Below are 57,671 nucleotides of genomic sequence, written 5' to 3'. Positions count from 1 at the left end.
CATGCCCACCTCGCAGGCCCTGCTCTTCCGCACCTTCAGCCACGCCGAACAGGTCCGGCTCTCCCGGCTGATGGTCATCCCGCAGCAGATCGCCCCCGCCATCGCCCCGCTGCTCGGCGGCCTGCTCATCACCAGCCTGTCCTGGCGCTGGGTGTTCTACGTCAACGTGCCCTTCGGCACCGCCGCCGTCCTGTTCGGCGCCCTCTTCCTCGCCGAGCACCGCGACCACAGCGCCGGCCGCCTCGACCTGCCCGGCCTGCTGCTGTGCGGCGCCGCCACCGCCACCCTGATGTACGGCGTCTGCGCCGGCCCCGACCTCGGCTGGGACCGCCCCCAGGTGATCGGCGCGCTCGCAGGCGGCGCCGCCCTGCTCGCCGCCGCCGTCCGGCAGCAACTGCGCACGCCCGAACCGGTCCTGCGGCTGCGCCTGTTCCGCGACCGGCTGTTCCGCGACACCAACCTGATCAGCCTGGTCGGCTACGTGCCGATGATGGGCGCGATGTTCCTCGGGCCGATCTTCATCCAGGAGGCCCGCGGCGGCTCCGCGCTGGACAGCGGCAGCACCACCTTCACCGAGGCGTTCGGCGTCCTGGTGACCATGCAGGTGGTCGGCGCGGTCTACCACCGGGTCGGCCCGCGCCTGATCATCGGCACCGGCCTGCTCGGCGTCGCCGCCGTGATGCTGCTGTTCGCCACCGCCGACGCGGACACCAGCCTGTGGACCTTCCGCGGCTACATGTTCCTGCTCGGCCTCGCCATGGGCGCGGTCTTCATCCCCACCACCATCGCCTCGTTCAGCACCGTCGACCGCGCCGACATCGCCCACGCCGCCACCCTCAACACCGTCGTCCGGCAGACCGGCAACGCCCTCGCCCCGGCCGTCGTCACCTCCGTCCTGGTCCTCGGCGCCAGCGGCGCCGGGCGCGCCCACCCGCCGCTGGCCTCCTACCAGCTCAGCTACTACGTCCTGGCCGCGGTCGCCGTCGCCGCCGGCCTGTTCGCCTTCACCATGCCCGACGGCCCGGCCCGCACCGCGGCGCCCCGCACCGCCGCGCCCCGCACCGCGGCCTCCGGCTCCCGCCCGCGGGCCCGCCTCCGGCAGAAGGCCGACCGCCCCGGCCGCTGAACGCACCGGCCGGGGGAGGGGCGCCACCCCTTCCCCGGCCGCCGTCCCCCCGCTTCCCCTCCCCCTCCTCCCTCTCCCGCCCCGCTCCTTCGCCGCATAGAGTGGCCGCCCGCCCACCGGAGAGGACGCCAGCGTGACCGAGCGTTCGAGGATCCTGTTCGTGACCGACCTCGCCTACCCGGCGCGCGGCCGCCGCTACGGCGACGAGGACGTCCAGTTGACCGCACGGCTGCGCGAGCACTTCGACCTGGCCCTGTGCCACCCGAAGGACGCGGCCGCGCTGATGCCGGGCTTCGACGCGGTCGTGGTCCGCAACAGCGGGCCCGTCCTGCACTACCGCCGGGAGTACGAGGAGTTCCGCCGCCGGGCCGCCGAGTGCGGCACCCGGGTCTACAACCCGCTCACCGGCCGCGGCGACATGGCGGGCAAGGGCTACCTGCTCGACCTGACGGCGGCCGGGTTCCCGGTCATCCCCACCGTCGACCGCGCCGAGGACCTCGGCCTGCTGCCGGAGGTCGACCGCTACCTGGCCAAGCCGAGGAACGGCGCCGACTCGATCGGCCTCACCCCCGTCGACCGCGCGGCCCTGCCCGGGCTGGACTGGGACGGCCGACTGCTCCAGCCACTGGTCGACTTCGACCACGAAGTCTCCTTCTACTTCGTCGACGACGCTTTCCAGTACGCCCTCCACGCCCCGGACCCGGCCCGCCGCTGGGAGCTGGTCCCCTATCGCCCCACCCCCGAGGACCTGGCTTTCGCCCGCCGCTTCATCGAGTGGAACACCCTCGACCACGGCATCCAGCGGGTGGACGCCTGCCGCACCACGGCAGGCGACCTCCTGCTGGTGGAACTGGAGGACCTCAACCCCTACCTGTCCCTGGAGGCCGTCCCGCCGCCGCAGCGCGAGGCGTTCGTCACCGCGATGACGGCCTCGCTGCACCGCTTCCTGGGGCTCCGCTAGAACCGACCGCGCGGTCGGTCACCCCACCCCGACGGGCCGGACCTCCGCCGCTCCGCCCGCCGGCCCGCTCGCCGCTCCGCCCGCCGGCCCGCTCGCCGGCCCGCCCGCAGCGCCGGGACCGCCCGCCGGTCCCTCCACCGCTCCGCCCACCGGTACGGCCGCGAGCTCGGCGTGCACCCGCGCACCGCGGTCCGGGGCCAGGTCCAGCGCGGCCAGCACCGAGGGCAGCACCACGTTGGGCAGGAGGTGCCGCAGCAGCGCGGCGATCTGATCGGCCAGGTCCTGGTAGTCGGTCATCGCCTGGGACATCTGCTGCACGCCGCCGAACGCCCCGACCAGTACCGTCGCGGTCTCCCCGGGCAGCACGTGGGGCAGCAACTCGCCCTGCGCCCGCGCCTGTTCGAGCACGTCCGTGACGATCGCGCGCCAGCTGCGGAACGCCGAGGCCCGGTCTATCCCGGTGGCCTGCTGGTCCAGCGAGAGGCGCACGCCGGCCCGGACCATCGGATCGGTCTGCAGCAGATGGGTGTGGGTGAAACACATGTCCACCAACTCCTGCGTCCGGCAAGGGCGTCGGGGGATGACGATCCGCATGTCCTGCTCGGCGAGCACGCCGCGTGCCAGTTCCTCCTTGGACTGGAAGTGGAAGTAGAGCGCCCCCTTGGTCACCCCTGCGGCGGCGAGGATCTCGGAGATCGTCGACGCCTGGTAACCGCGCTCCTCGAAGACCTGTGCCGCGGCCCGCAGGATGGTCCTGCGGGTGCGGGTGGCCCTGTCTTGTGTCGCCACTGTGCCTCCTCGACCTGCTGTTGTGGACAGGCCGATGTCGATTAAAAAAACCGCTCAGTTCGTATCCTAAAGCGCAGGGCGAGCCGACCGACAGGGCCTCCGTGCTCCGACCCGCGAAGCCACGACCCGTCAACTTCCCTAACCAGGGCGGAGGGTGAAGCGGAGCCAAGCATTCATCATTGACAAACCGCCCGTCCCGTTTTCTACTGATGCCCGGTCAGGACGGAAGGCGCGAACGAACCGTGCGAAACCTGACCGGCCACCACTCACGTACGTACAGGAGACGACGTGGACATCGCTGTTCTGGGCGCGCTGGACGTCAGGGAACACGGAACGCCGGTGACGCCCACCGCGCCCAAGACCCGCCAGGTCCTGGCCCTGCTGGCCCTGCACGCCAACCAGGTGGTGCCGGTGGCGTCCCTGTTCGAGGAGCTGTGGGGGAGGACCCCGCCCCGCAGCGCCCGCACCACGCTGCAGACCTACGTCCTGCAACTGCGCGAACTCATCGAGGCCGCCCTGCCCGCCGGAGGCCCCCGCACCGCCAAGGACGTGCTGACCACCCTGCCCGGCGGCTACCTGCTCGACCTCGCGGGCGGCCGCAGCGACGTGCGCGAGTTCGAGCACCGGACCGCCCGCGGCCACCGGGCCATGGACGTCGGCGACCACTCCGGCGCCGCCCGCGAACTGCGCGGCGCGCTCGCCCTGTGGACCGGCGCCGCCCTCGCCGACGTGCAGACCGGCCCGCAACTGGAGACGCACCGCCGCCGCCTGGAGGAGATCCGGCTGTACGCGCTCGACCGGCGGATCGAAGCCGACCTCAGGCTCGGCCGGCACCGCGAACTGCTCGCGGAACTCACCGTGCTCGTCCTGCGGCACCGCACCCACGAGAACCTGCACGGCCAGTTCATGCTCGCCCTCCACCGCTCCGGCCGGCGCGGCGAAGCCCTGGAGGTCTACCGGCGCCTGCGCAACGCACTGCACCGGGAACTCGGCGCCGAACCGTCCGTCGCCCTGCGGCGGCTGCAGCGCTCGATCCTGGCCGCCGCCCCCGCACTCACGCTCCACCACGTCCCCGCCGGAGCCGCCGAGCAGCTCAGCCGACAGGGCTGACCCGCCCCGCCCCGCTGGTCGAGGCTTTCCGCGCCCCGCAGCCGCAGGCCGCGGCGGTACCGCGGGACGGTGGCGTCCTTCTCCGGTCGTGCACGGAATCGCGGGCGGGGCTCTCACTCCGCGTTGTTGTCTGTGCTCAAACAACGCCGAGGAGATCATGCCCGTTCGAAATCGAACGATCTGTCAGCGCATGTACGAACCCCGCGAGTCGGTGCTAGCCTCCAGCTCGATTCGATCACCGCACGGACGTCCTGAGCCCGGTACGGCACGCTGCCCGCTCGCTCCCGACCGCATCCTCACGACCCGTCCGTGCGACCGGAACCGAGGGGGAAGCATTGGAGAAGGAAACCCGCGCGCAGGGGCTGTCACGCCGCGCGCTCGTCAGGGGGGCGACGCTCGGCGTCGCGGCGGTCGGCTTCAGCGCGACCGCCGCGACCTGGGTGGCCGACGCCGCCGCCGGCCCGTTCGACCGGCTGCCCCGCCTGGACGGTGAGATCCTCCTCGACGCCGCCAGCAGAGCCGCTGACAGCATCGACCAGGGGCACATCGTGACCCGCACGCCGGGCGCGGTCCTGCGGCCCGGGTCCGTCGGCGACATCGCCAAGATGGTCAGGTTCTGCGCGGACCGCGGCATCAAGGTGTCGGCGCGCGGGGAGGGCCACACCACCTACGGGCAGTCGCTCAACGACAACGGCCTGGTCATCGAGATGCGCGCGCTCAAACGCATCCACCGGATCGGCCCGCAGGGAGCCGACGTCGACGGCGGCGTGCTGTGGACGGAGCTGATGACCGCCGCGTTCGCCCGGGGACTCACCCCGCCGCTGTTCACCGGCTACACCGAACTCACCATCGCCGGCACGCTCTCGGTCGGCGGCGCCTCCCCGGGCGCCGGATCCCGCGGCCTGCAGATCGACCACGTCCAGGAACTGGAGGTCGTCACCGGGCGGGGCGAGGTCCTGGTCTGCTCCGCCGACCGGCACGCGGACCTCTTCAAGGCCGCGCTCGGCGGCCTCGGGCAGTGCGGCATCATCGTGCGCGCCAAGCTCGACCTGGTGCCGGCGCAGCCCGAGATGAGGACGTACCAGTTCACCTACCCGACCGGCGACGGGGCCGTCGGCGACCTGCGCACCCTCACCGAACGCGGAGAGGTCCTCGGCGCCTACCTCACCTGGGCCCCGGCCGCGACTTCCTTCGTGGGACAACTCATCATCAGCGTGCCCGTCACGCCCGGCTCCCCGCCCGACGGCGAGCACCTGCTGCGCGGCCTCAGCCAGCCCCCGTCCGCCGCCACGGCCTTCGACCTGAGCTACCCGGACTGGGTCAACCAGGTCAACCGGCTGGTCGCCCAGATGGACGCCGCCCTGGACTACGACCACCTGGTCAAGCCCTGGTTCGACGTCTGGTTCGGCGCCTCGGAGATCGAGCGGTTCACGCAGGACGCGCTCGCCGAACTCGACCCCCACGACTACGCGCCCGGCTCCCTGCTCCTGGTCATCCCCGCGAAGCGCAACGGCGTCGACCACCCCGCCTTCCGGGAACCCCGGGCGGACTCCACCCCGTGGATGTACCTGTTCGACATCCTCGACAACTCCGCCGCCCCCGGCCCCGACCCGGCGTTCGCCACCGACCGGCTCCAGCGCAACGCGGAGCTCTACCGCAAGGCCCGCACCGTCGGCGGCTCGCGCTACCCCATCGGCGCGCTCGCCTTCACCAAGGCCGACTGGATCGCCCACTACGGCGCAGCGTGGCCCGAATTCCGGCGCGCGAAGGAACGCTACGACCCCCGCCACGTCCTCAACCCCGGCCCCGGAATCTTCTGAGACCGAGCCCACGACCCGCAGGACCGCCCCGCCCCCCACCCCGGCGGGGCGGTCCTCCGGCTCCCGGCCCCGGAGGGAGGCAGCGCCCCCGAGCGCGTTCGCCCCGGTGGAGGACCGGGCCCCGAGGTCCACCCGACCCGCGCCCGCGGACCGTGACCGGTCGGCTGCGCGAACGCCCCGATTGCGTCCGCGTGAGGGCGGGGGCACGGTGGAAGTACCGCGCTCGTACGGCCTGCGGTGGAGCATGACGCGACGCCAGCGCCTGTGGCCGCCGTCGGCTTCCCGTGAAGAGGTGAAGCGTCGTGACCGGCGTGCCCACGCAGCTGACGGTTGCAGATCTCGTGCTCGACTCCCTCCGCTCCGGCGGTGGCCCGGTGCCGGACGACGCCGATCTGCCGTTCTTCCGCCTCGGCGCGCTCGGCCCGGTGCTCGGGGACTTCCTGCCGACCCATCCAGCGGTCGCCGGCGGCAGCGCGCCGATGTCCGGGGTGTGGGCGCCGGTCCTCGGGCTGCTCGCGGGAACCCCCGGCACCCCGGGCATGGCGGCGAACCTCCGCACGCTGAAGGACGTGCTCGGCCGCTTCGAGCAGGCCGTGCGCGACAAGGACCAACTCGCGCTCCTGGCGATGAAGGACGACCTGCGGGGGCTGCCCGACGTGGTGACCGCCCTGCAGGGGCAGTTCGCCTCGATCAGCGGCCTGAGGTCCACGCTGAAGGACGCGATCCTCAAGACCCGGCCGCGCCCCAAGGCCCGGCCGGCCGGCACCTGGGTGCCGCGCGACACCGTGCACGCCCACCGCACCGGGACGTTCTGGCACGCGCTGCGGGAGAAGGCCGCCGCCTCGGGCGACCCGCGGATCCGGGCCTTCGGCCTGGGCGCCACCGCGGGGTACGCCGGGGCGCTGTGCGGGAACCCGTTCGTCAACGGGGTGGTCGGGTCGCCGTACCGGACCCACTGGTGGCGCCACCGCTGGGTGTCGCACCACGTGGACGCCTGGGTGTGGGGCTACTACCGCACCAGGGAACGGGTGCGCGCCGCGGGCCAGGAGATCGTCTTCCCGGCCGGCACCGGCGGCCGGGTGCCGCTCCCGCCGTGCGGCACCTGGGACGACATCGCCGGGTCCGAACTGCAGGACCGGTTCGCCATCGGGGGGATCACCCCCGACCTCGTGCTGAACGCCGTCCGCGACGGCGTCCCCCTCACCGGCTTCCTGCCGCCCGAACTCCTGACGCTCTGGCTGGACAGCTACCACGACGCGGTCGGCGACCCGCCCTCGCCGGGCGTCGACGGGCCCGGCCTCGACGGCGCGTACGCGATGACCTGGCTGACCACCTGGATCACGAGCTCGGCGGCGCTGCTCGGCTCGACGCCGCCCCACCGGATCCAGGAGCCGGACGCCTGCGGCGACCGCCCCGACTGGGTCGAGGTGGACGGCAGCGTGGTCGTCGGCGGCACGTCCGTCCCGCAGCCGCCGGTCACCCAGCCCGACCCGTCCGTCCCGGAGATCGCGAGCGCGATCGCGGCGGCGATCCTCGCCGTGGCGGAGTACCTGCTGGCCGGACTGGCCGCGGCGGCGGCGCTGATCTGGGCGGCGGTCGAACTGCTGGACGACGCCACCGACCCCGGCTGGGAGAACCTGCGCTGCCAGGCAGGCTGGACGGACTCCTTCCTCGCCCGCCTGGAGAACGCGTTCCACGACCTGCTCAGCACGAGCGGGCTCGGACCGCCGTACGCGGTGCAACTCGCCCACAACGAGATCCAGTTCCAGACCTGGGGCACCATCGTCCCGCCGGACTCCGCGCTCGGCACCTGCCGCAGCCCGTCCGCGCAGGAGGGGGACGGCTACCCCGCCGCGCTGTGGACCCCCGTCGCGCCGGACGAGAGCAACTGGCCGAAGTACCCGACCGAGCCGCTCGAACGCCCCGTGCAGATGTCCTACCCGGAGGGCCCGTGGTGGCCGCTGCACTTCGTGGACGGCTTCACCTTCACCGACGCCGGACCCGGCGCCGTACCGCGGTTCCCGTCCACCCAGAACAACCCGCTCGCCGCGCCCGCCGGCGGCAAGCCCACCGTCCTCGACGCCGCCGAGTGGCAGCTGCGGATGCAGCGCGCCGAAGCGAACGGCAGCCCGCAAGGCGCCTTCGGCAACGCCGTCGACGTCGCGGTCGCCCTGATCGGCAGCCCCACGACCCAGCTCCTCGACTGGGACCTCGACGGGGACCGCGGCATCGGCTGGCCGACCTGGGTGTTCCAGGACGCGGCCGGCCACCCCGGCCCCGTCGTCCGGGAATGACCACCGGGAACGACCGCCGGGAACGACGCCAGGGAACGCGAAGGGAGGCCCACCATGACACCGCCCGCCGATGACACGCCCCGCCGCCCCCAGGGCGAGGGACCACCGCCGACCTACACCCCGTGGCTCGTCGTGCGGGCCGCCCCCGGCGACCAGGGGACACGGCCCCTGCCCGCCGGCGCCGTCTACTACGCCAGCCCGGACATCGCGGTGGCACCCGCCGACACCTGGGGGAGGGTGCGGGCCGGCGACCCCGTGACGGTGTCGGTCACCGCGCAGAACCTCGGCCACGCGGCCGCCCCCGGCGTACGCGCCCAGTTCTGGTGGGCGGACCCGTCCGCCGGTCTGACGCCCCAGCAGGCGACCTTCATCGGCACCTCGGAGCGCACGCCGATCGCCGCGGGCCTCGCCGAGACGCTGACCTGCACGACGCCCTGGACCCCGGTGTTCGTCAACGGCGGCCACGAATGCCTGGTGGTCGAGATCGCCTCGCTGTCGGACCCGCTGACCAGCACCTTCCGGCCCGACCTGGACCGGCACGTGGGCCAGCGCAACGTCACCGTGCTGTCGCCGCAGGGCGAAACGCAGCGGATCGTCCTCACCCTGGCCAACCCCTTCGGCGAGGACGCCCGGACGACCCTGTGCGTGCGCACCTTCCAGATCACCGGGTTCGAACGGCTGCCCGGCTTCGGCCTGCCGCTCTCCCCGGCCGACACCCTGCTCCACGTCGACGACCCGGTCCTGGCCGAGCCGCTCGCCGCCCTGGGCGCCGAGGTCACCGCACGGGAACCGGGCCAGGACCTGTGGATCGGTGACGCCGCCGTCGACGCCGACGCCCGCTGCGGCGGATACCCGGACGCGGTCCTCGACGGCCTGCGTCGACGCCGGGCACCCGGCCACGACTTCGGCCGACCGGTCGCCGAGGTCGACCTCCCCGCCGCCGGAACCGCCACCGTCGAACTGACCGCTCCGCTCGGAGGCACCGGCACCGCCGCCGTGCTCCACCGCCTCACCCAGGTCTGCGACGACATCGACATCGGCGGCTACACGCTCCTCTCGCTACCGCTCTGACGCCCCGCCCCCGGCCCAGACACGACGGACGGCAGCCCCCGTACGTGTCCGGTGTACCGGCCACCGCAATCTGCCCTGTCCGGTGGCCTCGGCTTCGGCCGGCCCGGTCGTGCCTCGTCCCGTCCCGCCGGGGCGGTCAGGGCCGAGCGGCCGAAGCGCGGGTCAGTTCGGGTGGCGGGCCCGCTGGCGGGCGCGGCGGCTCATGGCGCGACGCTCCTCTTCACCGGTGGCGCCCCAGACTCCCGTCTCCTGCTTGTTCTCCAGCGCCCACCGCAGGCACTGCCGGGTGACGGGGCAGCCGCGGCAGACGGCCTTGGCGCGTTCGGTCTGACGCAGGGCGGCACCGGAGTTGCCGACGGGGAAGAACAGTTCCGGGTCTTCTCGCGTGCACGCGGCGCGCTGGCGCCAGTCCGAGCCCCGGTCGGGGGGCGCGGGTCGTGTCGGGGAGGCGGCCGCCGGGGGCCGGGGCGCTGCCGACGGGCTCGGGGCAGCCGGCTCGGTGCGGCCGGGGAGGCCGGAGGAGGTAGTGGGCTTGGCGGTGCTGCGGTCGGCGGCCATGAGTCATCCTCCGTCTGATCGAGCCGGTCCTCCTGGGCGGATTCCCGTGACGGGTCCCTTCTTCTCCCCGCCGGAGCGAAAATGCGCACCGTCTGCCTTTTTCGCTTCCGGTGGATCACGCGGGCCTCCGGAACGGCCGTCTCCCGGGACCGGCCGGAACCCTGACGGAGGATCAGGGAAGTTCGATGTTTAAGTTTTCCGCACTGGCGCATGCGAATGCCGTCCACGACAACGCTCACAGAAGTAGGAGAAGCGGATGAGCATCCTCGCCTGGATCCTGATCGGTCTGATCGCCGGCGCCATCGCCAAGGCCCTGATGCCGGGCAAGGACCCGGGCGGCATCATCGTCACGATGCTCATCGGCATCGCGGGCGGCCTGCTCGGAGGCTGGCTCGGCAAGGTCATCTTCGGTGTCGACTCCATCGACGGCTTCTTCGACCTCTCCACCTGGATCGCGGCCATCGTCGGCTCGCTCATCCTGCTGGTGGTCTACCGCCTCGTCGCCGGGAGCCGGCACAGCCGCGCCTGAACGATCCGCGTGCCCGTGAGGCCGACCCCCGGCGCCGGGGGTCGGCCTCACCGCGCGTCTCCGGCCAAGTGCGCCGGCTGCGGACGAGTGCGGCCGGGCTGACCGCAGAGGCGGAACAAGAGTGGCAGAGCCCCGCCTCGACCAGGATTCCCGTGAAAGCGGAGATCTCGAAATCCCCTCCCGGAAATCCTCCGGCCACTCGTTCGGCCAGCCGGACAGGATTCATGCTCGTTCCCGGCTGCGTCATCGGACCATTGTTGGTCCGTCGCCGGTCGGCCGCGGCATCCCGGGCAGCAGGCACCACCTGCCAGCGGCCGAGCCTGCCGGCACGTCTGACCGGAGTCGAAGCCAGCCCCGGCGACCGCTCGGCCAGGCCGGCCCATGCCCCACCAGCGAAGCTGGGCAAGATCGTGATGCGCGCTCGTAGTGCTCGGTGGCATGGCCTCGCGATACCGGGGCAGGCGGCCCGTCGTACGGAGAACGAGACACGCGAGAACGAGGAGGCGGCGCATGACTGAGGCGATGTGGGGCTACGAGGGTGCCGAGGGCTACGCTGCGGGCTCGGACCTGACGGGGTACCGGGTCGAGGCGACGGACGGGCACATCGGGAAGGTCGACAAGCACACCGTGGACGTCGGCGCGGGCTACGTCGTGGTCGACACCGGCCCGTGGATCTTCGGCCGCGAGGTGCTGCTCCCGGCCGGCACCATCACCCGGGTCGACGACGCGGAGAAGACGGTGTGGGTCGACCGCACCCAGGACGAGGTGAAGAACTCCCCGGAGTACGACAAGGACAAGCACGCCGACGACCCGGCCTACCGCAACCAGGTCGGCGGCTACTACGGCGGTACCGCCGTCTGACCCGCCGCCACCAGGGCCACCCGGGCCCCGCGTCCTCGGACGCGGGGCCCGAGCGTTCCCCACACCCGTCACCCGTCACCCGACGCTCGGCCCGTGGGGCCGTGAGGGCCGGGGCGGGCACGCCGCCGTCCTGCAGGCCAAGCCTGCACGCGCCCGCCGCGCAATTCAGAAGGCATGCGCACGTTGCGAGGGGGTAGACAGGGGCGGACCGTGCCGCTGTGGGAAGGAAACGACCGTGACGAGAGACCAGCTCCTGGTAGCAGCACCCGCCCCGGTGAGCGGCCACGCGCCCATCGCACCGCCGCGCGGCCCTCGGGAGATCGCGCCGGAACTGGCGGAACTCGGCGATCTGACAGAGGTCGCGCCGACCGACGCCCGGGACCTGACCCGGGTGCTGCTGGTGCGCCTGGCCGGCCTGGAGGAGGGCACCCGGGAGTACTCCTACGTGCGGGCCTCCCTGGTGGAGCTCAACCTCTCCCTCGTCCGCTTCGCCCTGCGCCGCTTCGGCTCGCACCGGGAGAGCACCGAGGACCTGATGCAGGTCGGCGCGGTCGGACTGATCAAGGCCATCGACCGCTTCGAGACCGAGCGCGGCCTGGAGTTCACCACCTTCGCCATCCCCACCATCCTCGGGGAGCTGCGCCGGCACTTCCGTGACACCACCTGGGCCGTCCACGTCCCCCGACGCCTCCAGGAACTGCGCCTGACCCTCGGCAAGGCCCAGGACGCCCTGTCGCAGACCCTCGACCGGGCTCCGACGGTGGCCGAGCTGTCCGCGTACCTGGGGATGGCGCAGGAAGAGGTCATCGAGGGCCTTCAGGCCGCGAACGCGCACAGCACCGACTCCCTCGACGTACCGGCCGGACCGGACGACGACGGCCCGGGCTCACTCGCCGCCAAGATCGGCGGCACCGACGAGCGCCTGGGCATGGTCGAGGACCTGGTCTCGCTCCAGCCCCTGATCGCCGCCCTGCCGGAGCGCGACCGCCTGATCCTGTCGATGCGCTTCACCGAGGATCTGACGCAGTCCCAGATCGGCGAACGCCTCGGCCTGTCCCAGATGCACGTCTCCCGCCTCCTCTCCCGCGCACTCGCGAAGCTGCGCCAGGGACTCGAAGCGGCTTGAGGCAGATCGGCCCGCGGAGCAGGACGATCGGCGTCCAACGCCCGCCCGTTGGACGCCACCCGCACGGTGAGAGGGTATGAGAATGCAGTCGCACGACCACGTCACGTCCGCCCGGGCGGACGCCGTCGCGCTGGAGGGCGGTGTCGGCATCGACGTGCGGTCCGGCGGTGACGGCGTCGTCGTCTGCCGGATCGCCGGAGACCTGGACATCGAATCGCTGGCACCCGCCAAGAAGGCCCTCACCCGGGTGCTCCGCGGCAACCGCCTCGTCGTCGTCGACCTGGCCCAGGTGGCGTTCTGCGACTCCTCGGGGCTGAACATGCTGCTCGTGGCGCGCGCGGACGCCCTCGCCACCGGTGCCGTGCTGCGGCTGGCGGCGGTGTCGCAACCCGTGGAGCGGCTGCTGGAGATCACCGGAGCCGCCGCCGCTTTCGACGTCCGCCCCACCGTCCAAGCCGCGATCGCCGAGCTGCCGTGACCGTGACTTCAGCGTCCTACCGGGCCCGGGCGCAGCACCCGGCCCCGCCGAATCAGCCGAATCAGTCGCAGTGCAGCGGGCAGGCGAAGCGGCAAGGACCGCCAACTCGAAGGGCCGACCGAATGATCACTGCCCGGCAGGCCCTCGACGACAGCCTGCTCGTCACCGTGCTGACGCTGCCGCCGGGCGGCCAGCGACGGCGCCTGGCCATGGCCAGGCAGCACAAGCCGGTCACCCGCGCGCGGGAGTTCACGCGCGGTGCCCTGGCCGACTGGTCGTGGCCCGGCGCCGACGACATCGTCCTGCTGGTCGCCGAACTCGTCGCCAACGCCGTGCTGCACGCCGGCGGTCCCCAGGACCTCGTCCTCCACGCCACCGACACCCGCCTGCGCGTCGAGGTCACCGACACCTCCCGGACCGCACCCGTACCGCGCGAACCGCACCAGCCCAGCACGCCCGGCGGCCACGGTCTCCACCTCGTGCGTACGATCTCCGACCGGTGGGGCAGCACACCCCACCCCTCCGGCAAGACCGTCTGGGCCGAGATCGACGCCCCGCACTCCTGACCGGCCATCCCGGTTGACCCCCGGGGGCCGTCTCCTCGGTGATGGCGAATCCCGCGTCGCGCCCGTGGGGGGCCACGAGGAGCGCCGGCATCCGCCCTGCCCTTGCGTCGAGCCGCGCGCCCTGGCCACCGACGCGGGTTTCTCCTTCCCATCACCGGGCGGGTTCCGGAGGGGTGCTCGTGGTGCCGGCCCCTGGATCGTCCGGCGGCGCACGTCGAGAACGGTGGGGGTCGGGGCGGGGCGTGCGGCAGGCGCACGGGAGCACGTCTGGTGTGCGGGGGCGCTCGGAGGTGAGGCGGGGAGCGCCGGTGGGCGGCCGGAACGAGCCGGGACGCAATCGCAGAAAACGGCGGTAAACGGACAGGGGTACGCACTGGCGAGCGAATCGGCATATGACAAAGGACTTTTCTCATTCGCTCATTTGAATGATTACGTCAAGATCACGGAGGGGCTGCCGATCGCGACCGCAATGAACCCGACAACGTGATAGGAATAGTTATGTTTTACGGGGGTAGCCGTGCGCCTGGCGGTTTACCGCCGTGCGGCCGTCGCACCGACACCCGCGAGGGGGCGGGACGGCCGGATCGGGGGCGGGGGAATTCGGGGCGCCGCGACGGTGCCTCCGGAATGTCGTTCAGCGGTCGCACCGGGCCGACATCGCACCGGGCCGACAATCGACTAGGGGTGGGAAACGTGAGCAATCCTTTCGACGACGAATTCGGGCGCTTCCTCGTGCTGGTGAACTCCGAGGCGCAGTACTCCCTCTGGCCCGCTCACCTGGACGTCCCGGGGGGCTGGGAGCAGGTGGGCGAAGAGGGGTCCCGGCAGGAGTGCGTGGACGTGATCGAACGGGTCTGGACCGACATGCGCCCGGCCGGCCTGGTCGCCGCGATGGAGTCCGGCACCGGCTGACCCCCTCCGGTCGGCCGCACGGGGGGATTGCCCCCGTGCGCACCGGATCGGCCGGCCCGGGCCGGGTGCCGCGTTCCGCGGCACCCGGCGGCATTCTCCCGGGAATTCACCGGAATTCCCTCCACGGGCGTTCCCGGACTGACCGAACGGTCCGTCCGGGGCCGTTGTGCGCCCGTTCACCGCTGGAAATCCTCCACCGAACCGAGGTGTCGTCGGCATGCCCGAAAACCGTCCCGTCCCGTCGGACGATCCCGTTGCCGAAGTGCTGGAACTGACCGCAGCTCAGGAGGGCGTGCGGTACGGCCAGTTGCTCGACCCGGGCAGCCCGAAGTACAACATCGCCGAGTGCCTGGAGATCCGCGGCGGCCTCGACGAGGACCTGTTCGCGGCGGCGGTCGACCGGATGCTGCACCTGTGCGACAGCGCCAACACGGTGCTGGTGGAGCAGGACGGCCGGGTCCGCCAGCAGGTGGTGCGGCCGCGGGAGCCCCGGCGCCGGCTGCGAGTGGTGGACCTGACCGGGACGGCGGACCCGGTGGCCGCGGCGGAGCGGTACATGGCCGAGGAGATGGCCCTCGTCGACGACGTCGCGGCGCCCGCGCACCACCACGCGCTGCTGCGGCTGGCACCGGACCTGCACCACTGGTACATCCGCTACCACCACATCGCGGTGGACGGCCTGAGCGGCGCGGTGCTCGCGCGGTCCGCCGCCGAGCTGTACACCCGGGCGGTCGGCGGCGCGGACCTGGCGGCGGTGACGGTGCCGCCGGGCGGCCGCGCGCTGCGCGAGCTGGTGGCGGACGAGGCCGCCTACCGCGCCTCGGAGCGCTTCGCGGCGGACCGGGCCTACTGGACGGGGCGGTTCGCGGACCACGCGGAGGCGGGAACGGGCGGGGGCGGGCTGCTGCGCCGACGCACCGACCGGGACGGCGGGGCCGCCGGAGGGCCGGGTGCGGGCGGGCTGCACACGGGCGAGACGCTGGCGCTGCCGGTGTTTGACGGGCTGCGACGGCTCGCCGAGGAGAACCGCACGACCTGGAGCGCCGTCCTGGTGGCGGCGGTGGCGGCGTACGCGGCCCGGGTCTCCGGCCGCGAGGAGGTCTGCGTGGGGCTGGCCTCGCACGGGCGTCCCGGGGCGCTGCGGGGCGCGGTCGGGATGACCGCGACGATCCTGCCGCTGCCGCTGGCCGTCCGGCCGGGCGTGACGGTCGGGGAGCTGGTGCGGGCGGTCGCCACCGAGATGCGCGGGGCGCTGCGGCACCGGCGCTTCCCGCGCGAGCAGCTGGCCCGGGAGCTGAACCTCGCGGACGGCGGGGCGCGGCTGACCGACCTGGTCGTCAACGTCATGGGGTACGACTACGCGCTGGACTTCGCGGGCAGTTCGGCCACCTCCCGGCTGCTGTCGATCGGCCCGGTCGACGACGTCTCCCTGTTCGTCTCGGAGCGCTCCGAGGGCACCGGTCCGCTGATCGGCTTCGACACCAACCCGGAGCTGTACCACCCCGAGGACGTCCGGCTGCACCAGCGGGCCGTGCTCGGTTTCCTGTCCGCGTTCGCCGCCGCGCCCCTGGGCGCACCCGTGGACGGCCTGCCCCTGGTCGACGAGCGGGAGGCCCGGGAGCTGCTGGCCGCCGGTCGGGGCGCCGAACTGCCCGGCGGGGCGCCGCGGGGCGCCCTGCCGGAGGCGTTCGCCGCGCGGGTGCGCCGCCACCCGGCGGCCCCGGCGGTGCAGGACGGCGCCGCGGTGCTCTCCTACCGGGAACTGGAGCGGTCGGCCACCGCGCTGGGCCGGGCGCTGACCGGCTGGGGGGTGGGGGCCGAGGACGGGGTCGGCGTCCTGGTGGGCCGTTCGGCGGCGGTGGTGACGGCCTCGCTGGGCGCGGTGGTCGCGGGAGCGGCGTACGTGCCGATGGACCCGGACTGGCCGGGCGAACGGCTGACCGGTGCGGCCGGGGTGGGCCGGGTGCGGGCCCTGGTGGTCGACGAGGCGGCGGCCGCGCGGGAGTGGGTGGCCGAGGCCGCCGGGCGGCTGCCGGTGGTGGTGGTGGACCGGCTGGGCCGGGTGCTGCGCGGCGCGCCGGAGCGTCCCGGTGCGCTGCCGGGGCCGGTGCGCGGCGACCGGCTGGCGTACGTGGTGTTCACCTCGGGCTCGACCGGCCTGCCCAAGGGGGTCGGGGTCAGTCACGCGGACGTGGCGGCGCTGGCGGCGGACGCGGCCTGGGCGGACGGGACGGTGGACGCGGTGCTGATGCACTCCGCGTACGTCTTCGACGCCTCGACGTTCGAGATCTGGGCGCCGCTGCTGAACGGCGGCCGGGTGGTGGTCGCCGGGCCGGGCGTGCTGGACGCCCGGGCGCTGCGGACGGCGGTGGAGCGGGACGGGGCGGTCGCGGCGTTCCTCACCACCGCGCTGTGCAACGAGATCGCCCGCACCGACCCGGGCGCGTTCGCGGGCCTGCGGGTGGTGTGCGCCGGCGGCGAGGCGGCCGCACCCGACCTGATGCGGCGGATCGCCGGGGCCGCGCCGGGCACCCGGGTGCTGCACGTGTACGGACCGACCGAGACCACCACGTTCGCCACCCGGTACGAGGTGCGGCCCGACGCCCCCGGGGTGCCGCCGATCGGCCGGCCGCTGGACGGGATGCGCCTGTGCGTGCTGGACGCGGCGCTGCGGCCCGTCCCGCCCGGCGTGGTGGGCGAGCTGTACCTGGCCGGGGCGGGCGTGGCCCGCGGCTACCTGGGCAGACCGGACCTGACCGCGGCGCGGTTCGTCGCCGACCCGTTCGAGGGCGGTGGCGCGCGGATGTACCGCACCGGCGACCTGGTGCGCTGGACGGCCGACGGCGACGTCGAGTACGTGGGGCGGGCCGACGGGCAGGTCAAGCTGCGCGGCTTCCGGATCGAGCCCGCGGAGGTAGAGAACGCGCTGCTGGCCCTCCCGGACGTGGACGACGCGCGGGTGCTGGTGCGCGAGGACGTCCCCGGCAACCCCCGGCTGGTCGGCTACGTGGTGCCCGCGCCCGGTGCCCGGCCGGACGGCCCCGGCCTGGCCCGCGCGCTGGGGCGGGTGCTGCCCGCGTACACGGTGCCCGGCGCGTTCGTCCTGCTGGAAGCGCTGCCGCTGAACGCCAACGGCAAGGTGGACCGGCGGGCGCTGCCGGCGCCGGTGGTGTCGGCAGCGCGGACCGCGCCGCGCACCGCGCACGAGGAGGTGCTGGCGGGCCTGTTCGCGGAGGTCCTGGGCCTGGAGCGGGTCGGCGTGGACGACGACTTCTTCGCCCTGGGCGGCCACTCGCTGCTGGCCACCCGGCTGGCCGCCCGGATCCGGGCGGCCACGGGGGCCGAAGTGGGGCTGCGCGAGGTCTTCGGGCACCCGACGGTGGCCGCGCTGGCGGCCGTCCTGCGCCCCGCCGGTGCCGGTGCCCGGCCCGCGCTCGTCGCGCAGCGCCGACCCGACCCGCTGCCGCTGTCGTTCGCGCAACAGCGGCTGTGGTTCCTCAACCGGACGGGGACGGCCGGTGCGGGGGCCGGGAGCGCGGGGGGCGACGTCTACAACGTGCCGCTGGTGCTGGCACTGGACGGGCCGCTCGACGCGGCCGCGCTGCGGCTGGCGCTGGGCGACGTGCTGGAGCGGCACGAGAGCCTGCGCACGGTCCTCGCGGAGCGGGACGGCGTGCCCCGGCAGCTGGTGCTGGAGGCGGCCGCGGCCGCCGCGCTGGTTCCGCTGGAGGTCGACGCTCCCCCCACGGGTGACGCGGCCGGCGGGCCGCAGGACGGACCCGCGCGGGAGTGGGTGGCCGGGGCGGTGGCGCGGGCGGCGGCGGAGCCGTTCGACCTCGCCGTCGACCTGCCGGTGCGGGCGCGGCTGCTGCGGACGGGACCGGAGCGGCACGTCCTGGTACTGGTGCTGCACCACGCGGGGGCCGACGGCTGGTCGCTGGCACCGCTGTGCCGGGACCTCGGGGCGGCGTACCGGGCCCGGACGGGTGGCGGCGGCCCCGAGTGGCCCCGGCTGCGGGTGCAGTACGCGGACTACGCCCTGTGGCAGCGGCGGCTGCTGGGCGCGGACGACGACCCGGAGAGCCTGGCCGCGCGCCAGCTCGCCTTCTGGCGCGCGGCGCTGGCCGGCCTGCCGGGGCCGGTCGCGCTGCCGTGGGACCGGCCCCGGCCGGCCGTGCCCGACCACCGGGGCGCGGCGGTGCCGTTCGAGCTGGACGCCGGGACGTACGGGCGGCTGGTGCGGCTGGCCCGGGAGAGCGGCTGCACGCCGTTCATGGTGCTGCACGCGGCGCTGGCGGTGACGCTGCACGCGCACGGTGCGGGCACCGACGTCCCGCTGGGCACGGCGCTGGCGGGGCGCACGGACGAGGCGTCGGACGAGCTGGTGGGGTTCTTCGTCAACACCCTGGTGCTGCGCACGGACCTGTCCGGTGACCCGGGCTTCCGCGAACTGCTGCGCAGGGTCGCGGCGTTCGACCTGGCCGCGTTCGAGAACGCCGACCTGCCGTTCGAGCGGCTGGTGGAGGCGCTCAACCCGGACCGGTCCGGCGGCCACCACCCGCTGTTCCAGACCATGCTGGTGCTGCAGAACCAGCGCCCGGCCGTGCTCGACCTGCCGGGAGTCACCGTGCGGGACCTGTCGGGGCCGCCGTCGACCAGCAAGTTCGACCTGACCTTCTCGCTCACCGAGCTGGACGGGGACGGCGGGGTCCGCCTCGGCGGCCACCTGGAGTACGCCACCGGACTGTTCGACCGGGGGACGGCGCGCGCGCTCGCGGACCGGTTCGCCCGGGTCCTGGCGCTGGTCGCGGACGATCCGGAGCTGACCGTCGCGGCGATCGACCCGCTGACGCCCGAGGAGCGCGCGCGGGCGCTGGCGCGGGGACGCGGCCGGGCGCGACCGCTGCCGGGCTCCGACGTGCCCGGGCTGGTCGCCGACTGGGCGGCCCGCACCCCGGACGCGCCCGCCGTGCGGGACGCGCGCACCCGGCTGACGTACGCCGAACTGGACGCCCGGGCCGACGCGCTGGCGGGCGTGCTGCGCGGGCACGGGGTGGGCGGGGGCGCGCTGGTGGCGCTGGCCTGCGCGCCGTCGGTGGAGGCGGTGGTCGCCATGCTGGCGGTGCTGCGGGCGGGCGCGGCGTACCTGCCGGTCGACCCCGGGTACCCGGCGGCGCGGATCCGGCAGATGCTGGCGGACGCCCGGCCGGCGCTGCTGCTCACGGGGGCGGGCGTGCCGGCCGACCTGGCGGCGGGCCCGGTGCCCCGGCTGGCGCTGGACGCCCCGCTCCCGGACGCCCCGCTCCCGGGTGCGGCCGGCCCGGTCGATCCGGCGGCGGCCGCGTACGTGATCTACACCTCCGGGTCGACCGGCCGTCCCAAGGGCGTGGTCGTCCCGCACCTGGCGCTGGCCAACCACATGGCCTGGATGGCGCGCCACCTGGAGCTGGCCCCGGGCGACCGGGTGCTGGCCCGCACCTCCACCAGCTTCGACGCCTCCGTGTGGGAGCTGTGGCTGCCGCTGACCTGCGGCGCCGAGGTGTGCGTGACCCCGGCGCAGGCCAACCGGGAGCCGCGCGAACTGCTCGACTGGATGCGCCGCTTCGACGTCACGGTGGCCCAGTTCGTCCCCTCGCACCTGGCGCTGGTCCTCGCGGAGGAGGGCGCGGAGCCCGCCGCCGGGCTGCGGGCGGTGCTGTGCGGGGGTGAGGCGCTGCCGCGGACCCTGGCGCAGGCGGTGGCCGGCCGGTGGGGGGTGGCGGTGCACAACCTGTACGGGCCGACGGAGGCGACGATCGACGCGACGGCGCACCGGGTGGCCGGGGCGGAGCCGGTGGCGGCGGGCGCGTCGGTGCCGATCGGGCGGCCGGTGGACGGGATGCGGGCCTACGTGCTGGACGGGCGGCTGCGGCCGGTGCCGCCGGGGGTGCTCGGGGAGCTGTACCTGTCGGGGCCGAACCTGGCGCGCGGCTACCTGGGGCGGCCCGGGCTGACCGCCGAGCGCTTCGTCGCCGACCCGTTCGAGGGCGGCGGCGCGCGGATGTACCGCACCGGCGACCTGGTGCGGTGGTCGGCGGACGGGCTGCTGCACCACGTCGCGCGGGCGGACGAGCAGGTGAAGCTGCGCGGGTTCCGGGTGGAGCCCGGTGAGGTGGCGGCGGCGCTGCTGGCGCTGCCGGGAGTGTCGGCGGCCGCGGCGGTGGTGCGCGAGGACGCGCCGGGGCGGCCGCGGCTGGTGGGGTACGCCGCGGGGACGGGGGTGTCGGGCGGGGCGCTGCGGGAGGCCCTGGCGGGGGCGCTGCCGGGGCACCTGGTGCCGGAGGCGGTGGTGGTGCTGGACGCGCTGCCGCTGCTGCCGAACGGGAAGGTGGACCGGGCGGCGCTGCCCGCGCCGCGAGGCGGGCGCGGCGACGGCCGGGGCCCGCTGGGCGCGCGGGAGGAGCTGGTCGCGGGGATCTTCGCGGAGGTGCTGGAGCGCCCCGCGGTCGGGCCGCGGGAGGGGTTCTTCGACCTGGGCGGCCACTCGCTGCTGGCGATGCGGGTGGTGGGCCGGGTGCGGGCCGTGCTGGGCGCGGACCTCGCGGTGCGCACGCTGTTCGAGCACCCGACGGCGGCGGCGCTGGCGCGGGTGCTGGACCCGGCGGCCGCCCACCGGCCGCCGGTGGTGGCGGTTCGGCGGCCCGATCCGCTGCCGCTGTCCTTCGCCCAGGGGCGGCTGTGGTTCCTGAACCGGATGGAGGGCCCCGGTTCGGTCTACAACCTGCCGCTGGTGCTGGAGCTGCGCGGCGCGCTGGACCCGCGGGCACTGCACGGCGCGCTGCGGGACGTGGTGGAGCGGCACGAGGCGCTGCGCACGGTCTTCCCGGAGCGCGACGGCGTGCCGCACCAGCTGGTGCTGGACGCGGCGCGGGCGGCCCCGTGCCCGCCGGTGGAGGGCGTCGCGCCGAAGGACCTGGAGGCGGCGGTGCTGGCCGCGGTCGGCGAACCGTTCGACGTCCTGGTGGACGTGCCGCTGCGGGCCCGGCTGCTGCGGGCGGCGCCGGAGCACCACGTGCTGGTGCTGGTGCTGCACCACATCGCCGGGGACGGCTGGTCGCTGGGCCCGCTGGTGCGGGACCTGGGCGAGGCGTACCGGGCCCGGCTGGCGGGCGGGGCGGCTCCGGCGGGGCGGCCGTTGCAGTACGCCGACTACGCGCTGTGGCAGCGGGAGCTGCTGCGTGAGGACGGAGAAGCGCTGCGGGAGCAACTGGCCTTCTGGCGGGGCGCGCTGGCGGGCCTGCCGGGGATGGTCGACCTGCCGTGGGACCGGCCGCGCCCGTCGGTGGCGGATCCGCGCGGCGCGGTGGTGGAGTTCGAGGTGCCGGCCGCGCTGCACGCGGCGCTGCTGGCGCTGGCCCGGTCGGCGGGCAGCACGCTGTTCATGGTGCTGCGGGCCGCGGTGGCGACGCTGCTGCACCGGCACGGCGCCGGGGAGGACGTCCCGCTCGGGGCGCCGGTGGCGGGGCGGACGGATCCGGGGCTGGAGGACCTGGTCGGCTTCTTCGTCAACACGCTGGTGCTGCGCACCGACCTGTCGGGCGACCCCACCTTCCGTGAACTTCTCGTCCGAGTACGGGAGTTCGACCTGGCGGCGTACGCCCACCAGGACGTGCCGTTCGAGCGGCTGGTGGAGGAGCTGAACCCGGTGCGGGCCCGCGACCACCACCCGCTGTTCCAGACCGTGGTGGTGCTGCAGAACCAGCGTCAGGCCCGGCCCGAGCTGCCGGGCCTGACGGTGGAGCAGCGACTGGTGCACAACGGGCTGAGCAAGTTCGACCTGACCTTCGCGTTCACCGAGGAGGACGGGGGGCTGTCGGCGGGGCTGGAGTACGCGACGGCGCTGTTCGACCGGTCGACGGCCGGGGCGCTGGCGGCCCGGCTGGTGCGGCTGCTGGAGCTGGTGGCGGCGCGGCCGGACCTGCGGCTGTCGGGGTACGACCTGCTGACGGCCGAGGAGCACCGGCGGATCGCCCGCTGGGGCACCGCCCGGGAGCTGCTCCCGGCCCCGGCCGAGGGCGACGGGACGCTCTCCGCGCTGTTCGCCCGCCGGGCGGGCGGCGCGCCGGACGCGGTCGCGGTGCAGGACGGCGGCCAGGCACTGTCGTACGCGGAACTGGACCGGCTCTCGGCCGAGTTGGCGGCGGTGCTGGCCGGGCACGGGATCGGGCCGGAGGACCGGGTCGGCGTGTTGCTGGGCCGTTCGGCGGCGGTGGTGACGGCCTCGCTGGGCGCGGTGCGGGCGGCGGCGGCGTACGTGCCGCTGGACGTGCGCTGGCCCGCCGACCGGCTGGACCGGGTGGCGGAGGTGGCGCGCCCGCGCCTGCTGGTGGTGGACGAGGAGAGCGCGGCCGAGCCGTGGGTGGCGGGACGCGGCCTGCCGGTGGTGGTGCTGGACCGGCTGGGCCGGGTGCTGCGCGGCGCGCCGCAGCGCCCGGGCCGTCCGGCCGCCGTGCCGGGGCCGCGGGCGCTGGCGTACGTGATGTTCACCTCCGGCTCGACCGGCCTGCCCAAGGGCGTCGGGGTCAGTCACGCGGACGTGGCGGCGCTGGCGGCGGACGCGGCCTGGGCGGACGGGGCGGTGGACGCGGTGCTGATGCACTCCGCGTACGTCTTCGACGCCTCGACGTTCGAGATCTGGGCGCCGCTGCTGAACGGCGGCCGGGTGGTGGTCGCCCCGGGCGGGCTGCTGGAGGCCCGGGGGCTGGACGTGGCGGTGCAGGAGCGGGGCGTGACGGCGGTGTTCCTGACCACCGCGCTGTTCAACGTGGTCGCGGAGACCGACCCCGGCGTGTTCGCGGGCCTGCGGGTGGTGTGCGCGGGCGGCGAGCTGGCCTCGCCGGACGCGATGCGGCGGGTGGCGGCGACGGCACCGGGGACCAGGGTGCTGCACGTGTACGGGCCCACCGAGACCACCACGTTCGCCACCCGGTACGAGGTGCGGCCCGACACCGCCGGGGTGCCGCCGATCGGCCGGCCGCTGGACGGGATGCGGCTGCACGTGCTGGACGCGGCGCTGAACCCGGTGGCACCGGGCGTGGTGGGCGAGCTGTACCTGGCCGGGGCGGGCGTGGCCCGCGGCTACCTGGGGCGGCCGGGGGCGACGGCGGACCGCTTCGTGGCGGACCCGTTCGCGGCGGACGGCTCCCGGATGTACCGCACCGGCGACCTGGTGCGCTGGACGGCCGACGGCGAGGTGGCGTACGTCGCGCGGGCGGACGGGCAGGTCAAGCTGCGCGGCTACCGGGTCGAGCCGGGTGAGATCGAGGGCGTGCTGGCGGGCCTGCCGGAGGTCGCGGACGCGTTCGTGCTGGTCCGCGAGGACGTGCCGGGCGACCGGCGGCTGGTGGCCTACGCGGTGCCGGCGGCGGGCGCGCGCCCCGACCCGGCGGCGCTGGCGGACGCGGTGGGCCGGGTCCTGCCCGGGTACATGGTGCCCTCGGCGGTGGTGGTCCTGGACGCGTTCCCGCTGAACCCGAACGGAAAGGTGGACCGGGCGGTGCTGCCCGCGCCGGCGCAGGACGCGCCGCGGCCCGGCCGGGCGCCGCGCACGCCGCGCGAGGAACTGCTCTGCGGCCTGTTCGCGGACCTGCTGGGCCGGGCCTCGGTGGGCGCGGACGACGACTTCTTCGCCCTGGGCGGGCACTCGCTGCTGGCCACCCGGCTGGCCGCCCGGATCCGCGCCGCGCTGGACGTGGACGCGGAGGTCCGCACCGTCTTCGAGCACCCGACGCCGGCCCGGCTGGCCGCCGCGCTGGACGGCGCCCGGGCCTCGCGCCCCCGGCTGGAGCGGACGGCGCCCCGACCGGAGGCGGTGCCGCTGTCGTACGCGCAGCAGCGCCTGTGGTTCCTGCACCGCTTCGAGGGGCCGAACCCGACCTACAACGTGCCGCTGGTGCTGCGCCTGACCGGCCCGCTGGACGCGGCCGCGCTGGAACGGGCGCTGCGGGACGTGGTGGAGCGGCACGAGGCGCTGCGCACGGTCCTCCCCGAGACCGGGGGCGTACCGCGCCAGCTGGTGCTGGACGCCGCGGGCGCGGACCTGGACCTGACCCCGCGGGACGTCGACCCGCGGCGGCTGGACGAGGTGCTGACGGCCGAGACGGCGCACGCCTTCGACGTGGCCGTCGAACGGCCGGTGCGGGCCCGGCTGCTGCGCACGGGCGCGCAGGCGCACGTGCTGGTGCTGCTGGTGCACCACGTCGCGGGCGACGGCTGGTCGCTGGCACCGCTGGCCCGGGAACTGGGCGAGGCGTACCGGGCCCGGTCGGCGGGCCGGGCGCCGCAGTGGGCCGAACTGCCGGTGCAGTACGCCGACTACACGCTGTGGCAGCGGGAGCTGCTGGGCGACGAGAGCGACCCGCGGAGCCTGGCGGCACGTCAGCTCGCCTTCTGGCAGGAGGCGCTGGAGGACCTGCCGGACGTGCTGGAGCTGCCGCTGGACCGGCCCCGCCCGGCCGCGGCCTCGCACCGGGGCGACGCGTTCGCCTTCCCGGTGGACGAGGACACCCACCGGGCGCTGGACGGCCTGGCCCGCGCCCGGGGCTGCAGCCTGTTCATGGTGCTGCAGGCCGCGCTGGCGGTGCTGCTGCGGGCCCACGGCGCCGGGGAGGACGTCCCGCTGGGCACGCCGGTGGCGGGCCGCACCGACGACGCGCTGGACGGCCTGGTCGGCTTCTTCGTCAACACGCTGGTGCTGCGCACCGACCTGTCCGGCGACCCGACCTTCGAGCAGGTCCTGGACCGGGTCCGGGAGTTCGACCTGGCGGCGTACGCCCACCAGGACGTGCCGTTCGAGCGGCTGGTGGACGCCCTCGAACCGGAGCGCACCGAGAGCCGCCACCCGCTGTTCCAGGTGATGCTGGCGCTGCAGAACAACGCGGACGCCGAACTCGACCTGCCGGGCCTGGCGGTCGAGCGGCAGCCGGTGCGCACCGGCATCAGCAAGTTCGACCTGACCTTCTCGTTCACCGAGCGCCGGGACGACCGGGGCCGCCCACTGGGCCTGGACGGGACGCTGGAGTTCGCCACCGACCTGTTCGAGGCGGCGACGGCCCGGGCACTGGCGGCCCGGCTGGTGCGGCTGCTGGGCGTGCTGGCCGCCGACCCGGCGCGGCCGGTGCGGGCCGTCGAGGTGCTGGACGGCCCGGTCCGGGCCGCGCTGCCCGCCGCCGCGGGGGGGGCGGTCCGCGCCGGGGCCGGGCGGTCGCTGCCGGAGGCGTTCCGCGCCCGGTGCGCGCGCACGCCGGACGCGGTCGCCGTGCTGGACGGCGCGCGGAGCCTGAGCTTCGCCGAGCTGGACGCCCGCTCCGACGCCGCCGCCCGGCTGCTGCGCGCGCGGGGGGCGGGCCGGGGCGACGTGGTCGCGCTGGCCCTGCCGGGCACGGTCGAGCAGGTGGTGGCGATGCTGGCGGTCGCCAAGGCGGGCGCGGCCTGGCTGCCGCTGGACCCGCGCTACCCGGCGGCCCGGCTGCGCTTCGCGGTCGAGGACGCCCGGCCGGTGCTGCTGGTGACGGCGCGGCCGTTCCTGCCCGAGCTGCCGCAGCTGCCGGTGCCGGTGCTGGTACTGGACGAGGCCGCCCTCGCGGCGGCGCCGGCGGACCTGCCGCTGCCGCAGCCGGGGCCGCTGGACGCCGCCTACGTCATCCACACCTCCGGCTCCACCGGCCGCCCCAAGGGCGTGCTCGTCCCGCACGGCGCCCTGGTCAACCACATGGCGTGGATGGCGCACCACCTGGAGCTGACCGACCGGGACCGGGTGCTGGCCCGCACCTCCCCGAGCTTCGACGCCTCGGTCTGGGAGACCTGGCTGCCGCTGCTGCACGGCGGCGCGACCTGCCCGGTGCCGCCGGAGCTGGACCACGACCCGGCGGGCCTGCTCGCCCGGATGCGCGAACTCGGCGTGACGCTCGCCCAGTTCGTGCCCTCGCTGCTGGGCGTCGTGCTCGGCGAGACGACCGGCCGCGAGCGGCCGCCGACCGCGCTGCGGGCGGTGCTGTGCGGCGGCGAGCCGCTGACGGCCGCGCTGGCCGGGCAGGCGGCCCGGGCCTGGGGCACCGCGGTGCACAACCTGTACGGGCCGACCGAGGCGACCGTCGACGCCACCGCGCACCGCTGGCGGCCGGAGGCGGACGCGGCGGGCGGCGTGCCGCTGGGAACGCCGGTGGACAACACCTCGGCCCACGTCCTGGACGAGGACCTGCGGCCCGTCCCGCCGGGCGTGCTGGGCGAGCTGTACCTGGCCGGGGCGGGCCTGGCCCGCGGCTACCTGGGGCGGCCGGGGCTGACCGCCGAACGCTTCGTGGCCTGCCCGTTCGGCGCCCCCGGCGAGCGGATGTACCGCACCGGCGACCTGGTGCGCCGGGGCCCGGACGGGCTGCTGCGCTACGCGGGCCGGGCCGACGACCAGGTCAAGCTGCACGGCCTGCGGATCGAACCGGGCGAGGTGGAGGCGGCGCTGACCGCGCTGGACGGGGTGGCGGCGGCCTGCGTGCTGGTGCGCGGCGGCCGGCTGGCGGCGTACCTGGTGACCGGGGCGGAGCCGCTCTCCGACGCCGAGCTGCGGGCCCGGCTGGCGCAGGCGCTGCCGCCCTCGCTGGTGCCGTCGGTGTTCGTGCGGCTGGCGGCGCTGCCGCTGCTGCCCAACGGCAAGACCGACCGGCGGGCGCTGCCCGACCCGGTGCTGCCGGAGCGGCCGGCGGGCGGGCCCGGGCGGGAGCCGACGGCGGACGAGCGGGCGCTGTGCGAGGTGTTCGCGGCGGTGCTGCGGGTGCCGGAGGTCCGCCTCGACGACGACTTCTTCGCGCTGGGCGGCGACAGCATCCTCTCCATCCAGCTGGTCAGCCGGGCCCGCGAGGCCGGGCTGCGGATCACCCCGCGCGAGGTGTTCCTGCACCGCACACCGGAGGCGGTGGCGGCGGCGGCCGGGACCGCCGCGGCGGACGGCGCGGCCCCGGCGGAGGCGGAGGACGGCACGGGCCCGATGCCGCCGACGCCGATCGCGGCCTGGTTCCTGGAACGGCCGGGCCCCACCGACGGCTACAACCAGTCCGCGGTGCTGCGCACCCCGGCGGGCGCCGACCGGGAGCGGCTGGCGGCCGCGCTCCACCTGCTGGTCGACCACCACGACATGCTGCGGACGCGGGTGGTGCGCACGCCCGACGGCGCGGCCCTGCTGGAGGCGCTGCCGCGCGGCGCCGTGCCGGTCGCGCCGCGGCTGGAGCGGGTGGACGTCGCGGGCCTGGACGAGGAGCGGGTGCGCACCGTCCTGGCGGAAGCCGGCGAGCGGGCCCGGCGGCGGCTGCGGCCGGCGGACGGGCGGGTGTTCGAGGCGGTGTGGTGCGACGCGGGCCCCGCGGCGCGCGGGCGGCTGCTGCTGGTGGTGCACCACCTGGCGGTGGACGCGGTCTCCTGGCGGATCCTGGTCGAGGACCTGGCGACGGCCTGGCGCGCGGTCGCCGACGGGGAGGCGGCGGCGCTGGCGCCGGTCGGCACGCCGTACCGCTCCTGGGCCCGGCTGCTGGCCGCCCAGGGCGCGAGCGGCGCCCGGGCGGGCGAGCTGCCGCTGTGGGAGGCGGCGACGGCGGCGCGGCCGGGCGGCCCGGCGCCGGACCCGTCCCGCGACACGGCCGGGCGGACCAGGACGCTGACGACCCGTCCGGCGGCCGGGTGCGTGCCGGCGCTGCTGACCACCGCGCCCCAGGCGTTCCACGCCGGAGTGGACGACGTCCTGCTGACGGCGCTCGCGCTGGCGGTGCGCTCGCGGCGCGTCCAGGACGCGGACGGCCCGGGCGGGGTACTGGTCGGCCTGGAGAGCCACGGGCGCGAGCAGATCGCCGAAGGGCTGGACCTCACGCGGACGGTGGGCTGGTTCACCAGCCTGTACCCGGTGCTGCTGGATCCGGGACCGCTGGATCCGCGCGACCCGGGCCGGTTCGACGCCGCCCTGGTCGACCGGGCGGTGAAGAACGTCAAGGAGCAGCTGCGCGCGGTGCCCGACCACGGCGTCGGGTACGGGGTGCTGCGGTACCTGGACCCGGCGGCCCGGCACCGGCTGGCGGGCGGCGCGTCCCCGCGGATCGGCTTCAACTACCTGGGCCGGTACCCGGCCCCCGGCCCGGGCCCGGCGGCGGACTGGGAGGCGCTGCCGGACGGCGGCGCGCCCGCCGCGGCCGACCCGGGGATGCCGGTGCACCACGTGCTGGACATCAACGCGCACACCGAGGACGGACCGGACGGGCCGCGCCTGCACGTCCGCTGGACGTGGGCCGCCGACCTGCTAGCCGAGGCGGACGTGGCCGCGCTCGCCGAGACCTTCGACCGGGCGCTGCGCGCGATCGCGGAGCACTCCGCGCAGCCCGACGCGGGCGGCTGGACGCCGTCCGACCTCCCCCTGGTCTCCCTGGACCAGGCCCAGATCGACCGACTGAAGAACAAGTGGGGTGGACGCGCATGACCGCATTCCAGCTGGAGGACGTACTGCCGCTGACACCGTTGCAGGCGGGCATGCTCTTCCACGCCCTGTACGACCCCGCGGCGGTGGACGTGTACACCTCCCAGTTCGCGCTCTCCCTGGAGGGCCGGGTCGACGCGGCGGCCCTGCGCGCGGCGCTGGCGGCGCTGCTGCGGCGGCACGCCAACCTGCGGGTGGGGTTCCTGCACGAGGACCTGGACCAGCCGGTGCAGGCGGTGGCGGCCGAAGTGCCGGTACCGCTGGTCGAACGGGACCTCACGGCCGGCGGCGGCGACCCCGGGGAGCGCCTGCGGGCATTCCTGGCCGAGGACCGGCTGCGCCGCTTCGACCCGGCCGAGCCCCCGCTGATGCGCTTCGCGCTGCTGCGCACCGGCGAGGACCGCCACCACCTGGTGATCACCAGTCACCACCTGCTGCTGGACGGCTGGTCGGTACCGCTGCTGCTGCGCGAGCTGTTCGAGCTGTACGCGCGGCGCGGTGACGCCTCCGGCCTCCCACGGGTCGCCCCCTACCGCAACTACCTGGCCTGGCTGGCCGGGCAGGACCGGAACGGCGCGCTGGCGGCCTGGCGCTCCGCGCTGGCCGGAGTGGAGGGGCCGACGCTGCTGGCGGGCCGGACGGCGGCCGCCGCGCACGCGGGCGAGCTGCCCGAGGCGGTGGTGCTGGAGCTGGACGAGGCGCTGACCGACGCTCTGCGGGCCGCCGCCCGGGCCCACCGACTGACCCTGAACACCCTGGTGCAGGGCGCCTGGGGGCTGCTGCTGTCCCGGCTGACCGGCCGCTCGGACGTGCTGTTCGGGACGACGGTGTCGGGCCGGCCGCCGGAACTGCCGGGCGTGGAGTCGATGATCGGCCTGTTCATCAACACGGTGCCGGTGCGCCTGGTGGTGCGCCCGGGGGAGAGCCTGGCCGCGCTGCTGACCCGGTGGCAGGACGAGCAGGGCGCGCTGCTGGGCAGCCAGCACGTCGGGCTCAGCGACATCCGGGCGCTCACCGGACTGGACGAACTGTTCGACACCCTGGCGGTGTTCGAGAACTACCCCCTGGACCGGGAGGGCCTGCGGGCGGCCGGCCGGGACCTGCCCGGCGGGCTCGCGGTGACCGGCATGACGGGCGCGGACGCCGCGCACTACCCGCTCACGCTGACCGTCGCCCCGGGCCGCACCCTGCGCTTCACCTTCGCCTTCCGCCCGTCCGCCCTCGACCGGACCCTGGTCGAGCGGGTGGCGGACCGGCTGCGGCTGCTGCTGTCCGCGATGGCCCGGGACCTGGAGGTGCGGGCCGACGCGGTGCCGGTGCTGCTGGACGGCGAGGGCGGCGCGCTGCTGGCCCGGGGCACGGGCGGACCGCTGCCCACCGCCGCCGTCGGCGACCTGGCGGCGGCGGTGGCCCGGGTGGCGGCCGAGCGGCCGGACGCGGTGGCGGTGGGCGGCGCCGGCGAACACCTGACCTACCGGCAGCTGGACGCGGTCGCCGACCACCTGGCCGGCGCACTGGCCGGACTCGGCGCGGCCCCGGAGGAGGGCGTGGGCCTGCTCCTGGGCCGCTCGGCGGCCCAGGTCGCGGCGCCGCTGGCGGTGCTGCGGGCGGGGGCGGCGTACGTGCCGCTGGACCCGCGCTGGCCCGCCGAGCGGCTGTCGGCGGTGACCGCGGCGGCGGCACCCCGCCTGCTGGTGGTGGACGCGGCCAACGCCGCCCACCCGTGGGTGCGCGCGCTGCGCCCCGGGGTACGGGTGCTGACCGTGGACGCCACGGGCCGGGTGCTGGACGGCGCCCCGGCCGCCCCCGGCGCGCCGCCGGGCCCGGCGGACGGCGGGCGGCTGGCCTACGTGATGTTCACCTCGGGCTCCACCGGCCGCCCCAAGGCCGTGGGCGTCACCCACCGCGACATCGCCGCGCTGGCGGCGGACCGCACCTGGGACGAGGGCGGTGCGGGCTCGGCTGTGCTGCTGCACTCGGCGTACGCCTTCGACGCGGCGACCTTCGAACTGTGGGTGCCGCTGCTGCGCGGCGGGCGGGTGGTGCTCGCCCCGGAGGGCGTGCTGCAGCCCGCGGCGCTGCGGGAGGCCGCCGTCCGGGACGGAGTGCGCGCCGCGTTCTTGACCACGGCCCTGTTCAACGTGGTCGCCGAGACCGACCCGGGCGCGCTGGGCCTGCTGCGGCTGGTGGCGGCCGGCGGGGAGGCGGCGGCGCCGGGAGTGCTGCAGCGGCTGGCGGCGGCGCACCCGGGCACCCTGGTGCTGAACGCGTACGGGCCGACCGAGGCGACCACCTTCGCCCTGCTGCACCGGGTGGGCCCCGACGACGGCCCCGAGGGGGTGCCGCCCGTCGGCGGGCCGCTGGACGGCGTGCGGGCACTCGTGCTGGACGGCGCGCTGCGGCCGGTGCCGGAGGGCGCGGAGGGCGAGCTGTACCTGGCCGGTCCGGGGGTGGCGCGCGGCTACCTCGGACAGCCGGGGCTGACCGCCGCCCGGTTCGTCGCCGACCCCTCGGACCCGTCGGGCGGCCGGATGTACCGCACCGGCGACGTGGTGCGCTGGGCGCGGCGGGGCCTGGAGTACGTGGGGCGGGCCGACCAGCAGGTGAAGCTGCGCGGGCACCGGATCGAGCCGGGCGAGGTGGAGGCGGTGCTGCGCGCCCACCCGTCGGTGCGGGCCGCGTGCGCGCTGGTGCGCGAGGACCTGCCGGGCGACCGGGCACTGGTGGCCTACGTCGTCCCGGCACCCGGGCGGGTCGCGGACCCGGCGGCGCTGCTGGCGCACACCGCGCGGCGGCTGCCCGCGTTCACGGTCCCCTCGGCGGTGCTGGTATTGGAGGAGCTGCCGCTGACGGCCAACGGGAAGCTCGACCGGGCCGCGCTGCCCGCGCCGGCCGCCGGGGCCGTCCGGACCGCGGGACGGGCGCCGCGCGAGGGCCGGGAGGAGATCCTGGCCGGACTGTTCGCCGAGACGCTGGGAGTGGAGAGGGTCGGCGCGGACGACAACTTCTTCGCCCTGGGCGGCAACTCGCTGCTGGCGACGCTGCTGGCGGGCCGGATCCGCTCGGCACTGGACGCGGAGGTCCAGATCCGCACCCTGTTCGAGCACCCGACCGCCGCCGCGCTGGCCGCGGCGCTGCGCGACGCCGGCCGGCCGACCCGCCCGGCACTGCGCCCGGGCCCGCGCCCGGCGCTGGTGCCGCTCTCGCACGCCCAGCGGCGGCTGTGGTTCCTGCACCGGCTGGACGGGCCGTCCGCGACCTACCACATCCCCTTCGCCGTGCGCCTGGACGGCGCCCTGGACGTGGACGCGCTGCGACTGGCCTGCGCGGACGTGGTGGACCGGCACGCGGCACTGCGCACGCTCTTCCCGGAGGACGGCGACGGCCCCGTCCAGCGGGTCACGCCGCCGGGGGCGCTGCGTCCGCCGTTCGCGGTGGAGGACGTGGAGCCCGGCAAGTGCGCCGACCGGATCGCCGCGGCGGTGGCCGAGCCGATCGACGTGGAGCGCGAACTGCCGCTGCGGGCGGTGCTGCTGCGCCTCGCGGCGGACGCGCACGTGCTGGTCCTGGTGGTGCACCACATCGCGGCGGACGGCTCCTCGCTGGCACCGCTCTTCCGCGACCTGGCCGCCGCCTACCGGGAACGGCTCGCCGGAACGGCACCGTCCTGGGGACCGCCGCCGGTCGACTACGTCGACTACACGCTGTGGCAGCACGCACTGCTCGGTGGCGAGGACGACCCGGACGGCGTGCTCCACGGGCAACTGGCCTACTGGCGCGAAGCGCTGGCCGACCTGCCCGAGCGGATCGAGCTGCCCGCGGACCGGCCCCGCCCGGCCGGGGGAGGGCACCACGGCGCCACGCACCGCTTCGCGGTCGACGCCGCCACCGGACGGGCGCTCGCCGCGCTGGCCCGCTCCGCCCGGTGCAGCGAGTTCATGGTGCTCCAGGCCGCCCTCGCGCTGCTGCTGTCGCGGCACGGCGCCGGGCAGGACGTCCCGCTGGGCACCGCGGTGGCCGGGCGCACCGACGAGGCCACGGCCGACCTGGTCGGCTTCTTCGTCAACACCCTGGTGCTGCGCACCGACCTGTCGGGCGACCCGACGTTCCGCCAGCTGCTGGACCGGGTCAAGGAGTCCGACCTCGCCGCCTACGCCCACCAGGACGTGCCGTTCGAGCGGCTGGTGGAACTGCTGAACCCGCCGCGGGCCGGGCACCACCCGCTGTTCCAGACCATGCTGGTGCTGCAGAACCACGCGCCCGCCGCGCCGGTCGAGCTGCCGGGCCTGCGGGTCGAGCCGCTGCCGGTGGACCTGGGCGCCAGCAAGTTCGACCTCTCCTTCACCTTCGCGGCCGACCCCGGTGCGGAGGGCGGCCTCCTGGCCACCGTCGACTACGCGACCGCGCTGTTCGACGCCGCCACCGTCGCCGCGCTGGCCCAGCGACTGGTGCGGCTGCTGCGGGCGGTCACGGCCGACCCCGGCCTGCCGCTGCACGCGTACCAGGTGCTCGCCCCCGAGGAGCGGGCCCGACTGGAGCACTGGGGCACCGGCCCGGACGCCGACCTGCCCGGCCCGTCCTTCCCGGAGCTGTTCGCCGCGCAGGTGCGCCGCACCCCCGACGCCCCGGCGGTCCGCGACCCGCACGCCGTGCTGAGCTACCGCGAACTGGACGCCCGCGCCGACGCGCTGGCCCGGCGGCTGGTCGCGCACGGCGTCGGCCCGGAGGACCGGGTCGCCGTGGCACTGCCCCGCGACGCCGGCCTGGTGGTGGCCCTGCTGGCCGTCCTGAAGGCGGGCGCGGCCTACCTGCCGCTCGACCCCGCCTACCCGGCCGCCCGGCTCGCGTACATGCTGGCCGACGCCGCACCCCGGCTGCTGCTGACCACCGCCGAGGTGCACCGGGGCCTGCCGCCCACGGACGTCCCGCACCTGCACCCGGCCGAGGGGCCCGCGGCGGCGTCGGCACCGCTGCCCCCGGTCGACCCGGCGCACCCCGCGTACGTGATCTACACCTCCGGGTCCACCGGCCGCCCCAAGGGCGTGCTGGTCACCCACCGGGGCGTCGCGGCGCTGGCCGCCACGCAGCGCGAACGGCTGCGGGTGACGGCGGCCAGCCGGGTGCTGCAGCTCGCGTCGGTGAGTTTCGACGCCGCGTTCTGGGAGCTCTGCATGGCCCTGCTCTCCGGGGCCTGCCTGGAGCTGGACGACCGGGAGGCACTGCTGCCGGGCCCGGCGCTGGCGGAGCGGGTGCGCGCGCACGGCGTCACCCACCTGACCCTGCCGCCGGCCGCGCTCGCGGTGCTGCCGCCGGACTCGCTCCCGGCGGGGACGACCCTGGTGCTCGCGGGTGAGGCCTGCCCGCCCGCGCTGGTCCGCACCTGGGCGCAGGGGCGGTTCCTGGTCAACGCGTACGGCCCGACCGAGACCACGGTGTGCGCCACCATGAGCGGCCCCCAGCCCGCCGACGGCCCGCTCGCGCCGCAGCGCACCGTGCCCATCGGCACTCCGGTCGACGGCACCCGGGTACGGGTGTTGGACGCCCGGCTGGCCCCCGTCCCGCCGGGCGTGACGGGCGAGTTGTACGTGTCCGGCGCGGGCCTGGCCCGCGGCTACCTGGGGCGGCCGGGGCTGACCGCCGCCCGGTTCGTCGCCGACCCCTCCGACCCGTCCGGCGCCCGGATGTACCGCACCGGCGACCTGGCCCGCTGGGGCCGCGACGGGCAACTGGAGTACCTCGGGCGGGCGGACGAGCAGGTCAAGCTCCGCGGGTTCCGGATCGAACCGGGCGAGGTGGAGGCCGCGCTGACGGCGCTGCCCGGCGTGGCCGCGGCCTGCGTGCTGGTCCGGGAGGACCGCCCGGGCGACCGCCGACTGGTGGCGTACACCGTGGGCGGGGACGGGCCGCAGGTGCTGCGGGCGCGGCTGGCGGAGGTGCTGCCCGAGCACCTGGTGCCCGCCGCGTTCGTGCCCCTGGACGCGCTGCCGGTCACGCCCAACGGCAAGGTCGACCGGCGTGCGCTGCCCGCACCCCGGGGCGCGGCGGCGACCGGGCGCGGGCCGCGCACCGAGCGGGAGCGCGTGCTGTGCGAGGTGTTCGCGCAGACCCTCGACCTGCCGGAGGTCGGGGCCACGGACGACTTCTTCGCCCTGGGCGGACACTCGCTGCTGGCGGTGGCGCTGGCCCGGCGGATCGAGGAGCGCTGCGGGCGGCGGCTGTCCCTGCGGGCGCTGTTCGCGGCGCCGACGGTGGAGGGCGTCGGCCGGCTGCTGGAGGAACCCGCCGACGGGCCGAGGGCGGACCCGCTCACGGAAGCGGTCGACTGGGCGGCCGAGGTCCGGCTCGCGCCCGACGTCACCACCGCCCGCCGGAGGTCCGCCCGCCCCTCTCCCGTGCCACTGCTGACGGGCGCCTCCGGATTCCTCGGCGCGTTCCTGCTGCGCGACCTGCTGGAACTCACCGGCGGCCCGGTCGACTGCCTGGTGCGCGCCTCCGACGAACAGGACGGGGCCCGGCGGCTGGAGGAGAACCTGCGCCGGTACGGCCTGTGGCGGGAGGGCTACCGGCCGCTGGTGCGGGCCGTCCCCGGCGACCTGGCCGCGCCGGGCCTGGGCCTGGACCCGGGTGCCCGGGCGGCGCTGCTGCGCCGGCTCGGACCGGTCCTGCACAACGGTGCCCGGGTGAACTTCGCGGCCGGCTACCGGGAGCTGCGGGCGCCGAACGTCGACGGCACCGAGGAGTTGCTGCGCCTGCTCGCCGACTCCGCCTCGCCCTCCCTGCACCACGTGTCGACCACCGGCGTCTACCCGCCCGCCGACGCCCCGGCGACCGTCACCGAGGACACCCCGACCGGGCCGGCCGACGCGCTGCCCGACGGCTACGCGCGGAGCAAGTGGGTGGCCGAGGGCCTGGTCGAGCTGGCGCGCGGGCGCGGCCTGCCGGTGGCCGTGCACCGCCCGGGCCGGATCAGCGGCGACACGACGAACGGCGCCTGCCAGGACCGCGACCTGCTCTGGCAGTTGATCAAGGGCTGCCTGCAGGCCGGCGCGGTCCCCGACCTGCCGGCCGGCTCCACCGACTGGGTGCCGGTGGACTACGTCAGCGCCGCGGTCACCGCCCTGATCGGCGCCGGCCGCACGGGGACCTTCCACCTCACCCACCCCGACCCTCCGGGCCTGGACCGGGTGTTCGCCGCCGCCGGAACCCTCGGCTACCGGCTGCGCACCCTGCCCGCCGAGCAGTGGCGCGCGGCCGTCGCGGCCCGGCACGACAACGCCGCGCAGCTGTTCCTCGGCGAGCAGGGACCGTCCGGCACGACGCCGTCGACGCCGCGCCGCTTCGACTCCCGCCGCACGGCCGGGACGCTGGCGGAGCTGGGCGTCCGGCTGCCCGCGCTGACCGACGAAGTCCTGGTGCGCTACCTGACCTACTTCCGCGAGACGGGCTTCCTCCCCGCCCCGTGAGGCCGCCCCCTCCCACCGGCCGTGCACCACGGTGCACGGCCGGTGCTGCCCGCTGCCGCGCCGAAGCCGGCGACGGCCGCGGCCCGCCGTCCGCAGGATCGGCAAGAACTCGTCACACGATCTCGTTCATGTGGTGCTGGGCCGCAGGGCTGATCCTTGCCAGTCTCCTGGAAGCGCTGGGACACTGGCGGCATGGCTCTTGACGTTCCGCCAAAGCTCCAGGCATCTCGCACGGTGCCCATGATGGATCTGACGGAGCGGACTGGCAGGGGCAGCGAAAGACTTTTGGAGGAGTTCAACCGAACAGTGCGCCGACCTGACGAGTTCGGCGGCCTGTCGGAGGTGGTGCGCCTCCTCGACCGGCTCGCAGCAAGTGAGCGGGGAACCACAGGTTCAGTGTGGCTTCCTGACACGAATGCCCGTCTGGCCCCATCGGGGCTGCTACGGGGTGCTTTCCCCGACTCCGACATCTACGTGATCGCGTCCCAGTACGGTGAGGAAGCGCACCGCCGAGGCTGGCTCCAGCTTGACCGCAGGCTGACGCCCGCTGAGCATGCTGTCGTCGTCGACAAGGCCGTGGCCTGGTCGGAGACCGACCGCTCCCTGCCCGAAATCCTGGCCAACTTCGGCCCCCCATCGGTCACGTTCGGCCCGCAGGACCCGTACCGACCCAAGACCCTCAGCTACGCAACTGATGATCCCTCGGCCCCGGTTGTCGCTTTCCACCTCGGTTCAGCGCAGGCCGATTCGGATCCGGGTCCAGAGGACCGGCCGTCGGCAGCCGTGGTCCTGCTCGCGGTGCGGGTCCGCGACGATTTCCTCGACGGGTGGGAACTCACACCGTCTGGCTTGGACCGCTTCCACTGAGAGCTGGCGTGAGGGCCGTCAGGATCGTCATCCTGTCGGCTTCATGAGGCGTCGCCAGCGGATGAGTCCGCAGCGAGGGCGTTGTGGAGGTCGAGGCGTCTCTCCCAGCGGATGGCGAGGCGCTTGAACTGGTGGAGTTGGGCGAAGGTCTGCTCGACGACGTAGCGGAGCGTGCCGAGGCCGATGATGTCGGCCTCGCCGCGGCGGGAGATGACCGGCAGGATCCGACGTCTGCGCAGTTCGCGGCGGTTGGGTTTGCTGTCGTAGCCCTTGTCGCCGAGCAGGGCATCCGGGCGCCTGCGGGGGCGGCCGACCCGGCCGGCGACCGGTGGGATGCCGTCAACCAGGTCGAGGGTCCGGGTGACGTCGTTGACGTTGGCGGCGGTGGTGATCACGTGGAACGGAATGCCCCCGCCGTCACTGACCAGGTGGTGCTTGCTGCCGGTCTTACGGCGGTCGACCGGCGACGGGCCGGTCGCCTCGCCCCCTTTTTCGCGCGTACGCGGGAGGCATCCACGCAGGCGCGCGCCCAGTCGATCAGTCCGGCCGCGTTCAACTCGGCCAGGAGCAAGCGGTACAGGGCCTCGAACACCCCGGCCTGCTGCCAGCGACCGAGCCGACGCCAGCAGGTCTGCCCGGAGCCGAAGCCCAGCTCCGGCGGCAGCTGCTGCTAGGCGATCCCGGTGTAGAGCACGAACAGAATGCCCTGCAGGCAACGCCGGTCGTCCACCGGACGCGGGCCCGGCGACCGCTCCGGCCAGGCCGGCAGCAGCGGCTCGATCCGGGCCCACAGCTCGTCGTCCACGATCCACGGCTTGTTGCTCACGCCATCACGAACGGACGAATCGTCATGTCGGTCACGCCCAGCCAGTGACGATCACCAAGATCGTGTTGCGAGTTCCAAGCCAAGCCCAGGCCGGCTACCGGGCTGTCCGACTGCCCGGACGACACCGCGGGTGGCTGTTCGGTTCGGGTTGCGGGTCTGGTCCGCGCCCCGTAGGAGGGCTGGCCCGGTGTGACGGTTCAGGGTGGACTGGTCGGTGCGGAATCCCGTCCGGGTGGTCCACCTGCCTGCTGGCTGTCTGCTTGTCACCGAACCTGCCCGGGCCCGCCCGGTCCCGGTCCCGTCCCGGCCCGGTTCCGGCTCCGGTGTGTGACCTGGTCGTGTTTCTCGCGCTGGTAGCGCCTCTTGCTGGACCAATTCGGGTAGGTGGCGGGGTGTGGTTCGGTGTTCTGGCGGGGCTGTGGGTGAGGCCGGTTTCGGTGACGTTGGGTGGCCGGTTGTCCGGGGCAGCCGGGGTGTGGTGGGCGGCTCGGGGTCTGGGCCTGTGCGGGGTGTTCCGGCGTATTGACGGCCCGTCAGTATTGCCGTCGGGAATGCTGCTGGTTCCCGCCGTGGATTTTCCCTTTCGATTCGCCGGGGTTGCTACCGGTCGGGGCTGTTTCGGCGGGTAGTGAATTCATGCGGAGGGTTCATTGAGGGGACCGGCAGTGGCCGTGCGGGTGTGTCGGGTGCCGAGGTGCCAGTGCGGTGGCCGTGAACGTTCGTGCCGCTGGTCGTTGGCGTGCATGCCTGTGGGCGATCGGGGCACACGATTCGCATGAACCTCAAGGTGATCACCAGCCCCAAGCGCAGGACGGCGAGTTCTCTGGAGCGTGTCGAGCGAGCCATCGCCGAGCATGCCCGTACCCGCCGTGAGCTGGATGCGGCCCTTGCTGAGGCCGTGGCCGACGGGGTGGGCGAGGAGCAGTTGCGCGAGCTGGGCCAGTGCGAGCCCGGCCATGGACGTCACGCCTCCAGTGAGGCGGACCTGCCGCTTGCCCGGGCGATCTGACTGAGGTGCCGAGGCTGGGACAGCGGTAGGAGGGCACGTCGGTCGGCCCGGCCCGGCCGGACTGCCAGACTGCGATCATGACCGCGCGGGACAGCGGCCGGTGTCACCCGTCCCGAAACTGTCCGTTCCGCCTGTCGGACGCGTCCGGTGATGTCCGGAACGTACCAGGATTCCGCCGCACCGAATTCAAGGATTTCCCGCTTGAGCGATCATTCGGGACGGCTCCTGTGACCCGCTTGGTTCTCCGGCAGTTTCACCGCTCACCCGGCCATATCCGGCCACTGGCCACCGGCCCATCCGCCGCCGTATTCAGCGCCTCGATTACGGCCGCCTTCACGCCTGCGCCACTGCCGGTTCTCCCTGCGGTACGCCTTCCCGGGGCAGCCCCGATTCGTCGCCGTACCGGCCGCCGGATCCACCCCGCGCCCCATTCCGGAAGTGTCTGCCGCCCCGCACGCCCGCCGTTGCTCCGCTCGGCACCGCGCCGCCGCGCCGCGCCCGGCTGGCTCGCTGCACACTGTGCAGGCGGGCGGCGGGCTGGGCGCGGCAGGGGGTGCGTGTCAGTTCTGGTGGCCGGGGACTGCGTGCACCTCGTCCCAGAGAAGGTCGTCGGGCTCGGCGATGAAGACCGGGACGGGGTAGACCCCCACAAGCTGGACCTGGCCGTTGTCCTGACTGTCAGAGACCGCCTTGATCGTCATTGCCTCGGCCCTGATCAGAGCTTCCAGTGGGGAGATGATCTCGTCGATCTCCGGAAGGCCCAGCGAGGCCACCTCCAGCGCCTGCAGGACCGTCTCCGTCTGCACGTCGACCATCTCGGCGGCCGCCCTGTTCAGATGGATGACGTAGTAGACGACCACGAAGAAGTCCTGCGTCTCGCAGTAGATCTGCGGTACGTCCTCATCCAGCCTCTCCACAACGAACGCCTCCCGGGCCTCACCTTCCAGCCCCAGCTGCGCCGCCTTCCTCTCCCACTGCGGCCGGACGGCCTCCAGCAGCTCGGGCCCGGACAGGCGCGGCCTCGCCCGCACCTCCAGCACCCCGCGCGCCAGCGCCTCCACATCCAGGTCCGCCGCCGGGCCTTCGAAGCCCTCGATCCCCTTCCAGCGCTCCACGTGCTTCCGGAGCTCGGCGGCCTTCTCCCGCACCTGCTCTTCTGTGACCGTGTGATCCGACATGACCCCTGCCTCCCCTGCTGCTCCCAGGCATCAACCCCTCCATTGAAGGACGGGATCTGCCGTCCGCCCAGCAGGCGATCCGGTCAGTTTTTCCGGCCACAGAGCCGATGGACAGTTCGCCGCGCGGTCCCGGCCCTGCCGCGCTGTGCCACCCCCGGGCGGTGCGGCACGATGCGCAGCGGCCGCCTGCGGTGCCGCCCGCCCGGCTGGCCGGGGCCGGGGCGGGCCCGGCCGAGGGGGCGCCACTGGCTGCGCCTACGATGCCGATCACGGAGACGGATACCTCCGCGCGGAGGAGTGAGGTCGGCTCGGAGCGGATCTGCCGGGGCTGCGGCAAGGAGCTGCCGCCGCACACCGGCCGGGGCCGGCCGAAGAAGTCGTGCAACCGGGCGTGCGAGTCGAAGGCGTACCGGCGCACCGCCGCCGAGCGCCAGCAGGACACCCTCGCCGCCGCCCTTGTTCCCCCTCGCGGAGGTAATGACGGCGGGCCCCAGGACGGCCCGGAGCACGGCAGCGCCCAGCGCCAGGAACTGCTGGACCTGGCCGCCCGGGTGCAGCGCGTGGTCACCGGCTACCTGGAGCGCATCGACGCCGCCGCCCAGGCCAGCGACGATGCGGGCGGGGCGGAGGCACTGCGCCTGCTGGAGAGCAGCCTTGGTGCCCTCACCGGCCGTATGCTGCGCCTGGGCCGCACCATCCGCTACGAGACGCTGCACGGCCACGGCGACTGGTCGCCGCTGGCGGGCATGCCCGCCCAGCAGCAGGCCCCCGCCGAACCGGCCACCCCGACCCTTGTTCCTCCTCGCGGAGGTAATGGCGAGGAGGGCGCCGACGGCACCGACAGCCGAATAGTCCCTCGCGGAATTAACAGGGGCGAGGCCCCGGAGGTGCTCGCCGATCGGTGTGACTGCGATCGATAGTTTGCGAATGCGAGCTGTAGTTTGCGAGCGGCGGTCCAGGGGTCGGTCGAGTCACGTTGAGTAGTGGTCAGGTGCGGTCTCTGGCAGCGCTGAGGTGTGTGGTCATGGTGCTGTGAACGGGTGGGTGCTTCGACTGGGGCCTTGATCGGGTCCGATGTGTGCGGGGTGGATGATCTGCTGGTGGCGTACGCGGGTGATGCCGTCGAGCGGGGTCGTCTTCGGCTGGCCGATGGTTGGCTGCGTCGCTGGGTCGGTACGTGGCTGGTCGGCAGGGCCGAGGTCTCGTGGCCGTTGGCGGAGATGGCGTCGGTTCCAGTGCTGTCGTCGCAGCCGGTGCGGAGGTTCACTTGGCGGTCCCGGCAGGGACACCGGCCGGGGCTGCAGTTCATGGTCTCCACGGGGCGGCACCACGGCTTCGAGTCGCTGGAGGAACAGCGCCTGCTGCTCGCGCTGGACTTCGTCGGCGTCTTGGAGGTCCTGCCACAGCCGTTCGAGCTGGACTTCGAGCACCAGGGAGGGCGGTCGCGCCATGTTCCGGACTTCCTGGCGGTGATGCCGGACGGGAGAATCTGGCTCTTCGACGTTCGCCCGGAGTGGCTGGTCAAGCCGGAGGACCGGCTGAAGTTCGCCGCAGCCCGGGAGGCGGCGGCGGCCTGCGGCTGGGGCTATTCGGTGGTGGCCGGCTGGCAGGAGCACGTGCTGACGGGCTTGGACCACCTGTCGTCGCAGCGCCGTCCGCTGCCGGACCGGCTCGGCCTGGAGGGAGAGTTGCTGGCGGCGGCGCCGCTGCGGTTCGGTGAGCTGGTGGCGGCGACCAGGCTGCCGGCCCTCGCCCGCGCGCACGCGACGCATCTGCTCTGGCACCGGCGTCTGGGCGTCGATCTGGGCCGGCCGCTCGGCGACACTTCGCTGGTCTGGTCTGTTCGCGCAGGCGGTGTGTGATGCGGTCGTTCGACCTGGCGGTGGGCACGCGGGTGGTGCTGAACGGCGTCGAGTGGACGGTCACCGGGATCGAGCCGCAGTTCGGGCGGCTGACGCTGGCCACTGAGGAGGGCCGGACGGAGGTCCGCTCGTTCGCCTGGCTGGTCAACCATCGCGATGCCCGGCCGGGACGGCCCGCGCCCGCACCGGCCGCGGCGGTGGGCGTTCAGCCGGCGGGTCCGGCGGACCTGACGGAAGACCAGCTGCGGCGGGCTCGGCTGCGGGCCGAGCATGTCCGGGAGGCAGTGACCGGGTTCCGCGAGGGGACCGCGTCTCTGGCCCGGCCCGGCGAGCCGCGGCCTGCCTACGATCCCGCGACGACGACGCTGACCGAGCGGCGGCGGGCGAAGGTCGCCGAGTTGAAGGCCCTGCCCGCCGGCGAGGCGGCGATGCTGGGACTTGCCGGGCTGGGACTGCGCACGCTCCAGGGTCTGTCCACGGTTGCGCCGCAGGATCTGCTGACGGCCTGCGCGGACGGACGGTGGACCCGGCGGCGCGGTCCGCGCCGCAGCATCACGGCGGAGATCCGCGAGGCGGTGTTCGCGGTCCACAAGGAGTGCCAGGGCCGTTCGCGGATCAGCATGAGCGCGAAGCACCGCCTGTTGCACCAGTACGTCGCGGAGCGGTTTCCCGACTTCCCGACCGAGAAGGTCCCCTGCCGGGGCACGCTGGCCGCGGTCTGGGAGGAGTGGTTCGGCCCGCAGGGCGGCCGGCAGCGCTACCTGCGGTCGGCCGCGGCGGCCGAGGAGGCGGGCGTCCAGAGCCGGGTGGTGGTCCACCGGCCGGGCCAGGTGCTGGCACTGGACTCCACCCCGCTGCCGGTCAAGCTGCGCGAGTCGGTGTTCGGGGAGCCGGTGGGCGCGACGCTGACGCTCGGCCTGGACCTGTTCACGCACTCGGCGCCCGCATTCCGGCTCACCCCGCAGGCGGATCAGTCGGTCGACGTCGCCATGCTCCTGCGGGACGTGATGCTTCCGCTGCCGATGCGTCCGGGCTGGGGCAAGGAGATGGCCTGGCCCTATCCCGGCGTCCCCGCCGAGATCGTGGCCGAGTTCGCCGGTCACGAGGTCGCCGCCCTGCCGTTCTTCACCCCGGAGACGGTCACCACCGACCACGGAGGCCCCTACAAGAGCCACGAACTGGTGGCAGCAGAGCGCGAGTTGGGCTGCAACGTGCTGCCTGCCCGGGCTCTGCGTCCGACCGACAAGTTCGCCGTCGAGCGCGCGTTCTCCGCATTCAAGACGCTGCTGTTCGAGCACCTTCTCGGGTTCACCGGAACGGACGTCGCGGATCGCGGAAGCGACCCAGAAGCAGACGCGGTGCTGACGTTCTCCCAGATGGAACACCTGATTGCCGCCTGGATCGTCCAGGTTTGGCAGGTCAGGGAGTTGGGCGAGTACGCCCCGGCTTGGGGGCCGGGCGAGCGGCACAGCCCGAACTCGCTGTTCGCGGCGGCGATGCAGCAGGGCGGCTTCTCGCTGCGGATCCCCGAGCCGGAGCTCTACTACCGGCTGCTTCGCCGGCACCACGTCAAGATCCACCCGCGTCGCGGAGTCAAGATCCTCGACCTCTGGTATCACGCTCCGCTCCTCGACCAGCCCCGCTACCAGCAGCCATCAGAGCGCGGCGGCCAGCACTCGGGCAAGTGGGCGGTCTCCAGTGACCGGCGCGACCGACGCACCGTGTTCTTCCAGGACCCGGACGACCACCAGGTCTGGCACACGCTGCGATGGACCGGACTGCCGCCCGAGGGCGAGGTCCCCGCGTTCTCCGACAAGACCGCGGCCGACCTGCTCGCCGAGGCCCGGCGGGCCGGCCTGGCCCCGCGCTCGGACGCCGAATTGCTGCCGGTCCTGCTGAAGCTGCTGGGCTCGGTCACCCCGGTCGCCTCCTGGCCGAGCCAGGCCGGGAAGAAGCAGCGGGCCGCCCGCTCGCGCGAGCACACACGGGCCCAGGCCGCGGCCGCCGACCGGCCCAAGCCCGACGCCGTCCCGGCGCCCGCAGCGATGCCGCAGCTATGGGAACAGCACGCCAGGACCGTCCAGGCGGCGGTCGACGCCGACCGCCGCCGCCGACGCGAGAGCGCGGAGCCGACCACGCTGACGCCGCCGCCACTGCTGGAGGAGTCCTTGCGCGGCAACCTGTTCCTCCTTCCCGCCCACGCCCCGGTCGACCGAGCCGACGACGAACCCCTGGAGAACACGTGACGGCATCCGGATCAGGAGATCCGCAGGACCAGTGGCCGTCGCGGGAACGGCTCGCCGAGCTCGTGCTGCGGCCCGCGCTGCACCGCGACACCTTCGAGGGCTGGCAGCACTACCGCCGCACCCGCGGCCAGTTGCTGCCCCCACCACGGTTGACCCCCAAGCAGTGGTCGGTGCTGCCCGCCGACCGCCGCTTCGACTACGACATGTTCCGCCGGCTGACGAACGTGAACCTGCCACTGCAGCAGACCCCGATGGCGGCGAAGGTGACCCGGTTGATCAAGCGGCGGCTGCACGGCAACGCACTCAAGATGGACGACCCGACACTCGCCGGGGTGATGGTCAGCGGCTTCGGCCACTACGGCAAGACCGCCACGGTCAGCGCGGTCTGCGCGGCGTTCGAGGACTCCTGGCTGCAACTGCACGACTTCCTCAACCGGGCCGCTGTCCCCGGGACAGCCGACCTGCACGCGCCGGTCGTCTACGTCTCCACCCCGGTCACCGCCACCCCGAAGAGCACCTGCCTGGCGATCCTGCGGTTCTTCCGCGCCGACATGCGCGCCTCGGCGACGCTGCCCCGCCTGGTCCAGCTGGTCGCCGACACACTGCGGGACCACGGGGTCCGCGCACTGGTGCTGGACGACATCAACCGGTTGCGGATGCACCGCGCCGACGACCAGGACGTGCTCGACCTGATCCGCGCGTTCATGAGTCTGGGCGTCACCTTGATCCTGACCGGAGTGAACATCCCCGGCACCGGGCTGCTGCGCGAGGCGAAGTGGAACGCGCGCCAGCAGCAGTGGGTGCTGCCCTCGCTGGACTCCACCCGTGTCAACGGTCTGGAGCCCACCCAGACCGAGCACCGCTTCGAGCTGGTCGAGATGGACCGTTTCCGCTACACCACCAGCGAGCAGATCAACGCGTTCCTGCAGCACCTACGCGGCATCGAGGTCCACCTGCGGCTGCTGAACGCCAAGCCGGGCATGCTGACCGAGGGCACGATGCCGGAATACCTGATGCGTCGCACGAACGGCGTCGTCGGGCTCTTGGGCCGGCTCGTCGAGGACGGCTGCCAGGAAGCCATGGACAGCGGCCGCGAAGTGCTGGACGAAAACACGCTGGACGAGATCGTGATCCGCCGCGACGATCCCCACCTCACCCCGGAAGAGGTCGACCCCGAGCCGCCGGCCGCCGCCCCGCGGGCACCTGCCCGCCGGCGCCGCGGCCGCAACACCGTCTTCGACGACCACGGCCCCGCCTCGGCGGCCGGCTCGGCAGGCTGAGCCATGGCCGTCCCCGACCACCGCATGGCCAGGTGCTTGGTCCCGCTGCCGGACGAGTCGCTGCCCGGCTTCGCACTCCGCCTCGGCGACCGCCTCCACCTGCCCCCGGGACACATCCTCTGGCGGCTCGGCCTCCTCGGCGCCCAGGCCACCGCGACCCTCGCCCCCAGCGGCCGCCTGTTCTTCATCGACCCGGTCAAGCGCGAGCGGCTCGCCCGGATCATCGGGACCACCCCGCAGAGCGTCGACCAGCTGACCCTGCATCCGCTGGCCAGCCGGTTCCCGCCGGTGGCCCACGCGCTGAGCCTGCCCCGTCCTGCGGGCGAGTTGCCCAAGCCCCGCCAGATCGCCCCGCCCTGGATCCTGTCCTCGTTCAGCCGCTACTGCCCCCACTGCCTGGCCGGGGACGGCTCGGCCATCCAACAGCGGCACGGCGGGCCATGGCTCCGCCGCTGGCGACTGGCCACCAGCTTCGCCTGCGTCAAGCACCGCGTGTTTCTGGAACACCAGTGCCCCGGCTGCCACCGGCCGTCCGGCCTCACACTCAACGGGAGCTGGCCCGGCTCCCTCCTCCTGATCGGAAACCCCGGGCTTGAAGGCCTCCACCCGGCCGCCTGCCGCGGCAACGAGGCCGGACGGCCCGGCGTGATCTGCGGCCACCGACTCGACCAACCCGCCAACGCGCCCATGCGGCCCCTGCCGCAGAACCTCGCGGATCTGCAGTCCCGTCTCGACCACCTCTTTGACGAGGAGACCGCGCCGGAGGACGCCTTCGCGGCCTTCGCCGACCTCCAGACGATCACCGCGGTCGTCCTCGCGACCTGGCCCGCGATGGCGGACATGGTCACCGCCGACCAGAAAGCCGCCGTCGACGAGCACCTAGCCGCCCAGGAGAAGCGACTGCCCGGCTTCGTCGCCCAGAGCGCGCCGCGCGACGATGGCGTCTTCTGGACCTACCTGCCGCGCTCATCCATCGGCGCCGCCGCGGTCCTGTCCGTCGCCGACCAGCTGCTGGGCCTTCCCGATGGAGAACTCGGGCAAGAACTCGGACGGCTCGCCCCCCGATGCCCCGAACGCGACAACAAGCGGTGGGGAGCCACCTGGAAGCTCCTGGACAAGGACACTACACTCGCCCGCCGCGCAGTCGTCCAGCAATCCCTGCGCAAGCGCGCCCGCCCGCGCACCCCCTCCAAAGCCTGGTCCCGTCGCCAGATCATCCCCTCGCTCCTCGCCCTCGAGATCGAACACCGCCATGGTTTCGCTCCCGAGAACATCCCCCAGGAACTACCCGACCAGTGGTTCCGGATCTTCTGGACGGATGCGGACTGCCCGTTCCCGCCTCACTCGCGCAGGTTCCGGCGCACGGCCGCGATCCTGCTCGTCCAGGCCGCCGAAGAGATGAACGCTCAACAGGCAGCCGAGTATCTCGGCTTCCCGCCCGGCACCAACTTGCTGACCGCCCCGGCTCAGCAGCCGGTCACCGCCGACTCTGACGAACGCGCGGACGAACTTCGCGAAAGCCTCTACCGGCTCGCCGACCACCTCGCCGCCATCCCCGCGGCCGACCACGTCGACTACCGGCGTCGCCGCCGGCAACACGAGTCCTGGCACCTCGGCGACGACGCGTTCGCCGAGCTCGTCGAGCGCTTCGTCGCGGCCAACAAGAGAAAGCCGGCAGCCCCAGCAGACCAACTGCACGAGGCCCTCTCCGCACTCATCTGGTCACAGGTCACAGGCAGCGAGCCCTGCCTCGCTCCCTGCTTCCGCCCGCCCTTCGCCGCACCGGGCCGCAGCACCACCAGAAGCGATCCGGCCATCCATCTCGCCAACCGGCTTCGACGAGACAAGCCCCGCTCGCCCTACTCCGTCCTCCTGCCGCTGCTGGCCGACCATGCCGCCGATCTACTTCGATCTTGAGCGGCAGCGGGACAACGGCCCCTACTACCCCTTCGCCTTTCGGTGGGCGTGAGTCGTGTCTCCCGCGGGTGTGTCGAGGGGAGCGTGAACTTGGTCTCGGACCCGCGTCTGGCCCGAGACCGAGCCGGATCAGGTCGTACGACGTCGGATCCAGAGGAAGCAGAAGCCCGAGAGTGCCGTGGTCATGGCGGCGTAGAGCGTTGTCTCGATCAGTTGAAAGGGCCAGTAGCGGGTGTTCGGCTGGTAGGTGGCGGTCACGTGGAGGTCCTGTCCGGCCAGGCAGGCGACCGTCCCGTCGAACCGGCCCGGCATCAGGCAGCTGTTGACCTTCTCCGCGCTGGGCGGTTGTCCGGCTGAGTCGAGTGCGTGGCCGGCGGAGACGACCCAGGCGTCCGGGAGCGAGATTCCGCCGATCACCAGCGACGAGCCGTTGTGGGTGATGCCGTCGGCGTGGCTCAGCGTCGTCGCGTCGAGCCGGATGTCCGCGGTGCGCGCGGGGAGGTAGTGCGGCCGAAGGCTGGTCGGCACAACGACTTGCACGGTCGCGAACACGGCCAGGGTCAGGCCCATGGCGGCGATCGGTCGTCGCAGCAGTAGGCCGGCGGCGGCGCCCAGTGCGAAGGCGAAGGCCGCGTAGGAGAGCGGAACGATGCCGCGGGCGCCGAAGACCAGCGCGGAGAACCTGGCGGCCTTGACCGTGTCGTACTGGCTCGCGCCCCAGGTCATCAGCAGGTCGAGCAGTCCGGTCAGGGTCACCGCGCCGAGGCCGACGATCAGCAGCTTCACCGTCAGCCAGCGGGTTCGGGTGACGCTCTGGTGCCAGGCCAGCCGGTGGGTTCCGGCTGCGAGTTCCCCGCTGATCAATGGCGCTCCCCAGAAGACGCCGAGCAGGCCGGGGATGGTCATCAGGGCCAGGTCCGTGAGCATGATGACGGTGGAGTACTTGTCCGTGAAGCCCGAGACCAGGCCGGGTGCACAGCCCGTGGCGATGCACTTCGCCAGGCTGCGGTCGTAGTCGCCGCGGATGTTCAGGCCGAGCACCAGGAGGTAGATCGCGGCTGCGGCGAGAGCGAGCGCGCCGACAGTCGCCTGGGTTCGGAACTGGCGCCAGGTCATCCAGGTCATCGGAGGTCCTCCCGGTCCTGCGAGTTGTGCGTCTGCCGGTCACGGGCCAGGTACGCGAGGACCAGGTCTTCGAGGTCGGGGCGCTCGGCCTGCCAGTTCCCCTCCGGCAGTGGCCCGGTGGCCCTGACGAGGAATGCGCTCTGGTGGTCGGTGTGGTCCTCCTGCACGACCGACAGGTGTGGGGAGAGCGCGGACGCTGCACGGCGTGGACCGACGATGCGGTAGTGCTCGGCGATCAGGTCCTCGCAAGGCCCGGCCAACCGCACCCGGGCTCCGGAGATCAGAAGCAGGTAGTCGCAGACCCGTTCGAGGTCGGCGATCACGTGAGAGGACAGGACGATGGTCCTTCCCTCCCGCTCTGCGGCGAACTCCGTCAGGCCATGCAGGAACGAGCGCCGGGCCAGCGGGTCGAGGGCGGCCACCGGCTCGTCCAGCAGCAGCAGGTCTGGCTGCTTCGCGGCCGCGAGGGCCAGTGCCAGTTGCGCGCGCTGGCCGCCGGACAGCCTGCCAGCCTTCTGTTGAGGATCGAGGCCGAGCCGTTCGATCCGACGCTGCGCGGCCTCGTGGTCCCAGGCGGGGTTCATCCGAGCGCCGAAGCGCAGATGGTCGGCTACCGACAAACCGGCGTACACCGGGGTGTCCTGGGCAACGAATCCGACCCTGGCCAGCTGTCCGGGGCCGTCCCCAGGCTCGTGGCCGAGGACACGGATGGTTCCGGTGGTGGGCTTCAGTTGGCCGCAGGCCAGGTTCAGCAGTGTGGACTTGCCGGCCCCGTTGGGGCCGACCAGTCCCACCACCCGTCCTGCCGGGATCGACAGCGTGCACTCTGCCAGGGCCCATCGGCCCTTGTACCGCTTGCCCAACCCGTTGGCCTCGATAACGGCGGTCATGCTCCTCCTCGGATCGCGGGTAGCCGTGGGCGATTCGCCACGACGTGCTGCGGCGACGGCTTCCACCGTGCCGGGCGAGTGGAGGGGACGGCGTCGGGCCCAAGGACAGACCTCGACACGGCCGACTGGCCTCAGGTACACCTCGTCGCATCAGCCCACAGACCGACGCGGGGCCCCTGACCCGGCAGCTACATTGCGATCATGGAATCGCTTCAACCGCCTCTGCTCAAGCGCCTGAGCACGACGCACTGGGCTGTGATCGACTGTGCTGCCGCGGTGCTGGTGATGGCCGGATCCACCCTGCTCTGGCAGGGGACGGACCACGCGGACGGGCCGAAGCGCGCTGACCTTCTCATCGCCGTGCTCTCGCTGCTAGCGGTAGCCTTCCGCCGGCGCTGGCCGTTTGCCGCGCTCGTGGGGGTTGTGACCATCGGAACGGTCGCCACGTTCGTACGCGGGGGGCCGGTGCCGCTGGTGGCGGTCGCCTTCGCGATGTACGTGATCCCTCAACGGTCACGACGACGCGAGGCGCTCCGGGTGCTCACCGCCACCTTGCTGGTGATGGTGCCGACCGCAGGGCTCACCGGGTTCCTGCAATTGCCGTACGGTCCGCCCACTCGGCACAGCGCCGCGCTGCTCGTCGAGAGCGCGCTGCTCGTCACGGTGGCGTGGACGATCGGCTACGCGGTGCAGCAGCAGAGGCTCTACACCGACAGCTTGCACGCGCAGGCGGAGCAGCGCGCGCAGGAGCAACTGGGCGAGGCCCGCCGCGCGGCCGGTGAGGAACGCCTGCGGATAGCGAGGGAGTTGCACGACGTGGTGGCGCACACGATGAGTGTGATCGCGGTGCAGGCGGGCGTCGCGAACCATGTCGCCGCCGAGCGTCCGGACGAAGCGCGGCGCGCGCTGTCGTCCATCGAGGAGACCAGTCGCGGGGCACTGCGGGAGATGCGGGCGATGCTCGGGATTCTCAGGGGCGAGGAGAACAGCGGGCAGCCGAGCCAAGGCGGTGCCGGGACGGCTCCCGCACCGGGGCTGGCGGATCTGGGCGCCCTGGTGGAGCGGACTGCGGAGGCGGGCGTTCGGGTGGATCTGGAGGTCTGCGGCGAGCGGCCGGAGCTGTCTGCCGGCCTGGAGCTGGCCGCCTTCCGGGTCGTTCAGGAGGCGATCACCAATGTGATCAAGCACGCGGCAGTGGAGCGGTGCCAGGTGGCCGTCATGTACCACCCTGATGCGGTGACGGTGGAGATCACGGACGACGGCGTCGGTGACGGATGGGATGCCGGGAAGGGCATCGGCCGGCTGGTGGCCGGCCACGGCATTGTCGGCATGCGTGAGCGGGTCGGCATGTACGGCGGCGCGTTCAGGGCCGGGCCGAGGCCAGGAGGCGGCTTCCAGGTCACCGCCCGATTCCCGTCCACCACGACCGGGGTCTCGCTGTGATCCGCGTACTGGTCGCCGACGACCAGGCGCTTGTCCGTGGCAGCTTCCGTCTCCTCGTGGACACCGCACCCGACCTGACCGCCGTCGGCGAGGCCGAATCGGGTGAGGAGACTGTCGACCTCGCCAGGCGGGAGAGGCCCGACGTCGTCCTGATGGACATCAGGATGCCGGGCCTCAACGGCATCGAGGCGACCCGGCGGATCACTGCAGACCCGGCGACCTCGGGTGTCAGAGTGCTGATCCTGACGACCTTCGACATCGACGAGTACGTCTTCGCAGCCCTCCACGCAGGCGCGAGCGGCTTCCTGCTGAAGGACACCCGGCCGGCCGACCTGCTGGCCGCAATCCGTGTCATCGCGGCGGGCGACGCTCTGCTCGCCCCGGGCGTCACCCGCCGCCTCATTGAGGAGTTCACCCGCCTCCCCGAAGCCTCCAGTCGGCCCTCCGCCGCGCTGGTGGAGACAACCGATCGGGAGCGGGAGGTTCTGACCCTGGTCGGCCTCGGCCTGTCGAACACCGAGATCGCCACCCACCTGCACGTCAGCCTGTCCACCGCCAAGACCCACGTCGGACGCCTGCTCATGAAACTCGGCGCCCGCGACCGGGCCCAACTCGTCATCGCCGCCTACGACGCCGGCCTGGTCCGCCCGGCATCCGCCACTGAGACACGTCGCACCAGAGCTGACTGAGCCCGTAGCCCGCTCTCGCATGGTCGGACAGCGCTACGGCCCCTCGGCGTGCGTCCACGCTGCCCGTGCAGCAATGTCCGTAGCTGGCGGTCGGCCTGCGGCATGATCGATCTCAACCGTATTGGCTGCCCCCGCTACTACTTGCCCCGTATTTGCAACCTGCCAACAGCTTGATCCGTCACCGCCCGTCACCGAGGCTGGACGCCCCTTCGCAAAGTAACGCCTGCAACGGCTCGCAAACTACAAGCCGCAACCCCAGGTTGCAGAACGCGGAGTCGCAAACTACCAGTTGAAGTCACAATCGGCCGAAGCCCGCTCCCGGCCCGGTGTCCGCCCCGTTCGGCGGAGCCGACCTCACTCCTCCTCGCGGAGGTATTCGATCCGGTGGGGATCCGGCCCCGATACCTCCTCACGGAGATTCAGGGGCCGCCGCGCCGGCCGCGCCCGCCGCGCAGCCTGGCCCGCTCGGCCGGCGCGGCCTCGGCCCCACCACCACCTCGATCCCGCTGCCGAAGATCGGCCCCGGCTGGGAGATCCGCGGTTGGCCCGCCCAAGGCGGCCTGTACCTGATCGCCCGCGACGAACAGCTCGTCGGCTGGACCGAGGACCGCCCCGACCAGGGCTGGATCGCCCTCGTCGGCCTCGGCGACCCGCCCACCTGCCTGGTCGACGCCCAGGACCACCCCATCCGGCACCTCAGCGCCCGCCACGCCGCCCGGAGCATCTCCCTGGCCCTGCGCCAGAACCCGGCCCTCGCCCGACCCGCACCTGACCTGCGCCGGTGAGTTTCGGGCCGCCGCACCTCACCAGCCCGGGACGGCCATGGCCTCGACGGCCGTACGCAGCCGGACCGCCACCTGGGCCGCCGCTTCGCGGGTCACCGCGTCCTGGCTGTCGGCCAGCAGCCCGAGCAGCTCCACCGCCGCGGTGAGCGCCGGCACCGGCACCGCCGCCTCGCGCAGCAGCATCAGCTGCTCGGCGGCGCGGTGGCCGGCGGATGCGGCGGGAGCGGCGGCAGGCAGCAGCGCGGTCAGCCCGGCGCCCAGACCGGGTCGCCGGGAAGCGGGAGAAGGACGCGTCATGCCTTCCCAACCCGCCCAGCCCCGCCCGGGTCACGCCCACCCGAATCCGGCGGTGGGCGTCCAGCCGGAAACCCCGGAGAGGCTGCTCGCGGGAGTGGTCTGGCGCCGGCGGGGCCGGGGACGGCAGAGGGCCCCGCACGGTGGGTGCGGGGCCCTCTTGCGCGCCGGGTTGATGGTGATCAACCCGGCAACTGGTTCCGACGGGCTTGCGCTCTTATCGGATGCGGGGTCACGTTGCAGCGTTTCCCCAGATGAAGTTCCGTTCGCTCGGACTAACGCGTGAACCATGCCGGTCTCCCCGTTCCCGGTGAGGTCGGCCTGATTAGTACAGCGCTCCGCTGCGTTGATCATCAGGTTGATCACCTTGTTCCGCAGTACCCGCATTCACCGGTGGGAAGTGGAATCAACCGGAACACACTGACCTGTGATGATGTCCGGTTGATGAGACCTGTCGAAGGCGGTTGATGAGTTGTTCACCGCCTTCCGGAGCGCCTTTTTGTGCCCTTTATGACCCGATTTAGAAGCATTAGCAAACGGAATTCGATCCTCAACTTATTCGTTTTCCGCAGGCCCCGGAGAGGGGCACGGCGTAAGGCTTTGAGTGCCAGCTCCCGGTGCGCTTGAATCGGATGGCGATGCTCGCCCTCGGTTGCAGCTGAGGGATCGCTCGGACTATCAGCCGCGGGCAGGCCCTAAACGGGCCTGCCCGCACCTTCCCCTACCCACATGCGGGGGAAGGCGTGGACCAGGGCCCTTCGGGGCCCAGGAGAGGACGTGCGCCAGTGGCGCGTCACCCCTTCGATCCCGGCCGGGGGCCGGCATCACCCGCCTGGTCATCCTCTGCCTCCTGGCCCTGGCGGCCTTCGGCGGACTGATCTGGCTCCTCGTCAAGCTCGGCATGCCGGTGGTCTCCGCCGTCTACGCCGTGCCGATCCTCGTCCCGCTCGCCATCCAGCTGGTCCGCGCCCTGCAGGGCAACGACCGCCCGGACGACAACGACGGGCCCCAGGACTCCCGACCCCCGGTTTACGTGCCGTCCGTGCGCGCGGAGCCGACCGAGACCGCGCCGGCCGAGCTGCCCCCGGCGCCGACCGTGCTCGCGCTGCCCACCGCCCCGGCCGAGGCCATCCCGTCCGCCGAGCCGGACATCCGGCCCGACGCCCCGGCTGCCGAGGAGGGCACCACCGGTGCCGCGGCCTGAAAACCCCATCGATCCCAACGCCCCCGAGCCGATCCGGGAGATCGCCGCAGGCCTGCGTGAGGCCCGCGCCCAGGCCGGCAACCCCGACTACCGGTCCATGGGGAAGCGGGCGAACTACTCCTCCACCGCGCTCTCCCAGGCCGCCTCCGGCAAGAAGTTCCCCTCGCTGTCCCTCACCCTCGCCTACCTGGAATCGCTCCAGGTAGGACCCGAGGTGCTCGACGAGTGGGAGCGCCGCTGGACGCAGGCCAAGCAGGACCTCGCCAGCATCCCGGCTCCCGCCCCCACTCGCATCGAGACGATCACCGTCACCTCTCAGGGAACGATGCGGCCCCGCGACTCGGCGGAGCTGGTGAGGCCCCGCACCTCGCCGGCAGCACAGGCCACGATGTTCCGCCTGCCGGGGTTCGGCATGATCACCACCCGCGGTGACTGGAGCCGGGCGATGTACTGGCTGCGACACCGCAACCCCGCTGACGTGGGAAGAAAAATGTCGATGGGCCACATCGCCGCCTCGTCAGGCGTCCCCATGGCACTGATCCCCGCCATGCTCACAGGAGAACGGATTCCTCGCCCCGCGATCCTGCAGGAGGTGCTCCGTGCGATGGGAGCCACCCCTGCGGAGTGCCAGGTCCTGCTGTACGCCGCCGAACACCTGCACACGGTCCGGCTCGGGCCGGACTACACGAACGGGCTTGTCTCCGACGTCTTCGAGGAGGGGAGGTTCAAGATGCGAATCCCCACCGGCCTGATGGAGGAGCTCGATGAGGCTGCGGAGTCGGAGCAGCAGCCGAAGGCGGAGCAGCAGTCGGCGGTCAAGGTCCAGCCCGAGGACAACCTTCTCTACCCCTTGCTGCACCGGCTGATCCGCACCCCCGCCTTCTGGGTCTGGGCCCAGAGGGTCACCATGGCCCTCCTGGGCCTCACCGCCCTACTGGTCTGGCTCCTCGCCAAGTAGCCGACCACGAACCTGGCGAGACCCACCAACACCACCGCATCGCCCCTGAGTGCCGGGTCGGTCCCCACCAACAACCCGGTGGGCGCCGACCCGGCGCTCTCCTTCTTCAGCGCGACCGAGACCACCCCGCCGCTGCGCCCGGGGCTGACGCCATCTCGCTCATCCCCGGCCGCACGGCCCGGGGCCTTCGGCGGGCCACGCCGCGCCCGTTCCCGGACCGGCCGCGCGTCCGGCGGCGTGGGCGGCGTCCATCGCGGACGCCAGCGGCGGGATCTTGTACTTCACGTCGCCCAGCACCGCGGCGGGCATCACCGCTGCCAGCGCGCACACGGCGACCAGCGCGGCCCGCTCCCTGACCGTCAGCTCGGGCAGCCCGGGGGCGCAGGTGCTGCCGGTGATGACGTCGGCCGCCAGGTCGTGCGCCAACTCCTCGGCCAGCTCCCCGTGCCTGCCCGGCACGACCTCCCGGCCCGATGCCCTCCCTATGGCGGCCGCGGCCCGCTTCAGCACGATCCGGTGCCGCCAGTCCGCCTGCCGCTGCGCCAGCTCCCCCACCTACTCGGCGGCCCGCCGACTCGCCTTCCCGGCTTCGGCCAGCACGTTGTTCACCACGTGCTCCCGCGTCCGCTGCCCCAGGTCCTCGGCGTCGTGCCCGGGCGGGAAGTAGATCGTGTCCGTCATGCCCGACCAACGGCCACACCCCCGGGAAGGGCACGGCCGCCCGGCGGTGGCCGCCAAACTCACCGGCCGCCGAGGTTGAAGGACAACCTTGGCGGAGTGCTTCCGCGCCCCCTACCGGTCCCCGTGCCGTTCCCCCTACCGCAAGGTTCCGCCCCTCAGCGGGCAAAAGACCAGTTCAGAGCGCCTGGCAAGGGCTCATCGGAAATCCCGACAACCCTTCTTTTCCTCCCCCTGTCCTTCCTGTGCTGTTGAGTGTGTGGGTTGGTGGGTGGGGTCGGTCGGAAGGGTTCGACGGCCGCTCCCGAGCCGCTGGGCTCTCCCTCCACCGGCCGGGCGGCCTCCCGGCGGGGCCGGGGCGCTGCGCGCGGCGAGGAGACCGAGCGGGCAGCGGACGGACGGGAAGGGGCGGGGCGTGGGCGAGGACCAGGCGGTGGCCGGCGCGAAGGCGTGGGCCGGGTCGGCGGACTACCCGAACAAGTCGACCAGCAAGCTGCGCGGCGACGTCCTCGCCGCGCTCGGCGTGCTGAAGGTGGCCACCGCCGACCAGCTCCAGCGGATCGTCCGCCCCGACCTCAAGTCGAACAAGGCGATCCGGGCCGCGCTCCTCGACCTCCACCTGCACGCCCTGACCGCCTCCGACGGGCACACCGCCGACCGCGAGAAGCTGTGGCGTCTGACCGGCCACGGCCTGGAGGCCGCCCAGGAGGTGCTGCCGACCGGCCGCGACCTCGGCGGCATCGCCCGCGGCGCCAGCCGATCCGGCGCACCCCACAGCATGATGGTCAACGAGAGGATCCTGGCCGTGCTGCAAGGGGGCTCCAGCCCGCTCGGCGGAGGCGGCGTCGGCAGCATCGCGGACTGGTCGACGGAGACCGTCCACGAGGTCGGCCCGAAGATGCGCGCCATCACCGACGCCGGGCTGCGCGCCCCGCAGCCCGGCCTGCCGGTGCTCCTGGTCGAGGTCGACCGGGGCACCATGACGGCGGAGACGGTGGCCGCGAAGTTCGAGCGCTACAAGCGGTTCTTCGAGCGCACCGCCAAGCGCGGCGAGGAGATGCGCCCGTACTGGCACCTGATGTACAACCACCGGCCCCGGCGGATGTACGGGCAGGACCCGAACGCGGTCTTCCCGCCGGTCGCCATCGTCTTCGGCGGGCGCCTCGGTCCGGGGTTGCCCTGCAGAACCGCCTGGAGGCCGTCCAGGACGCCTCCCAGCCCTTCTGGAAGCCCCGCTGGAGGCGGGGCAGCGACCACGACGAGCCCTACTACTGGGACTACAGCGGCAAGATCCCCGTCATCGCCACCACCCTGGAGCACCTGCGCCAGTTCGGGCTGACCGGCCCGGCCTGGCAGCGCTACGGCCACCACGGCCGCCTGGAGACCCCCACCGACGCTCTGGCCGACCCGGACGGCTGGGAGGCGCACAGCGAGCGCCAGGACGCCCGCCTGGAGGCTGACCGCAAGGCGCGGGCGGCCAAGGAGGCCCAGGAACGCGAGCTGGACATGCAGCGCCGCCACTGCCCGACCTGCGGCCGGCGCCCTGACGATTCGAGCTACGACACCGAGCTGCAAGGGAGCTGGGACGGCGAGGAAGAGTGCGAACCCTGCCGCGCCGAGTCCGACCGGGCCCGCGAAGCCCAGGCCGCCCTCGCCCTCCAGGGCGCCGACGAAACCCGGGAAGCCCGGCTCCGGGCCCGCGAGCCGAAGCCGGACCCGGAGCCCGTGCCGAAGAAGCGGCGCCGCTTTTTCAGCTGAATTCCAGAGAGAACACCACCTCAGACGGGATTGTTTGGCGCTGGTTTTTGATGCAGGGGCGGTGGTGGGATATCGGCGGTATCTGGTGGTGGGTTTTCGAGGGTCCTGCGGGATGGGCTCGGGCTGGGAGGGGAGGGGTGGTGAGGCGAGATTGGCTGACAGTAGAAAGTGAAGCAGAGGCCGGGGTTCCGGCAGGGTTCCCGGACGGGCCCGTCCTGATACACCCCCACCTTTTCCTCACTCTCAGCCGCCATCACCCGGAGGCCCGGCCCGGCCGGTCCGGGCCCTGATTCACCCACCCCAACACCCCCACTCCCCAGCCCGGCCGTAGGCCGCTCCTCCGTCAGCCATAAGACCAGATCAAACTCATGATGGAGCCTCAGCCACCCGGGCCGCCGGAGCGAAGCGGAGGCGCGCCCCGGCCGTGCGCGAAGCGCTCGGCCGCGCCCGAGCGAAGCCGGGCGCAGGACACGCGGAGCGGGGCTAGGGCGCCCGAAGGGGGGCCCCCGC

The 57,671-nt window shown here is 74.0% G+C and carries 35 protein-coding genes and 2 pseudogenes (1 of these 37 running past the window's edge); 28 read left to right on the top strand and 9 right to left on the bottom strand.

Going from position 1 to position 57,671, the window contains the following annotated elements:
* Window positions 1-1,126: the 3' portion of a DHA2 family efflux MFS transporter permease subunit gene (locus tag ABD345_RS14030; RefSeq protein ID WP_344552360.1), read on the top strand. The gene continues 305 nt to the left of window position 1, outside the view; 1,126 of the gene's 1,431 nt are visible here — the last part of the coding sequence; the start codon falls outside the window, past its left edge; its stop codon occupies window positions 1,124-1,126.
* A gap of 133 nt (window positions 1,127-1,259) precedes the next feature.
* Window positions 1,260-2,087: an ATP-grasp domain-containing protein gene (locus ABD345_RS14025; protein ID WP_344552359.1), complete on the top strand. Its 828-nt coding sequence runs from the start codon at window positions 1,260-1,262 to the stop codon at window positions 2,085-2,087.
* An 18-nt stretch (window positions 2,088-2,105) separates the two neighbouring features.
* Here the strand turns inward: ABD345_RS14025 and ABD345_RS14020 are convergent, their stop codons facing one another.
* A complete protein-coding gene (locus ABD345_RS14020) occupies window positions 2,106-2,876 on the bottom strand; it encodes a ScbR family autoregulator-binding transcription factor (protein WP_344552358.1) in 771 nt (256 codons plus the stop codon).
* Between the two features lie 288 nt (window positions 2,877-3,164).
* Here ABD345_RS14020 and ABD345_RS14015 point away from each other — a divergent pair, with 288 nt between their 5' ends.
* The 4 genes from ABD345_RS14015 to ABD345_RS14000 all read left to right on the top strand — a co-directional run bounded on the left by ABD345_RS14015 (window position 3,165) and on the right by ABD345_RS14000 (window position 9,171).
* Window positions 3,165-3,986, top strand: a complete 822-nt coding sequence (locus ABD345_RS14015; protein ID WP_344552357.1) for an AfsR/SARP family transcriptional regulator — start codon at window positions 3,165-3,167, stop codon at window positions 3,984-3,986.
* Window positions 3,987-4,321: 335 nt separating this feature from the next.
* A complete protein-coding gene (locus ABD345_RS14010) occupies window positions 4,322-5,806 on the top strand; it encodes an FAD-binding protein (protein ID WP_344552356.1) in 1,485 nt (494 codons plus the stop codon).
* Window positions 5,807-6,108: 302 nt separating this feature from the next.
* Entirely contained in the window at window positions 6,109-8,100 is a 1,992-nt protein-coding gene (locus ABD345_RS14005; protein ID WP_344552355.1) for a hypothetical protein, read from the top strand.
* Between the two features lie 54 nt (window positions 8,101-8,154).
* Window positions 8,155-9,171, top strand: a complete 1,017-nt coding sequence (locus ABD345_RS14000; RefSeq protein WP_344552354.1) for a hypothetical protein — start codon at window positions 8,155-8,157, stop codon at window positions 9,169-9,171.
* A gap of 162 nt (window positions 9,172-9,333) precedes the next feature.
* On the opposite strand, the pseudogene ABD345_RS13995 reads toward ABD345_RS14000, so the two are convergent.
* A pseudogene (locus ABD345_RS13995) lies at window positions 9,334-9,582 on the bottom strand (WhiB family transcriptional regulator); the annotation flags it as partial.
* Window positions 9,583-9,985: 403 nt separating this feature from the next.
* Between ABD345_RS13995 and ABD345_RS13990 the strand changes: the two are divergent.
* The 9 genes from ABD345_RS13990 to ABD345_RS13950 all read left to right on the top strand — a co-directional run bounded on the left by ABD345_RS13990 (window position 9,986) and on the right by ABD345_RS13950 (window position 37,019).
* Window positions 9,986-10,258, top strand: coding sequence for a GlsB/YeaQ/YmgE family stress response membrane protein (locus ABD345_RS13990; RefSeq protein WP_344552353.1), 273 nt, complete (start codon window positions 9,986-9,988; stop codon window positions 10,256-10,258).
* A 510-nt stretch (window positions 10,259-10,768) separates the two neighbouring features.
* Complete coding sequence (locus ABD345_RS13985; RefSeq protein ID WP_344552351.1) at window positions 10,769-11,119, top strand: PRC-barrel domain-containing protein; 351 nt, start codon at window positions 10,769-10,771, stop codon at window positions 11,117-11,119.
* A gap of 235 nt (window positions 11,120-11,354) precedes the next feature.
* Complete coding sequence (locus ABD345_RS13980) at window positions 11,355-12,245, top strand: SigB/SigF/SigG family RNA polymerase sigma factor (protein WP_344552350.1); 891 nt, start codon at window positions 11,355-11,357, stop codon at window positions 12,243-12,245.
* Window positions 12,246-12,321: 76 nt separating this feature from the next.
* Complete coding sequence (locus ABD345_RS13975; RefSeq protein ID WP_344552349.1) at window positions 12,322-12,723, top strand: STAS domain-containing protein; 402 nt, start codon at window positions 12,322-12,324, stop codon at window positions 12,721-12,723.
* Window positions 12,724-12,845: 122 nt separating this feature from the next.
* Entirely contained in the window at window positions 12,846-13,289 is a 444-nt protein-coding gene (locus ABD345_RS13970; RefSeq protein ID WP_344552348.1) for an ATP-binding protein, read from the top strand.
* A gap of 693 nt (window positions 13,290-13,982) precedes the next feature.
* A complete protein-coding gene (locus tag ABD345_RS13965; protein WP_344552346.1) occupies window positions 13,983-14,201 on the top strand; it encodes an MbtH family protein in 219 nt (72 codons plus the stop codon).
* 217 nt (window positions 14,202-14,418) lie between these two features.
* Entirely contained in the window at window positions 14,419-28,692 is a 14,274-nt protein-coding gene (locus tag ABD345_RS13960; RefSeq protein WP_344552345.1) for an amino acid adenylation domain-containing protein, read from the top strand.
* Window positions 28,689-36,152 carry an amino acid adenylation domain-containing protein gene (locus ABD345_RS13955; RefSeq protein ID WP_344552344.1) on the top strand — a complete coding sequence of 2,488 codons (7,464 nt, stop codon included), beginning with the start codon at window positions 28,689-28,691 and terminating at the stop codon, window positions 36,150-36,152. Before ABD345_RS13960 ends, ABD345_RS13955 begins: the two co-directional genes overlap by 4 nt.
* Window positions 36,153-36,395: 243 nt before the next feature.
* Window positions 36,396-37,019: a hypothetical protein gene (locus ABD345_RS13950; protein ID WP_344552342.1), complete on the top strand. Its 624-nt coding sequence runs from the start codon at window positions 36,396-36,398 to the stop codon at window positions 37,017-37,019.
* 41 nt (window positions 37,020-37,060) lie between these two features.
* On the opposite strand, the pseudogene ABD345_RS13945 reads toward ABD345_RS13950, so the two are convergent.
* Window positions 37,061-37,845: pseudogene (locus ABD345_RS13945) on the bottom strand (IS5 family transposase).
* A gap of 775 nt (window positions 37,846-38,620) precedes the next feature.
* Here ABD345_RS13945 and ABD345_RS13940 point away from each other — a divergent pair.
* Complete coding sequence (locus tag ABD345_RS13940; protein WP_344552341.1) at window positions 38,621-38,854, top strand: hypothetical protein; 234 nt, start codon at window positions 38,621-38,623, stop codon at window positions 38,852-38,854.
* 560 nt (window positions 38,855-39,414) lie between these two features.
* Here the strand turns inward: ABD345_RS13940 and ABD345_RS13935 are convergent.
* The gene (locus ABD345_RS13935) at window positions 39,415-40,032 is read right to left on the bottom strand and encodes a hypothetical protein (protein WP_344552340.1); all 618 of its coding nucleotides are present in this window, start codon (window positions 40,030-40,032) and stop codon (window positions 39,415-39,417) included.
* Between the two features lie 260 nt (window positions 40,033-40,292).
* On the opposite strand from ABD345_RS13935, the gene ABD345_RS13930 reads away from it, so the two are divergent.
* The 5 genes from ABD345_RS13930 (at window position 40,293) to ABD345_RS13910 (ending at window position 47,337) form a co-directional block, all read left to right on the top strand.
* Window positions 40,293-40,952, top strand: a complete 660-nt coding sequence (locus ABD345_RS13930; protein WP_344552339.1) for a hypothetical protein — start codon at window positions 40,293-40,295, stop codon at window positions 40,950-40,952.
* A 165-nt stretch (window positions 40,953-41,117) separates the two neighbouring features.
* A complete protein-coding gene (locus tag ABD345_RS13925) occupies window positions 41,118-41,894 on the top strand; it encodes a TnsA-like heteromeric transposase endonuclease subunit (RefSeq protein WP_344552338.1) in 777 nt (258 codons plus the stop codon).
* Window positions 41,894-44,140 carry a transposase gene (locus ABD345_RS13920; RefSeq protein WP_344552337.1) on the top strand — a complete coding sequence of 749 codons (2,247 nt, stop codon included), beginning with the start codon at window positions 41,894-41,896 and terminating at the stop codon, window positions 44,138-44,140. Before ABD345_RS13925 ends, ABD345_RS13920 begins: the two co-directional genes overlap by 1 nt.
* Complete coding sequence (locus ABD345_RS13915; RefSeq protein ID WP_344552336.1) at window positions 44,137-45,420, top strand: TniB family NTP-binding protein; 1,284 nt, start codon at window positions 44,137-44,139, stop codon at window positions 45,418-45,420. Before ABD345_RS13920 ends, ABD345_RS13915 begins: the two co-directional genes overlap by 4 nt.
* Before the next feature lie 3 nt (window positions 45,421-45,423).
* The gene (locus ABD345_RS13910) at window positions 45,424-47,337 is read left to right on the top strand and encodes a TniQ family protein (RefSeq protein ID WP_344552334.1); all 1,914 of its coding nucleotides are present in this window, start codon (window positions 45,424-45,426) and stop codon (window positions 47,335-47,337) included.
* Window positions 47,338-47,466: 129 nt separating this feature from the next.
* Here ABD345_RS13910 and ABD345_RS13905 read toward each other — a convergent pair whose 3' ends face one another.
* Both ABD345_RS13905 and ABD345_RS13900 read right to left on the bottom strand, forming a co-directional pair.
* Window positions 47,467-48,462 carry a hypothetical protein gene (locus tag ABD345_RS13905; RefSeq protein ID WP_344552333.1) on the bottom strand — a complete coding sequence of 332 codons (996 nt, stop codon included), beginning with the start codon at window positions 48,460-48,462 and terminating at the stop codon, window positions 47,467-47,469.
* Window positions 48,459-49,352: an ABC transporter ATP-binding protein gene (locus ABD345_RS13900; RefSeq protein ID WP_344552332.1), complete on the bottom strand. Its 894-nt coding sequence runs from the start codon at window positions 49,350-49,352 to the stop codon at window positions 48,459-48,461. Before ABD345_RS13900 ends, ABD345_RS13905 begins: the two co-directional genes overlap by 4 nt.
* A gap of 201 nt (window positions 49,353-49,553) precedes the next feature.
* Here ABD345_RS13900 and ABD345_RS13895 point away from each other — a divergent pair, with 201 nt between their 5' ends.
* The 3 genes from ABD345_RS13895 to ABD345_RS13885 all read left to right on the top strand — a co-directional run bounded on the left by ABD345_RS13895 (window position 49,554) and on the right by ABD345_RS13885 (window position 52,269).
* Window positions 49,554-50,795: a sensor histidine kinase gene (locus tag ABD345_RS13895; protein ID WP_344552331.1), complete on the top strand. Its 1,242-nt coding sequence runs from the start codon at window positions 49,554-49,556 to the stop codon at window positions 50,793-50,795.
* On the top strand, window positions 50,792-51,484 hold the full coding sequence (locus ABD345_RS13890; RefSeq protein WP_344552330.1) for a response regulator: 693 nt from the start codon (window positions 50,792-50,794) through the stop codon (window positions 51,482-51,484). The genes ABD345_RS13895 and ABD345_RS13890 overlap by 4 nt, the downstream gene beginning before the upstream one ends.
* Before the next feature lie 326 nt (window positions 51,485-51,810).
* Window positions 51,811-52,269: a hypothetical protein gene (locus ABD345_RS13885; protein WP_344552328.1), complete on the top strand. Its 459-nt coding sequence runs from the start codon at window positions 51,811-51,813 to the stop codon at window positions 52,267-52,269.
* Between the two features lie 18 nt (window positions 52,270-52,287).
* Here ABD345_RS13885 and ABD345_RS13880 read toward each other — a convergent pair whose 3' ends face one another.
* Window positions 52,288-52,566 (bottom strand): hypothetical protein, encoded by a 279-nt coding sequence (locus ABD345_RS13880; protein ID WP_344552327.1) that lies wholly within the window; start codon window positions 52,564-52,566, stop codon window positions 52,288-52,290.
* A gap of 898 nt (window positions 52,567-53,464) precedes the next feature.
* Between ABD345_RS13880 and ABD345_RS13875 the strand changes: the two genes are divergently transcribed.
* Together ABD345_RS13875 and ABD345_RS13870 are read left to right on the top strand one after the other, a co-directional pair.
* On the top strand, window positions 53,465-53,767 hold the full coding sequence (locus ABD345_RS13875; RefSeq protein ID WP_344552326.1) for a hypothetical protein: 303 nt from the start codon (window positions 53,465-53,467) through the stop codon (window positions 53,765-53,767).
* On the top strand, window positions 53,754-54,725 hold the full coding sequence (locus ABD345_RS13870; RefSeq protein WP_344552324.1) for a hypothetical protein: 972 nt from the start codon (window positions 53,754-53,756) through the stop codon (window positions 54,723-54,725). Before ABD345_RS13875 ends, ABD345_RS13870 begins: the two co-directional genes overlap by 14 nt.
* A 159-nt stretch (window positions 54,726-54,884) precedes the next feature.
* Here ABD345_RS13870 and ABD345_RS13865 read toward each other — a convergent pair whose 3' ends face one another.
* Both ABD345_RS13865 and ABD345_RS13860 read right to left on the bottom strand, forming a co-directional pair.
* On the bottom strand, window positions 54,885-55,280 hold the full coding sequence (locus ABD345_RS13865; protein ID WP_344552322.1) for a hypothetical protein: 396 nt from the start codon (window positions 55,278-55,280) through the stop codon (window positions 54,885-54,887).
* On the bottom strand, window positions 55,281-55,406 hold the full coding sequence (locus ABD345_RS13860) for a hypothetical protein (RefSeq protein ID WP_344552321.1): 126 nt from the start codon (window positions 55,404-55,406) through the stop codon (window positions 55,281-55,283).
* A gap of 412 nt (window positions 55,407-55,818) precedes the next feature.
* On the opposite strand from ABD345_RS13860, the gene ABD345_RS13855 reads away from it, so the two are divergent.
* Both ABD345_RS13855 and ABD345_RS13850 read left to right on the top strand, forming a co-directional pair.
* A complete protein-coding gene (locus ABD345_RS13855) occupies window positions 55,819-56,742 on the top strand; it encodes a replication-relaxation family protein (RefSeq protein ID WP_344552320.1) in 924 nt (307 codons plus the stop codon).
* Window positions 56,743-56,909: 167 nt separating this feature from the next.
* Window positions 56,910-57,161: a hypothetical protein gene (locus ABD345_RS13850; RefSeq protein WP_344552319.1), complete on the top strand. Its 252-nt coding sequence runs from the start codon at window positions 56,910-56,912 to the stop codon at window positions 57,159-57,161.
* The last annotated feature ends 510 nt before the right edge of the window (window positions 57,162-57,671 follow it).

Origin of the sequence: Kitasatospora saccharophila (assembly GCF_039529925.1) — a bacterium.
GTDB lineage: Bacteria > Actinomycetota > Actinomycetes > Streptomycetales > Streptomycetaceae > Kitasatospora > Kitasatospora saccharophila.
Note: the sequence above shows the minus strand (reverse complement) of the source record. Positions and strands in the feature narration are given on the sequence as shown.

Excerpts from the sequence above, each read along its gene's own strand:
- ABD345_RS14000 (WP_344552354.1), top strand. The coding sequence starts at position 8,155 with ATGACACCGCCCGCCGATGACACGCCCCGCCGCCCCCAGGGCGAGGGA.
- ABD345_RS13990 (WP_344552353.1), top strand. The coding sequence starts at position 9,986 with ATGAGCATCCTCGCCTGGATCCTGATCGGTCTGATCGCCGGCGCCATC.
- ABD345_RS13985 (WP_344552351.1), top strand. The coding sequence starts at position 10,769 with ATGACTGAGGCGATGTGGGGCTACGAGGGTGCCGAGGGCTACGCTGCG.
- ABD345_RS13975 (WP_344552349.1), top strand. The coding sequence starts at position 12,322 with ATGAGAATGCAGTCGCACGACCACGTCACGTCCGCCCGGGCGGACGCC.
- ABD345_RS13970 (WP_344552348.1), top strand. The coding sequence starts at position 12,846 with ATGATCACTGCCCGGCAGGCCCTCGACGACAGCCTGCTCGTCACCGTG.
- ABD345_RS13960 (WP_344552345.1), top strand. The coding sequence starts at position 14,419 with ATGCCCGAAAACCGTCCCGTCCCGTCGGACGATCCCGTTGCCGAAGTG.
- ABD345_RS13955 (WP_344552344.1), top strand. The coding sequence starts at position 28,689 with ATGACCGCATTCCAGCTGGAGGACGTACTGCCGCTGACACCGTTGCAG.
- ABD345_RS13950 (WP_344552342.1), top strand. The coding sequence starts at position 36,396 with ATGGATCTGACGGAGCGGACTGGCAGGGGCAGCGAAAGACTTTTGGAG.
- ABD345_RS13940 (WP_344552341.1), top strand. The coding sequence starts at position 38,621 with ATGAACCTCAAGGTGATCACCAGCCCCAAGCGCAGGACGGCGAGTTCT.
- ABD345_RS13935 (WP_344552340.1), bottom strand. The coding sequence starts at position 40,032 with ATGTCGGATCACACGGTCACAGAAGAGCAGGTGCGGGAGAAGGCCGCC.
- ABD345_RS13930 (WP_344552339.1), top strand. The coding sequence starts at position 40,293 with ATGCCGATCACGGAGACGGATACCTCCGCGCGGAGGAGTGAGGTCGGC.
- ABD345_RS13920 (WP_344552337.1), top strand. The coding sequence starts at position 41,894 with ATGCGGTCGTTCGACCTGGCGGTGGGCACGCGGGTGGTGCTGAACGGC.
- ABD345_RS13910 (WP_344552334.1), top strand. The coding sequence starts at position 45,424 with ATGGCCGTCCCCGACCACCGCATGGCCAGGTGCTTGGTCCCGCTGCCG.
- ABD345_RS13905 (WP_344552333.1), bottom strand. The coding sequence starts at position 48,462 with ATGACCTGGATGACCTGGCGCCAGTTCCGAACCCAGGCGACTGTCGGC.
- ABD345_RS13900 (WP_344552332.1), bottom strand. The coding sequence starts at position 49,352 with ATGACCGCCGTTATCGAGGCCAACGGGTTGGGCAAGCGGTACAAGGGC.
- ABD345_RS13895 (WP_344552331.1), top strand. The coding sequence starts at position 49,554 with ATGGAATCGCTTCAACCGCCTCTGCTCAAGCGCCTGAGCACGACGCAC.
- ABD345_RS13880 (WP_344552327.1), bottom strand. The coding sequence starts at position 52,566 with ATGACGCGTCCTTCTCCCGCTTCCCGGCGACCCGGTCTGGGCGCCGGG.
- ABD345_RS13875 (WP_344552326.1), top strand. The coding sequence starts at position 53,465 with ATGCCGGTGGTCTCCGCCGTCTACGCCGTGCCGATCCTCGTCCCGCTC.
- ABD345_RS13860 (WP_344552321.1), bottom strand. The coding sequence starts at position 55,406 with ATGACGGACACGATCTACTTCCCGCCCGGGCACGACGCCGAGGACCTG.
- ABD345_RS13850 (WP_344552319.1), top strand. The coding sequence starts at position 56,910 with ATGCAGCGCCGCCACTGCCCGACCTGCGGCCGGCGCCCTGACGATTCG.